A 57,671-nucleotide genomic window follows, 5' to 3' on the forward strand; every position below is an offset into this window, starting at 1 on the left:
ATTCCGCATTTGTCGTCGTTTCAACATCGCTCTACCGTAGCGCCAATGCCCTAAGCCGAGGGCCACTTTGGGAACGTCAACATGAACAGATCCGTAATTGCTTTAGCTCTGGCCACCATCAGTTGCAGCGCCACCGCGCAGTTAAGCGAGCCAGATTTCTATGGCCGCATTTGGTTGGGTGCCACCCACAGCCAAAACGGCTTAGCCAGCAAAGAGAAAGTCGCTGGCAGCGCCTTAGAAAACTATGCCTCCCGCGTAGGCGTGAAAGGCAATTATCAGGTGAACAATGATTTGACGTTGATCTACCAAATCGAGTTGGGGATCGACAGCGTTGATGAAGACGCTAAGAAAGATCCAGTTAACGCCCGCGATACTTTCTTAGGTTTGAAAGGCCAGTACGGCACCCTGTTCGCAGGCCGAATGAACACCGCACTAAAAACCTCTGAAGGGCCTGTGGATGCGTTCAATGCGACCAATGGTGATATGAGCTACATGATCGCCGGTCAAGACCGTTTATCCGATCATCTGCAATTTATCGGCCTGTTACCACACCGTTTCAGCGTTCATAGCTCCTACATTCTGGAAGAAGATTTTAAAGGCAACGCCAAACTAGAAGATGCGGGCAACTTTGCCATCTCGCTGCATTACGGCGACAACAAGTTCCGCACCAGTCCGCTGTTTGTTAGCGCCACCGTGGCCGATGGCATTAACGGCGTCGACGCTAGCCGTTTAACCCTAGCGTACAAGCTAGACAACCTGAAATTAGGTGCGATGTGGCAAGACAGTGACTCGCTCAAAAACAGCAACCTTGGCGGCCAAAGTTACCTAGTAAGCGCCCAATACCAAGCCGATGCCAACACCTTCAAGGCGCAGTTTATCGCCGATAAGGCCGGCATGGGCAAAGTCACCAGCACCGCCGTTGCCGCCAACAGTCACAAATTGGCTGAGATCAGCGACGCCGAGTCCTACAACGTTTCCGTAGGCATCGATCACCAGCTATCGAAGCAACTGTCTATCGGTGCGCTGGCCAGCTTCTACGACGGTGAATACCAGCAAGGCGGCCAAACCATCAGCTACGACGATACCGTTGCCACGGCCCACATCCGCTTTGTGTTCTAAGCAACCGCCCGAATTCCAATTAGCTCGATAGACAACCATGAAACTAAAACACTCTCTGCTGGTGGCTGGCATTGTCGCCGCTCTTAGCCAAACCGTGGCGGCCAACGACAACTTGGCCGGCTTACACGCCGATATGCTCGGCTGTGACGCCTGCCACAGCGCCAGCATGCAACCGCAAGACGACAACCTCAGCATCGAAAATGGCAACTGCGCGGATTGTCACGGCGACATCCACGAAGTGGCCGAACTGACCGCCAGCGCCCACGTTAACGTGCACGCCTCGCACTTCCCTGGTGAGCCGGCCTGTACCAGTTGCCACCAAGCGCACCAGCCTTCGGTGAACTACTGCGACGCCTGCCATAGCTTCGATTTTGATCTGCCGTTTGCAGGTAAATGGCAGCGTCATGAACCGTCCATTGCCGAACTGGCCAAAGAGCAAGCGGATCGCAGCGCCGCCCTAGCACTGGCGCCGCGCGCCACCACCGACATCGTGGTAGTTGGCTCCGGCGGTGCCGGCTTCTCTGCCGCCGTGGCCGCCCACGATGCGGGCGCAAAGGTGATCCTGATTGAGAAAGAGCCGGTGATCGGCGGCAACGCTAAGCTGGCTGCCGGTGGCATGAACGCTGCCGAATCCGCCTCGCAAGCGGCGCTGGGGATCAAAGACGACGTCGAGATCATGATCAAAGACACCATGAAAGGCGGCTACGACAAAAACGATCCGGCGCTGGTGGATGTCTTGGCGCAGAACTCCGCCGGCTCCGTGGCGTGGCTAACCGCAATGGGGGCCGATCTGAAAGACGTTGGTCGCATGGGCGGCGCATCGGTTAACCGTTCCCACCGGCCAACCGGCGGTGCCGGTGTTGGCGCCCACGTGGTGCAGGTACTGCTGGATAACGCGGTTGAACGCAACATCGACATGCGCCTGAACACTCGCGCGGTGGAGATCCTTAAAGACGATAACGGCGCAGTCCGTGGCCTATTAGTGAAGGGCGCTCACACCGGTTACTACTGGATTTCAGCCAAATCGGTGATTTTGGCCACCGGTGGCTTCGCCAAAAACAACGACCGAGTAGCGGCGCTGGATCCAAAACTTAAAGGCTTTATGGCCACCAACCATCCGGGCGCCACTGGCGACGGCTTGGATGTGGCAGCCAATGCCGATGCGGCAATGCGCGATCTGCAATACATCCAAGCTCACCCAACCCATTCGGTTAAAGGTGGGGTGATGATCACTGAAGCGGTTCGCGGTAACGGTGCCATCTTGGTGAACCGTGAAGGCCAGCGCTTCGTCAACGAGATCACCACCCGTGACCGCGCCGCCGCCGCGATCCTGCAGCAGAGCCAAGGCAGTGCCTTCTTGGTGTTTGACCACGCGGTACGTAAATCGCTGAAGAAGATTGAAGGTTATGTCGAACTGGGGATTGTGCCGGTCGCCGATGATCTGGTCGCTCTGGGGGCCAAAGCGGGCATTGATGGCGCCGCACTAAGCCAAACCATCAACAGCTATAACGGCTATGTCGCAGAGGGCAAAGACGCGCAATTTGAACGGCAAAACCTGCCACGACCATTAACGCAAGGGCCATTCTACGCCTTGGAGGTAACTCCAGCGGTGCACCACACCATGGGCGGGATTGCGATTGATGCCAGCACCGCCGTGCAAGGGACCGATGGCAAAGCAATTGCTGGCCTGTATGCCGCAGGGGAAGTAACCGGAGGCGTGCACGGCGCCAACCGTTTGGGCGGTAACGCCATCTCCGACATCGTCACCTTTGGCCGCGTCGCCGGCGAACAAGCCGCGAAGTACATCGGCAAATAACTTCAAGGCTTCGTTTCTAACCTCACTGGAAACGAAGCCTTTTTAAATTAAGGATTTCACCATGAACAAAACTTTGATTGCCGCCGCGATTGCCGCCACCAGTCTGTTTACCAGCCACGCCATTGCGGCGCCACAACCGCACAGCGACAGCGCCGTGAGCGTGTTTGATTCCGCCATCTACGGCAGCCTGTTTAGCAACGACGAGATCCGCGCCATCTTTAACGACGATGCGCTGGTCAGTTACTGGCTCGAGGTGGAAGTCGCGCTCGCCCAATCCCAAGCGGAACTGGGGCTGATCCCTGCTGCAGCGGCACAATCGATCGCCAAGGTCGCCAAACTGGAAACCATCGACATGGCGGCGCTGGGTACCAACACCGCTAAGGTGGGCCGAGGGATCAAAGGCTTAACCGATCAACTGCGCAAAGCCGGTGACGCCAACGTTAAGAGCTACCTGCACTACGGTTCGACCACTCAAGACATCATGGACTCCGCCACCGCAATGCAGATCGATGCCGCGTTGGAAGTCAGCAAGCAGCGTTTGACCAAGCTGATCTTAACCGTGGCGGCAATGGCCGAAGCCCATAAAGACACCGTGATGGTGGCTCGCTCCAATGGCCAAGATGCGATCCCAACCACCTTCGGTTTGCACCTAAGCACCTACCTCAGCGAGTTAGATCGTCACCACCAACGCTTGGCAGAAGTACAGAGCCGCTTGACCATTCAAGTTGGCTCGACCGTGGGCACGCTGGCACCATACGGTGAACAAGGCGTGGCACTGCAACACAAGATGGCCGACAAACTGGGCTTGGCGGCGCCACTGACACCATGGAACCCAAGCCGCGATGTATTCGCCGAAACCGTGCAAACCGTCAGCCTGATCAACGCCACCTTGGGGCGTTTGGCGCTGGATGTGAACACCTTAAGCCGCACCCCAATCAATGAGATCAAAGAGGGCGAAAGCGGTGCTTCCTCGACCATGCCACAAAAGCGCAACCCACGAGCGGCGGAATTTATGGGCGCCTTCGAACGGATGGGCAGCATGTACAACGCCGCCGCCACTCAGATCATGAGCCACAACGACACCCGTCAGGGCGCGCCGTGGATTGTCGAGTGGAGCATCATCCCAGAGTCCTTTATGGTCGCCAACGAAGCGATGGATCGTGCCCAGCGGCTGTTTGACAACCTGATCGTCAACCCAGAAGCGATGCGAGCCAACTTTATGGCATCCGATAACTTTGTGATGTCCGAAGCGGTAATGAACGCGATGGTGGCCAAAATCGGCCGTGGCGCCGCCTACGATATGGTGAAAAAGGCGATCAAAGCCGCCCCAGTTGGCACCACCTTGGATCAGATCCTGCTGACCGATGCCAACCTAAAGCAGCACATCAGCCCAGAGCAGGCCGCGCAGTTGATGGATCCAGCCAACTACGTTGGCCAATCGGCAGCGATCGTGACCAACGCGGTTAAGGTTATCCGCGGCCGTCATCAATAACCGATAATCCGCAGAAAAACGCGCCGCCGCGCCTAACCGGCGGCGCGTTTTATTATTTCGCGGCAGGCCACTTAGTCCGCCAACGCCGCCAGCACTAATGCCGTTAGCGCTTCCCCCACCACCATATTGCCCGCCAGCAATCCCGATGGATGACAGCTTGGCGCTCCTTCGGCTAAATGCAGCCACGCCATTGGTCGCGCCGCTTGCAGCTGCTGAATGTAGCTTTGCGCTTGGTACAGGCTAACGCCCCACGGGCTTTGGGCACTGCTGGGCATCAGCGCGATGCTGTCCAGATCCAGTTCGATACCTAACGGTTGCGCTGCGCTGTCGTCAGGCAATTGTTTAAGCGCCTGCTCGATATCGGCACTTAAGCCGCTGTCGCTGAACACCGTCCGCGCCAACCCCAAGCCGCCAAAGCGCTGCAACTGCGCCAAGGTGGCCGCCGAATTTTTATAGGGGTTTAGCCCCACCACCGCGTAGTGGCTAAGGCTGCCTTCGTCCAAGGCGTAGCTAAATGGATTGCCGCTGTGACGCCCTTCCAACGCCCGACAATCGGCGTGGGGGTCAAGGTTTATCACCTGCGCGGGCCGCCGCTTTACTTGCGCATAAGCACGAATGATCGGCAGCGCGTTGTTATGGCCACCACCAATCACAATGGGGATAAGCCCAGCAGCAAAAATCGGTTCCAGCACGCTGGCGACTCGCAGATCCAGCTGCGACACCAACCAGCGCAGCCGCGCCAATTGTTCCGGTTTGCTGAGATCCAGATCCTGCGCTTGGGTTTGCAGATCGCTGACGGTCACTCGTCCCAACAGCGCCAGCGACTGCGTCGGCAAGTGATCATGCCATTGCAGATTAAGCAGCCGCGTTAGCAGTGCCGACCACGCGCCGTCTGCGCCGCCGTTACCTAAATTGGCTCGCGGCCCCAGATCTTCCGGCACCCCCAGCAACACATAACGCTTACCCGCTTTGGCCCAGCGACTCAGTTGTTGGCTTAGCGGCACACTGCCATCGTAGTGGGCAAGGCGCTCGCCGATGCGCTGCTCGCCGTGGCGTGGCCGCACATATTCCAGTGGCTGTTCGGGCTGCAGTGGTACTGGGGTGATGGTCATAATCGGTCCTTGCGTAACTCGCCGCCAATCCAGATCTGGCTCGGACGAAGCGCTCCGACCTGATAGGCCAGCTGCGCTGGAGTATCGATGGGCCACAGCAGCAGATCGGCCCGTTTGCCAACCTCAATGGTGCCACACCGCCCCTGCCAACCAAGCGCCTTGGCGCCATTACGGGTGATCCCCGCCAGCGCTTCGGCAGGCGTCATCCCCCACAAGGTGCAGGCCAAATTAAGCATCAACAGCAGCGAGAATATTGGGCTGGAGCCGGGGTTGGCATCGCTGGCCAGCGCGATAGCAACCTGCTCTTGGCGCAGTTGCGCGAGCGGCGGTTGCTTAGTCTCCTTTAGGAAGTAATAAGCGCCGGGCAACAGCACCGCAGTGGTGCCAGCGTTGGCCATGGCGGCAATACCGTCGCCATCGAGATATTCCAGATGATCCGCCGACAAGCCATCGAAACTGGCCACTAAGGCGCTGCCGTGCTGGTTCGAGAGCTGCTCGGCGTGCAGTTTCACCGGCAAATCGAGCGCCCGCGCCGCCTCGAACACTCGGCGGATCTGCTCTGGGCTAAAGGCAATCGATTCGCAAAAACCATCGACCGCATCCACTAAGCCCTCGGCAGCCAACGCCGGCAGCACTTCAAGGCATAGATAGTCGATGTAACCGTCGGCATCGCCCTGATATTCCGGCGGCAGCGCGTGGGCGCCTAAAAAGGTGCGCTGCATCGAAATGCCAAACTCATCCCGCAGCTGCGTCGCCGCCAGCAACATCTGCCGCTCGGCCTCAAGGCTTAAGCCGTAGCCGGATTTTACCTCGATGCCGGTAACCCCCTCGGCCATCAGCGCCGCCAGTCTAGGCCGTGCCGCCGCTACCAGCTGATCGACGCTGGCCGCTCGGGTTGCCGCGACGGTGCTGGCGATGCCGCCACCGGCGCGGGCGATCTCCTCATAGCTTGCCCCCGCTAAGCGCATCGCAAACTCATCGGCGCGGTTACCGGCAAACACCAGGTGGGTGTGGCAATCGATAAAGCCCGGCAACAACCACTGACCTTGGCCGTCAATCTGCTCATCGCAATCAAACTCGGCGGGCAAGTCGGTTTCACGGCCAACCCAGGCGATCCGATCCGCCACCAGCGCCACTGCGCCGTGACGCAATTGGCCGTACTCTTGGTCGCCTGTAAAGGTTGCCAAATGCACATTACGAATAAGCCGATCCCAGCGGCCAGCAGCAGTGGTCATCATCCTGATCTCATTCAATCCAATTGTATTGAGGATAAAACCAGCAGCTTGTATATACAACCTAGCTATGCCAGATTAACTAACACTCAACATCTGTACGGTAATTCGCCAGCATGTCGACACCTCGTTTTGTGGTCATCAAACAGCATCTGCTTAAACAGATAGAGCAAGGGCATTGGCCTGAGCACGCGCCGGTGCCATCGGAAAATGAGTTGGCCGAGCAATTCGCGGTCAGCCGCATGACCGCCCGCCGTGCGGTCAGCGAGTTAGTCGAACAAGGGGTGCTGGTGCGGCAGCAGGGCAAAGGCACTTATGTTGCCGATCACCGCGCGCAAACGCCGATGTTGGCAATCCGCAATATCGCCGATGAGATCCGCAGTCGCGGCAACCGTTGGCACGCTAAGGTACTGGCACTTACAGGCACGGTCGCCAGCAACGGCGATGCGGTCGGTTTTGCTATTGAACCGGGGACGCCGCTGTTTCGCTCGCAGATTGTCCATCTGGAAGATGACCGACCGGTGCAGTTAGAGCAGCGACTGGTGAATCCGGCGCTGGCCGAGGATTACTTGGCGCAGGATTTTACCCAGATCACCCCGCACGAATACCTGTGTTCGGTGGCGCCACTTACCGCCGCCGATCACATCGTTGAAGCGATTGCCGCCAACGCCGAGCAAGCCCAGCAACTGCAGATTGCGCTGCACAGCCCGTGCTTGAAGATCAGCCGCCAAACCCGCAGCCGTTCCGGAGTGGTTAGCATCGCCAGCTTGATCTACCCCGGCAGCCGCTATCGCCTCGGCGCCCATCTCGATTTCTAAACAAGGCTCTAAAACAACAAAAACAATCATCCGACAAGGAGTACTCATGAGTTCACGGAACGACCCCAGCCGTCATATCAAGGCGGATACCGGCACCAGCATCAGCTGTAAAAGCTGGCTGACCGAAGCGGCGATGCGGATGCTGCAAAACAACCTCGATGCCGAGGTCGCCGAAAACCCGCAACAGTTGGTGGTGTATGGCGGCATAGGCCGCGCTGCCCGCGATTGGCAGTGCTTCGATACCATCATTGAGGTACTCAAGCGGCTGGAGGATAACCAAACCTTGTTGGTGCAATCCGGCAAACCGGTAGGGGTATTTCCAACTCATAAAGACGCGCCACGAGTGCTGATCGCCAACTCCAACTTGGTACCGCACTGGGCCAATTGGGAGCACTTTAATCAGCTCGATAAGCAAGGGCTGATGATGTACGGCCAGATGACCGCCGGTTCGTGGATCTACATCGGCACCCAAGGGATTGTTCAAGGCACCTACGAAACCTTTGTGGCGATGGCCAAACAACACTTTGACGGCAATGCCAGCGGCCGCTGGGTGTTGACCGGTGGCCTTGGTGGCATGGGCGGCGCTCAGCCCTTAGCCGCAACCATGGCGGGCTTTTCTTGTTTAGCGGTGGAATGCGATGAAACCCGCATCGATTTTCGGCTGCGCACCCGCTATCTGGATAAGAAGGCCTACAGCTTGGATGAAGCGCTGGCGCTGATCGATCAGGCCAATGCTGAGGGCAAACCGGTATCCGTCGGTCTACTGGGCAACTGCGCCGATATCTTCCCCGAGCTGGTGGCGCGCGGCGTGGTTCCCGATGTAGTCACCGACCAAACCAGCGCCCACGATCCGCTTAACGGTTATCTGCCCAAAGGCTGGACGCTAGAACACGCCAAAGCGATGCGCCTCGAACAGCCCGATGCGGTGGTTAAGGCCGCCAAAGACTCGATGGCGCTGCAAGTGCAAGCGATGCTGACCCTGCAAGCACGCGGCAGTGCCACCACCGATTACGGCAACAACATCAGGCAGATGGCGTTCGAACAAGGGGTCGCAAACGCCTTTGATTTCCCCGGCTTTGTGCCCGCCTACATCCGCCCGCTGTTCTGCCAAGGCATTGGCCCGTTCCGCTGGGTGGCGCTGTCTGGCGATCCCGAGGACATCTACAAAACCGACGCCAAAGTGAAGGAATTAATCCCCGACGATCCGCACCTGCACAACTGGCTGGATATGGCTCGCGAGCGGATCGCCTTCCAAGGATTGCCCGCCCGCATTTGCTGGATTGGCCTTAAAGATCGCGCCCGCATCGCCGCCGCCTTTAACCAGATGGTCAAAGATGGCGAACTGAGCGCGCCGATTGTGATTGGCCGCGACCACTTAGACTCCGGCTCGGTCGCCAGCCCCAACCGCGAAACCGAAGCGATGCTGGATGGCTCCGATGCGGTTTCCGACTGGCCGCTGCTGAATGCGCTGCTGAACACCGCCGGTGGTGCCACTTGGGTGTCGCTGCATCACGGTGGCGGCGTCGGTATGGGCTTTAGCCAACACTCTGGAGTGGTGATAGTCGCCGACGGCAGCGATGACGCCGCCGCCCGCATTGGCCGGGTGCTGCACAACGATCCCGCCACTGGGGTTATGCGCCACGCCGATGCCGGTTACGACATCGCTAAGCAGTGCGCCAGCGAGCAACAATTGGATCTGCCGATGCTGGCTAAGGAGACGAGCCGATGAACCACATCAATTTAATTCCCGGCACCCTGACCCTGTCACAGTTACGCCAGATCAGCCGCGCCCCCGTATCGTTAACGCTGGACGACAGCGCCATCGCTGCCATTGAAGCCAGCTGCGCCACCGTCGCCAAAGTGCTGGAGGAAGATCGCACCGTTTATGGCATCAACACCGGTTTTGGCTTGCTGGCCAACACCCGCATCGCCGCCGACGAGTTAGAGCTGCTGCAACGCTCGATTGTGCTGTCCCACGCCGCCGGCATCGGCCAGTACATGAGTGACGCCACGGTGCGATTGATGATGGTGCTGAAGATCAACTCGCTGGCACGGGGGTTCTCGGGGCTGCGGCTGCAAGTGATCAATATGCTGATCACCCTGCTCAATGCCGAGATCTACCCCTGTGTGCCAGAAAAAGGTTCGGTCGGCGCTTCCGGCGACTTAGCGCCATTGGCACACATGAGCACCCTGCTGCTGGGTGAAGGTTTTGCCCGTCATCAAGGCGAAGTGCTGCCTTCTGCTGAGGCACTGAAACTGGCGGGGCTAACGCCGATTGCGCTGGCGCCGAAAGAGGGCTTGGCGCTGCTGAACGGCACTCAGGCCTCGACCGCCTTTGCGCTGGAAGGGCTGTTTAACAGCGAGGATCTGTACGCCGCCGCCACCGTCGCTGGGGCGCTATCAGTGGAAGCCGCCAAAGGTTCACGGCGGCCGTTTGATGATCGCATCCATCAGGTACGCGGCCATCAAACTCAGATCGACGCCGCTCACGCCTATCGCCATCTGCTGACCGAACGCAGCGACGTTGGCGACAGCCACGTCGATTGTGAAAAGGTGCAAGATCCTTATTCACTGCGCTGTCAGCCGCAGGTGATGGGAGCTTGCCTAGAACAGATCCGCAGCGCCGCCAAGGTGCTGTTGGTGGAAGCCAACGCGGTCTCCGACAACCCGTTGGTGTTTGCCGACGACAACGACATCATCTCCGGCGGCAACTTCCACGCCGAGCCGGTAGCGATGGCGGCGGACAACTTAGCGCTGGCGATTGCCGAGATTGGCGCCCTATCGGAGCGACGGATGGCACTGCTGATCGACAGCCAAATGACCGGCCTACCGCCATTTTTGGTCGACAACGGTGGGGTTAACTCCGGCTTTATGATTGCTCAGGTGACCTCGGCGGCACTGGCCAGCGAAAACAAAAGTCTGGCGCATCCGGCTTCGGTGGACAGCTTGCCAACCTCCGCCAATCAGGAAGATCATGTGTCGATGGCGACCTTTGCCGCGCGGCGGTTACGGGAGATGAGCGACAACAGCGCAGGGGTACTGGCAGTAGAGTTACTGGCCGCCTGTCAGGGGCTGGATTTCTTAGCACCGAAGCAAACCAGCGCACCGCTGCAACAGGCCAAAGCGCAACTGCGAGCGCTGGTGCCGTTCTACGACAAAGATCGCTACTTCGCCCCAGATATCGAAGCCGCCAAACAACTGGTGCAATCCGCCCTCTATAACCAAGCGATGCCGCCGAAATTACTGCCAAGTTTCGGCTAATGCTGTCGTTGTGATTAGGGCGTGTTGACGTTTGGTGTTCAGAATTTGGTCGAGGATAGCGGTCGTCAATCGAGGACTGCGATTGAAGGCATAGTGGCTCTACGTCGAAATCGTATGACGAAGAGTGACGGCCGCTAGTCCGGCCCTGAAAGGCGCCCATCAGTAACAATTGGTTGGCTTACCGAGTGCAACTTGCTGTTAAAACACACTACGGTGGGCGCAAAAATATACGGCAAAGGTCAACACGCCCTAACTGCACAATCCCTCTAAGGCGCTGATAAATCAGCGCCTTGTTTGTTGCAGCCAGTCTAGGCACAATCGCCGCTCTCTCTTTTCTGTCTGCGTCCGCGTTTATGCCCTTGCCATTGTTACTTTGGTTACTGCTGTGCTTCAGTGTGGTTCTACCCTGCCGTGCCATTCAGTTTGGCGATTACGACAGCGATGTCGCGGCGCTGCTGTGGGAATATCTGCATCAGGGCGAATTGCTGGCCACCGATAAACCGACCCAGATGGCGCTGCGCAACAACGGCGCCGACACCTTGGTGGATTTTGAGCAGGGCACCATCACCGTCGTGGCCGACAGTCGCGACCAGTTAAAACAGGGGATCGTGCAGATCATTCTAACCCAGTTTGATCCGACCGAAATTGATGCCCAAACCGTCGAGGATTTTGGACTAGTCAGAAAAAACCAAAAGCCGTTTTTCTACAATCAGATCCGCGACCACGATGGTCAGCCGATTGAATTTGCCTGGCGCGCGGAACGCTACGCCGACCGCCTGATGACCAAGCTCGGCTGGCGTAACGGCCGACCGCAAGTGCGGATCCCCTTAGTGGCCGAACACACCCAAATTGCCGGTAGCAAATACTTAAGTCTGGCCCGCCAAGCGGGGCAACGTCATGGGATCTCAGTGCCGTTAATGATGGCAATTATGGAAACCGAAAGCGCCTTTAACCCGCTGGCACGCTCACGCTCAAACGCCTTGGGGCTGATGCAGATCAAAGCCAATACTGCCGGCCGCGATTACTTTGCTTTGATTAAGGGTTACCAACACACGCCATCGGCCAGCTACCTGTACCAGCCGGCGCAGAACATCGAAACCGCCGCCGGTTATCTGAAGATCTTGAAAACCCGCTACCTGAAAGGGATCTGGAACGCCACCAAGTTGGAATACGCGATGATCGCCAGTTACAACGGCGGCGCCGGTAACCTGTGGAACAGCTTAGATCGGCGCGGCAACAAAACCAACGCGATCGCCCGCATCAACAAGATGACCGAAAAGGAGTTCTATTGGTTCTTAACCAATCGCCACAACCGCGATGAAACCCGCAACTACGTCCGTAAAGTGACCAGTCGTCAGGGCAAATACCGCTAGTTGTAAATCTCGCTTGCGCTGCGACATTTACTTCTGGCGATAAATTGTTATCGTCGCTGCACATTTTCGCTGTAATCAACAATCTCTCGTGCATCTGTTACTTCTGGTGACCCTTCTGTGGGCGTTTTCATTTAGCCTGATTGGCGTCTATCTGGCTGGCCAAGTGGACAGCTACTTTTCGGTACTTACCCGCATCGTCCTCGCCGCATTGGTGTTCTTGCCCTTTATCAAGTGGCGCCAAGTACAGCCCAAGCTCGCCCTGCAGCTGATGGCCATTGGCGCAATCCAGTTAGGATTGATGTACGTGTTCTACTACCACTCATTCCTGCTGTTGACGGTGCCAGAGGTGCTGATCTTCACCATCTTCACTCCGATCTACATCACCCTGATTTACGATCTGCTCAAAGGTCGCTTCTCGCCCTACTTCCTGTTTACTGCGGTATTGGCGGTGATCGGCGCGGCGATTATCCGCTACGACGCCATCACCGACGATTACTTGCTGGGCTTTGCGGTGGTGCAAGGGGCTAACCTCTGCTTCGCCATCGGCCAAGTCGGCTACAAGGTGTTGATGGAAAACCATGGCGAGGCGGTCAATCAGCGCAGTACCTTTGGCTTTTTCTACCTCGGCGCGTTGGCAGTGGCACTGCTGCTGTGGGCGGTTAAAGGCGGCGAGCAATACCCAACCACCCTGACCCAATGGGGGGTATTGGTCTGGCTGGGAGCGGTCGCTTCTGGGCTGGGCTATTTCCTGTGGAATCGCGGCGCGACCATGGTCAGCAGCGGCCAACTGGCGGTGATGAATAACCTGCTGATCCCCGCCGGGCTTATCGTCAATCTGCTGATCTGGAATCGCCAAGCGGACTTAACCGCACTGGCGATTGGCGGCGGCATTATCGTGCTGTCGATGGTGCTGAATCAGCGCTGGCTGCAACAGCGGACGCAATAGCCCGCTAAGCGCGCTTGTAGCGATGCAGCAGCGATTTCGGTAAGTGACAAATGTCATCAGGACAGCGGCTTAGCCTGTCCTGATGTTGCTCATCACTGCGGACGAAATTGGTCAGCGGCAACACCTCAACGACTACTCGTTCGGCATCGTCACGCTTGGCGATAAAATCTTTGGCTTCGACCAGATGTCGCGGATCCGTGCTGTACACCCCGGTGCGGTATTTATGGCCGAGATCCGGCCCCTGCTGGTCGATGCTGTAGGGATCGATGATCTCAAACAGATGCGCCACTAACTGCGCCACCGAGGTCTGCTGCGGCTCAAATTCAACCCGAACGCACTCAGCGTAACCATCGTAATCACCGCGAGTGCTATTGCTGCTGCCATTGGCACGACCCGCTTCGGTATTAATAACTCCCGGCAGATAACGCACAAACTCCTGCACGCCCCACAGGCAGCCACCAGCCAAATAGATCTGTTGCATCACCGGACTTCCTTAACAATTCAGAGCCGCAAGTGTATCTGTTGTTATCGCCGTTTTCCCAGATACGACAAAGGCCCGTCGATTTCTCTACGAGCCTTTGCGAAATATGGTGGGATGTGAATGTACGCGAACACCACGACGAACAGCGACCTTACGCCACGCCGTCGCCCTTCACTGTCCCCCTAAGCTGCACCGCGCTTAGCTCATGCCACATTAACCCGCCATACTCCCAATGGAGATAATTTACCTATAGTCTCTAGGGGAATTGATACGTACACAATAAGGTCAAGGAATGAACAAGTGTATTTTGTATTTATTGAGCCTACTTTGGCTCACCGGCTGCGCCACCATCAAAAAAGATTTGGATGTAGATGTCCCCATCATAAACGCCATCGCGCTTGAAGACGTGAGCACGGTAGAAGCGCTGATTAAGCAAGATCCCGGTCTATTAAACACATACCATCGACATACCGGCGGCGCGGCCTTGATCAATGAGCTGAATAAGAAAGGCGTTATGGAGGTTATGCCAGAACACACCTGGTCTCTGGTAAATATGGCGTGGTACAGCGAGCTAAAGTTGACGCCACTTGCTTGGAGTGTCTATCTGAAAAAGCCCACGGTGACGCAGTTGCTGTTTGATTTAGGCGCCGATCCAACCTTTCCCCACGCGGTTCACAAGAACCGATCGGGCACCGAAATACCCTTAAGCCTGTATGCGCTCATCGACCCCAAGCTGGAGAACGAACGCGACGTGGCGCTTGGCAACACATTGTTTGAGAACGATTATTTTGCCAACAATGTGTATTTTGCTCATGTTAATTGTAGCAGAAGTTACGGCAGATACTCTCGCCTCGACTATGTTGATTTTTTTCCGCTAATCTCGTACTTCGTTTGCACCCGCAACCCATCGGCGCACTATGATTCGGGCGAACCGGACCTTAATGTTGCCGACATCAAACAATGGGAGTCGTGGGGCTTCCGTTTCAGTGATAAACCAAGCATGCACCATCAGGCTTTCCTGGGCCATCTTTTGCTGGATTTCTATATCGGCAATAACACGGTCGAATCGCCGCAGGAGTTTAACAACTACCTCTATGAGCAGGATCGCTATGGCCGGATACTGTGGGGCAAGAAAGATGGCTATGGCCACACCGCCATCGAACATCGACTCGAGCAATTTGAGCAGTTCAACAAGCAACGCAACCATTATTATCAGCTCAGCCTTCGGACATTCGGCCACATCAAATCCCTTAACCACGGCACCAATAACTGGCGTGACATGGACGCCATCCTTGCTGATAACCCACAAATGCTGAGCCACCTCAATGGCGCCATCAAAAAGTACAATCAATACGCCAAGGCCGAGCGACAGAAGCACCTAAACGCCAAAGCCAGTGAGCCAAGCCTATTTAACAACGTGATGAAGGCGGCGATCGTGGGCACGACTTACGGGATTGCTCAAGACGCCGGCTTAAATGCTACTCAGGTTGCTGACTTAACCGGTTCGGTAGCGGTCGATATGTTTGTTAATGATGGCCAGCCAGTACAAACCAACGAACTGCAACAGCAAGCCCAAGCCGCCGCAAAGGCCAGCAGCCATGCTGCACCGTCCCCTGAGGCCGCCACTAATGAGGCCGAGCTACTAGCCAAAGTCAAAGCGCAGTGCAGCTTAAGTAATTATCGGGAAACAGCGTATTCCGACGATGATCACGGGATTCATTATTGCAAGGCGGCGTTTGTCGCTACCTGCTTTAAGGACTTGGGCCATCGCGTAGAACAGCAAAACTCGATGATCGAGAAAAACTGCAGTGCCTTGCAATCACTTGAGGACGGCACGCCCAGCTGCCGCTATTGCCCTTAAACCACCGACTAGATTATCCGCCAGCCTCAGCAGAAGAAGCTGGCGGATATGAACGCCATTAATAACGGCTTAATGGGCCGGCTCCCGTTAATAGGAACTCCCCCCAATTTGGCCGCACTCCACCAATCCATCATCACTCGGCGTCGCTGCAACACCACATTGGACGTTATCAGATACAAAAAAGCCCCAAAACCTTGAACATTAAGGCTTTGAGGCTAATTTTATCGTCCAGAAAAAACCGACGAAATCTGAATTTGGTGGCCCCTGGGGGACTTGACCAACCCCCTGAATTAGCTGATTTTACTGAATCCTTAGTTTCAGAAATTCAAATCGTGTATCCAATCGTGTACCAAAAAAATCTTGCTGGGTGCTAAAGGAACAGGCCTTATCGAGCTTGCCCTAATCAAAGGCATCAATCAGATGGCCAGTTTTAGCCTGCCACTAAAATCCCAAACGCTCCGCATTATCTCGCAGCCATTCACGACATTCGACATAGTCGGGGATCACCCGTTCCAGCTCTTTCCAGAACTTCGGCGAATGATCATGGTGTTTTAGATGACACAGTTCATGGGCCACTACGTAATCCACGATGCGGTTCGGGGCCATCACGATGACCCAGTTAAACTCGATATCCCCCTTGGCTGTGCAGCTTCCCCAGCGGCTTTTGAAGGTCTTCACCGACACTGACTTGGGCTCCACGCCAATCATCTGGGCATAGCGCGCAGACTTCTCCCGCAGCTTGCTGTGCGCATGACTGCGATACCAGCGCGCCAAGGAGTTGCGTACCGCTTTGGCTGTGTCCACATGCTCAGGCACCGTTACTTGCAACCGACCTTGCAACAACTTGGTCGGCGCATAGGGGCCAGAATCCACCTTCAAGCGATAGTTGCGGCCAAGGTAGGGGAAAGCCTCACCGGAGACGAAAGACCTGTTACTGGGCGGTACAGCGACCTGATGGCGGGCAATCTTATCAATGATCCACTGATGCTTGTCCTTCAGTAACCGGGCAATGCGCTCCAGTTCCAACTGTTGCGGCACCACCACACACACCTCGCCATCCTCCACCTGGATGGAAGCAGTCTTGCGCCGCGCAGTGCGGCGCACTTCAGCAACATAACCTTCGGCCTGGATATATTCCGGTGCTCTAACGGGGCTCATTTCTTTCCAACTACTTCTTACCAAACTTCGTTTGCGCTAACTCCATAAAGCGCTCTTGCAACACGATCACCAATTCTTTACAGCCAAAGGGCTGAGCGAGCACGGCTCGCTTGATCTCCTTCTTCATCCGCTTCACTTCATCGGCCTTGCTGAAGAAATCGATGATCTCGGTTGCCTCCTCCAGCATCTGTACCAACAACTGGGTGGTAGACTTAACCGCTTCGGCACTGGCTTCGTCCATCAGCTCCATCTCGCTGTGGTTGGTTACCTCAGCCATCAAGATGTTGTAGAAGGCGTATTCGGTCTGCGACAGCCCAGACTCCTCTGCGCCCTGCACCCGGTCACTCTCGATACTGGCCACCAAATTAAGCAACAGTTGGTACTGCTCATTCCACTTACCCGCCGTCTTCTCGATGATGTCCCGCAGACGCAGACTCAGCGACTTGTAGTACTCCGGGTCCTCCTCGAGATTCACCGTGATGTGATGCTTGATGGCACTCTCGATCTCCGACGCCTTAGACTCATCCGACTTTACCTGCGCCAATTCATCCTTGAAGTTGGCCGCCAGCAAGTCGACCGGTGGGATCTTAGGGTCCACCCCAGTGCTAATGATGTGTTCATCCACCAGCTTGCGCACCTTCTCACCCACACCGGTCAGGTCCAGCGCTGGATCTCGGTAGCGGTTTCGCGCCGCATTGTGGATCTTCCCCAGCACCTTCATGTCACCAATAAAGGGGGCAGCCGCCGCATCCGGCAGGACGATGTTCATCTGTTTGGCAAAGCGCTTAAACGCCATCTCAAACTGGGCGCGGACGCTCTCCTCTTTCAGTGCCAGCACACACAGATCGATGTAATCACCGTCATCGCCCGGATGCTTGATGTCTTTGAAGAATCCCTTAGCCAAGGTGTGTGTTGCCTTCAGTTTGGGGATTTCATCCTTCAAGCTCTCGTAGGTGCCCTCCACATCCTCGCTGCTGAACAGCTCCAGCGCCTCAGTCAGATAGTCCGCCAGCCCGTAATAATCCACCACATGGCCACAAGGCTTGGCTGCCTTGCTCACCGGCGAGGTACAGGTGCGGTTCACACGGGCGATGGCCTGCATCAAGGTATGGTCCTGCAGCTTGCGATCGATGTACATCACCTGAGCAATCGGCGCGTCAAACCCGGTCAGCAGCATATCCTTGACGATCAAGAACGCCACCGGGTTCTCGGTCAACGGTTTCTTAAAGGCACTGATGACCTGCTTTTGTTTGGCTTTATCAGTGTACTTGGCCAGATATGGCGGATCGTTATGATCGCCGGAGATGATCACCTCAGACGGTGGTGCGCCTAACTCATCCAGCGTCTCCTTAAACTTCACCGCCGCATGGCGACCGCCCACCACAATCATCGCCTTATAGCCATCGGGCTGGATATGTTCGCGATAATGTTTGAGCAGGTCGAGACACACCCAGCGAATACGGGCAGGCGCTTCGCGCACCGCCTTCTCCACCCCGTACTTCTTCTTGATCTCCAACTGCTCCTCTTTCGAGTACTCGCCAAAGTACTCCTCGAACAGCGCATCCAGTGACTCGCCCGCCACCTGGTTTTTCACCTCGCGGCCCTGGTACAGCAGGCGCACCGTCGCACCGTCATCTACCGCCTCGTTGATCTTGTAGGCATCGATGTAACCACCGAACGCCTGCCCCATCTTCTGGGTCTTCAGCAGCGGGGTGCCGGTAAAGCCGATCTTCGGCGCATTGGGCAGCGCCTTGTTGATGGTGGTGGCCAGCCCGCCAAACTGGGTACGGTGTGCTTCATCCGCCAGCACGATGATCTTGTCGCTGGGGTTGAGATCGACAAACTCGCTCTGGCTCTGCTCTTTCTCCAAGTCGAGAAACTTCTGCACCATCGCCGTCACCAAGTCGGAGCTATCCTTTTTCAGCAGCGCCTTGAGATCCGTCACCGAACCGGCGTTATGCACCGTCTCGCCCTGCGCCGCCATAAAGGTGTTAGTGAGCTGCTCATCCAGTTGGGTCCGATCGGTGATAAACACCAGCTTGTGGCTTTTCAACTCAGGGTCGCGGCGGATCTTCACCGCCAGCATCACCATAGTCAGCGACTTACCCGAGCCTTGGGTGTGCCACACCACCCCCGATTTGGCTTGGCGGTCGGTACCACATTTAAGCCGCTCAATTACCTTGTTTACTGCTCGGAACTGCTGGTAACGCGCAACCTTCTTGATGATGCGCCCCTCGTCCGGCTCAAACAGTACAAAATTCTGGATTATGTCTAGGAAGTTGGCGGGGCTGAGCATCCCAGCGATTAGCCGCTGCTGCGGGGTCACTGCCATTAGCGCTTCAAAGTCTGCGCCATATTGCGGGCTGGCTTCGGCAACGTGCGCTAAGGATGCGCCTGCACCATCACGTTGAACGACGTCCGCAGACTGCGCTACAAACTGGGTGACATTGGCTTGCGACAGTTCGGCGTCTGTAAAGGGATAAGCATCCTTCCAGTCGCCATAGTGCTGCGGACCGGAGCTGATGGTACCAACCTTGGCATGATCTCGGCACAGGGTGATCATCAGTTGGTTGTACCAAAACAGGCGCTGCGCGCCCTCTTCCTCGGCAAAGCCCCGCAAGTTGGCATAACGCCGAAGCTGCTCGATACCGTCACCCACGGGATTGGTGATGTAAGGCGACTTGCACTCGATTACCACCAGCGGCAACCCGTTCACAAAGCCAAGGATGTCGGGGATGATGTTCTGCGCCCCCTCCACCTTGAACTGGCTGGTGCATAGAAACTCGTTGTTGGCTGGGTTGGCAAAGTCGATCAAGGTAACCGTCTGGCCCTTGCGCCCTTTACCCAAGTCCTGCTCCACGGAAATACCTTCGCCACACAACAGGTTCCAAAGCGCCTGGTTGTACTCCATCAGCGCCGCATGGGTGGGGTGAGTCAGCTCCCGCATCACCTTGCGCAGATTCTCCGGGCTGATCCATGGGTTCAGTCGCTGCACCGCCGCTTCCAACCGCTTCACCAACACCACATCTCGCAGTGCTGCCCTTTCTTGGCTCGGGTGCTCCGGCGACAACGCCACACCGTCCACATAACGCCAGCCTAATGACTGAAGTTGTGCGAGTGCGGGGAGTTCTACCTTATTGAGTTCGTCCTGGCTCATAGCCTTTTTCTATTTTTGTCTTTTAGGGGCCAATCTTGCCAGAAACACCGCACAGATTGCGCCACACCGCATCAATAAATGACACATCCATCTTCATCGAAAAATTGCAATTTGGACGCGCTCCCCCCCACGGCAAGCCACAAAAACTTGGGCACTATCGGAGGTGTTGGCAGGGGCTCCTGCCAGTGTCATTCAAATATGGAGATAAACCATGAGCCACAAGAAAACCCCGATGACCCCCGCAGCAGCCGCGCGGATACAACGCGCTGTTGCCAAGCAGCAAGGCGGTACAGTTGTCAGCAATAGCGTGGCAGCACGAGCGCAAAGAGCGGCGGCAAACAACAACACTGCGCAACAGGTTCAGACCAACGAACTCAATCGCAGCAAGCAGCTCAATCCAAACAACAATGAATACTGGAAGTCCCATGGCTTCAATCAGCGTCCCAAAGACTGGGAGCAACGCATTGAACAAGGTAAAACCAAGCCCTAATCACTAGCACACACCTTTGGCCGCCAAAGCTTACATTTGGTCTTAGCTATTGGCGGCTTGCTCCAACTGCTTATCCAAATGATGCTGGTAGTACACGGGATAACGGGCCAAAACGTCCTCAAAGACACCAGCCACTTGCGTGATGTTTCTAACATCATTAAGAGCTTGGTGAGCCAGTTGCTTCACAAAACCATCAAGGCCAATGGCAATTTTGCAGAGTATTACCAAAGGACGGTTATCCGCCGGTTGCACCGGTCTAGAAACATTGGTGATAAACAACTCAAGTCGTTCAAAGCTGGGCAAGTCCTGGTGGCTCCGCCACTTCTTTAGCACATTGTAATGACGGTCGGAGTCACTTTCATAAGACGGATTACTGGGGTCACTATCGATTGGTATGTAGCGGGCAAAGTCACGTTCACCGATAGGCTTCCCGTGCAACACCGAAGCGGCACCTTGCAGTTCACGAAGCAGCGCCCCAAAGCACGTGGTAGGCTTGCCTTCTTTATCCGTAAAACTGCTGAGTGCTCGGCACAACAACCAAGGGCGAGCGCGCAGTGTCTCCTCACTGGCTTCGATTTGCATAACACAGCCGACTTCGTAGGCAGAGATCATGTGCAGATAAAAGTCGAACATTAAATGCAGACACGCTGCCAACAGAGGTACCCTTTTCTCTGCTTCTAGCTCATGCCACTCCCCTTTATTGGATGGAAACCTCTCCATGGCATCCAGCTGTGCTTGAGGTACCAGGCTGTTCTTTTGCCAGTAAGGCTTGATGATGTGCCAATGAACGGTTCGCTCATCGTGCCCAACCTGTTTTGCTTTCACAAAAGCACGTGCCAACTCGAATAATTCGATATCTTGTTGGGCCCTCTTCTTAACAAACTGTAAAAGTGGCCGTAGCTCGGTGGGGGGGGGCCCTTTTACTGCAGGGCTGCCGGTAAATGCCACGCCCACCGCAACCGATAGCCAGTTAGATGCGTTAGATCGAACCTGTTCTGCTCGCCCAATAAGGGCAGACTCTGGTACATCAAATATCGCTTTCATTGGCTCGGCAACCGACATAAACCAATCACGAAATTGTTCAGCAGACTTGCGACTAATACCTTTTTCCCCAGTGAGGTTGGCAATGCTGCCCTTACTGAGCCCATGACTTAGTCCACTGTGGGATTCCATCATCTTGAGCATGAACGAGGGAGACAGTTTTAACCCAAGTAGGGCGGCAAACTGATTGACAGGGGGCAGAAATAGGTGGTTAACCTCGAACACCTTAAAGCGATACTTGCCATCACTGTCCCCCCAGTCTTCTAAGGCGTTCGCCAATCCTACGAACGGATCATAATGGTCGCTGGTTTCACCTTGCTGTTCTGGTTGTTTTACTTGGGACTTGCCGTCATCAGCACACATCATTCTTCCCTCTTGGCAAGTGTTCTCCGCCAGCTTAAGCGCCTGAGTAAAATGGCCAGCGGACGCATAAAAGTCGCTGGCCAAGCGCGTTACAAATAACGTGTTTAGTTGTTGCTATCGACCATGACCCGCACCTTACCGGTGAGCAGGTCTTGCATAAGGGCTTTCTTTGTTGCCTTATGACCGTTGTTCTTCCGCTGCATAGCATTGATGCGCCCATCGATACTGCGGATTGCTCTAGCAATAATTTTTTGCTCATGAATCGGCGGGATGGGTGAGAGGATTTTTCCTATTTCGCTTAGGTAGATACCTGGCTGCGCCGTCTGGTTCACACGGTCCCAAAGCCTACTCTTAAAGTCTGCGCTCTCAGAATAAAAGCGCAAAAAATCGGCATCCAATCTTGTTTCATGTCCCCGAATAACAGCAACACTGCGCTGCAAGGTGAACGTCGGAAAGCCCTCGGGCACCTGGCAGACCTTACCGACCGTTGCACCGACAACGGCGAGCAATAAGTCTCCGGCTTCCGGCTTCCACTTTGCATGCATCTTCTCGTAAAAGTCCTCAGATACATAAGTGTCATCATCCAAGAGAGTGAACATGCCGTCTTTCATGTTTCGGACGCTTAATAGTGGAACGCCCTTTGGTACTCGCTTGGGAGGAAGGTGAGTCCCATCTTTGATCAAACTGCATGCATCTTTAAGTTCGAGCACCTCCCAATCCTCTGGGATCGCCCCCAGCTGGGAATCCTTAAAAGCGGTGGTGCCGTCGCCGGTTCGATAGTTATCCGGCGTCGGGGACAGCAGCTCCTGCATCAACCCGGTTTTGACCGCCTTGAGCTTGTCGATCTGCGCCTGCGTCCGCTCAATCACGGTATCCACCGAGGTTAGGATCTCAGCGATTTTGCGCTGCTCGGGGAGGCCTGGGTAGAAAACTGGCAGCTCTCCGATTTCTTTCAGACCCAGATCTGGCACGCCAATGCTTTGAATTCCAAACTTCAGACGCCACTGCATATAATCTGAACGCAAAAACCACAGTAAATAGGTAGGGTCAATGGCGCAGGCAGGCCGTATTTGACACAGACTGTGTAAGATTGAGAAATCGTAAAAGTCGCTTTCCAGAAGGTATGATTTCCCCAGCCCAGCACCAATTCTGGAAAAAATTATGTCTCCAGGCCGCAAGTCTGTTTTCTTGCAATTCTTAGCGTGGGCTTCACGTGAAATATACTTGAGCTTGGTCAAGTCCAATCGCATGTTAGCATCTAGATTTGTCGGCGATACAATAGGAACCCCATCGCTGCTATCGACATACTTTGGCGTCGTGTGGTCCCTATCCGCAATCTTCTCTGTTACCTTCGACAACTTGGCTAATTGCCAGCCAACCGGAAGCATCTGCTCTGGGTTTCTCCAAAGTTCTTCCATAGACTCTGTTTTAACCATTGAAGTTCTAGAGTGCGCTGAATCTACTTCTATGAGCACTTTCTCACTCATAACCCAGCTCCTTCAGATAGCTATGCATCGCCTGTTCGGCTTCGGTCACTTGGGTATCCAGTTGGTCCAGCGACACGTGATACTTGTCCCACCAGCGCTCTAGCTGGACAATCACCTTGGCCTCTGCGTCGATGCCTGCCTGCTCAATCTGCTGGCGGATCTGTGCCTTCTCGATGATCTCCGACTTAAATTGCAGGTAGCCGTCAGTTTTGTGTTCCAACACAGCGGAAACGTCGAAGCCATCCAGCACCGCATCTTGGATATAGTCGTCATTCACCTCACGTAGCGGCACACCACCGTGCAGCAGAGCGCGCACATCAAAGATCTCCGCTGGTGCAGAGGTATCGGCGTAACGGCGGATATTGAGGTTGTAATCGTTCTCAGCGATCTCAGACAGTTCCACCACTTTGGAATAACGTGGGATCTCGGCGTACTGCTCGAAAGTCTCGACGATCTTGGTGATGTCCTGCGGGCGCAGCTTGTTCTGGTTTTTGCCCTCTTCATACTCCAGCTCGGCGTTGATAAACAGCACCTTGCCTTTGCGCTCGACGCGCTTGGCTTTGTTGATGATCAGCAGGCAAGCCGGAATGCCGGTGCCGTAGAACAAGCCGGACGGCAGCCCCACTACGGCTTCCAGTAGGTCATCTTCAAGAATGCCCTGACGGATCGCCTTCTCACTGGAGCCTCGGAACAATACGCCATGTGGCATCACCACGCCCACCATGCCCTCGGCATTGGTGCTGGCGATCATGTGCTGCACGAAGGCCAGATCCCCGGCATCCTTCGGTGGTGTGCCGTAAGGGAAGCGGCCAAAGTTGTCGTTGTCTGCCTCGTCCTTGCCCCACTTCTTCAGTGAGAACGGCGGGTTGGCGATCACCCGGTCGAAGGTCATTAGTGTGCCGTGCTGGGTATGCTGTGGCTCGCGCAAGGTATCGCCCTTGCGGATATCCGCGCTCATCACCCCATGCAGGAACATGTTCATCTTACAGATGGCCCAGGTGTTGAGGTTCATCTCCTGGCCGAACAGCGACAGGTTGGCGGGATTCTCCCCATGACGAGCCAAGTAGTTGCGGGTCTGCACCAGCATCCCGCCCGAACCGGCGGTGGGATCATAAATACGCATCCCGGCATGGGGCTCCAACAGAGACACCAACAGTTGCACCACCTCACCGGGGGTATAGAACTCGCCACCCTTCTTACCCGCGCTATCGGCGAACATCTTGATCAAATACTCGTAGGCGGTGCCCAGCAGATCGGGCCGCTCGAAATCGGCGTTACGCAGACGGTATTTGCTGAAGTGAGACAGCAGATCCCGCAGTTTCTTGTCGGACAGCTTGTTCTTGATGTTGAAGTCGATGCTGGCCAGCACCCCTTCCAATGATGGGTTGTGTTCTTCAATCGCGTCGGCAGCGGTGTTGAGCGCTTCACCAACGTTGTGCTTCAAGTCTTTCAGCTGCGCCCAACGGGCCTTCTCTGGGATAAAGAAAGTGGCGTCGTACTCATCCTCATCCTGGGCGAGTTCCAGCGCCTGCGCTTCGCTTTTACCTTTAGCAACGTAATGCGCCACCACCTTTTCCTGTTCCTCGTCAAAGGCATCGGATAGGCGCTTCAAGAACATCATCCCGAAGATGTAATCCTTGAATTCAGAGGCATCCATATTGCCGCGCAGAATGTCGGCGGCTTCCCACAGGAAGGACTCAAGCTGTTTCAGCGAAAGCTTGTGAGGCATCGTAACTCCATCAGAGACTGGGGCCGGAGAAGTCCCGGCGCAATGCCCGACATATTACGGCGGTGGCAGTGGCTCGACAATCAACTGGCGGCTATTGGGCGGCAAACCAACCAAGTTTGTAGTTAGCTCGCACTTATCCACAGGCACCGATTCTGCCAACCTAGTCAGCCGGATCGCTGCGACATTGCGTTCGAACATCATTTTTTATCGAGGTCTTAGAAATACCACTAAATTGACCAAAGCATCGTAATCCATGGTATGGATATTCAAGACATCTTCAGATGTCATCAGACCAAACCGAAACAAAACGGAAACCTCGATGTTGGATAACAACACCTCCTATCGCACCACCGGAATCAAAGTTAGTAGTGGTTTATGCGGCGTTGGCAAGAAGCCTACTCAATGGGCAAAAGACCAAGATGAAATCATCAACCCTCGCCCTGAACTCGCCGACTTGATGAGCAAACTGCTTCAACGCGCAGGGATCGCAGTGGATGCTCCGATCAATTATCTGGCACGCAGCCCTTATGGCGACCCCTACGGCGTAGTTGACAGAAGTTATGCACTGGTTCGCATCATGGGTCGGGTGCTTACCAAGCACGAGGCTTCAGCGGCAGACAGCCAAGCTATGGTCGATGCGGTTGAAGAGGTGATTGATGCCAGGGTGCAAGCCAGTCTCGCCGTGTTGGACGAGATTGAAGACGGAATGCCCAGACAGGTATCAGCATTGCACAACATCGTTGGCTCCCTGCTTGAGTTGGTCCTTCAGTCAGGCAATTACGGAAGTCAGGCGGACGTGACTGCCGCTATCCGTGCCAAGTACCGGAATAAACATGGGCTATCTCAACGTAATCTCGACAAAGTATTCGGTCGCGCCAATCAAACCTTAGCTCGAGCCTGAATGCACCAACGACTCTACTGCAAGTGCAGTAGCTACATGATCCGAAAGCCGTTTTAAACGGCAAACTGGCAGCCATTGTCCCCGAGCCACTCAGGAGATCCAGACATGGCTGCCAACATCATTCGCTTATCCGCTATTAAGTCCAAAGTAGGCCTTTCCCGCGCCAGTATTTATGCGCAAATCAAGGCCGGCACCTTCCCCAAACAGATCAAAATTGGCCCACGCAGTGTTGGCTGGGTCGAGTCCGAAATCGATGCATGGCTTGAACAACAGATGGCCAAGCGCGGTTAAGGACAAACGAACATGACCGAAACTCTGTCGATCGTAAACGATTGCACCTTTCTGTGGTGCAACAGCCTTACTGCCACTGGTGGCTTTGAACAAGCCAGTTTTAGTGATCTTATCGCGGCTGTTGAAATCCCCACGACTTATCAACGTAAGCATGATCTGCCGATATTCTTACCGACTACCGCATTAGCCAAAACCAAAGAGGCAGTAGAAAAGGCCAATGCCCAAACCGCCCTGATTTTGGATTTAGATGAAAATGCTCCGACTGCTTGCGAGCTAAAAGCACAACTTGATGCGCTGGGATGCACTTATCTGGCGTATAGCACTTACTCAAGCACGGCCGAATTGCCGCGCTGGCGGGTGGTTATCCCCCTATTGGCACCGGTCACGGTAGAACGATGGCTGCAATCGCAACGATTTTTGGCTGCGCAGTTTAACGCTGATGAGTGTTGCACCCGCATCCAGCAAGTGAGCTTTGCCCCCGGCGTCCCAGCGAACGGCGAATTTGAATATCTGCTGGATGAGCGACAACCATTACTGGATATAACTAGCCCGCAGTGGTTGGCCCACATTGGCGCAGATCGTGAGCCGCAAGATGTAAAATCGTCGCCACAATTGAAGCCTATCAGCAACGCCGGTATAGATCCTTTTTATGCCACCATCAAGTCGTGTCACTCGCTGCCAGAGTTATTGCTGCAATACGGTTTTAAACGCGTTGGCGATAAGTTCTTAGCCCCTGAAAGCACCAGTGGTCAAGCCGGTATTGAGCTGTTCGATGATTTACAATCTGGCTTGTGTCACCACAGCAGTTGCCCACTGCATAATGACGGCGGCCGTTTTGATGCCTGCGATGTCTTGTTGCACTACCGCTACGCCGGTGACAAAGCCACCATGTTAAAAGCCGAAGGTCTCGCGTTAACTCCAACGCTTTCTGCAGATTTGGCGCACAACGCCCCGCAACAGCAAAAGCCGCATCGGGATTTTGCCCAAATACTTGGCGGCAATCAGTTGGCCAAACTGGGTGAAAGCATTGCTAAAGAGGCGCAGCTGCCGGTCAATACCGCCATCTTGATCACATTAGGAATTGCCAGCGCCCTATCCAGTGCGGCTTACTGTCTGCAATATCCTAATGGGCAACGATTAGGGGGCGGCCTGTATCTCTCCGCAGAGCAGCCGCCCGGCGTAGGCAAAAGCTGGGTTGTGAGAACCTTGATTGTTCCAGTCCAAGAGGCTGTCGCCAAACTCAACAGCGATTGGGCCAATTGTCACGACACCACCAACGATGACTCATCGACATCAGTGCCGCGACAACTACGAATGTTTCTATCTAATGCAACCCCTGAGGCCATTGAGCAGCAGATGCTGGTGCCAAACTCAGGCTTCTTTAGTCTTGCCAGTGCCGAACAGGGGGTAACCAATCTGCTGCTTGGCACAGGTAACAAAGACCGCTGCAACGACAATGATCTGCTGTTAAAAGGCTTCAACGGTGAATGGCATAGCTCAGCCCGGATCACCCGCAGTGGCTTTGAAGGCTATGTCCACGGCACCATTACCGTACTCGCGCAAGATGGCACCATTGATACCATCTTGGGCCAATCCAATGGCCTTGGTATTGCCGAGCGTTTTTTGCTGTTCCGCGAGCCTAGTCTACTAGGGCACCGCCGCTTCGATTTAGCTGAAAAACAAACTCGCAACATTTATCTGGATCGCTACTACATAGCAGTCAACGCCATCACGGCACAGATAGGTCGACTGGATTCAGCGCAACTAAACAGCCTAATCCCGCTGGCTATCACCGAAGCCGGATGGGCCAAAGTCAATGCCTACCGACAGCAGATTGAACCTCACCTCGCCGACGGTCAAAAGTACAGTCACAGTATCTTGCGCGGCGCCTTTGGCAAAGCTGACATGCAGATCATGAAGTTGGCTGCCGTACTGCACGTGTATAACGAATGGATGCTGAAAAATACCATCGCCCACAGCATTGATCTGCAGTGGATCGATGCCGCCATTGAACTGACTGATGCCTTGCTAAGCGGTTTGGTCGGTTTGCTCGAGGATAAGGGCGAAATCGGTAAAGACGCCGAATGTGACACTGTGATGAAGATGATCAAACACGGTAAGTGCTATACCGAACGCGAGATAATCAAAAGCCGCATCAACGTAAAGCCATTTAAAACTTATTCCAACAATCGATCCGAGTTTGTTCGCCAAGCTGTAGCACGCTGCGTCGCCAATGGTGATCTCATCCAATTGCCGTCTGGCAGTCACGGATTCATCTATCGCTGCCCATAGCCAGTTTGTTTAAACCAGTGGAGAGGCGCCCTCTGCTGTTAGCCAAACTGTCGATGGTTGTCTCAATCTTGTCGTAACGAATAAAACCCTCATCATGCCCACTACATCGGCCTTTGCGGGGCAATGTCGTATTTGTCGTACGATTTTTACGACATCTCCGTTCTATAAGCATTTCAGCAGTAAAAGCCTACGGCACACTTACGACAAGCTGCGACAAATTCAATTTGGGTCAAATTTTGGAAAATTTTGCCCGCCACATATAAATAAAGAGGCATCCCCCATGCCACTTTGCAGCCTCCCCTACCCCTACTCAACGATCCATAAACGCCATTAGCTAAGCAACTTGCCCGTCTTAACAGCACAAAAAAGGGCTATCCCAGCACTGGAATAGCCCGTGTTAGCAACAACATCAATCAGAATTACTGGCTAAAAGTGCCATAAATAATCGCTTTTTGCATCAATTTAGCCGCTGACCAATGAACCGGTACCCGTTAATAGGAACTCCCCCAGCTTGGCCCGTTCAATATGGGCACTCCACCAGTCCATCATCACTCGGCGCCGCTGCAAGTAATCTGCACGGTTATACGCGCGCCGCACTTCATTGCCGTCTTGGTGTGCTAACGCCGATTCAATAATATCGGCATCGAAACCTTGCTCGTTTAAGGTGGTACAGGCCAATGAGCGCAGGCCGTGAGACACCAGCTCACCGTGATAGCCAAGGCGCTTCAATGCCGTATTGGCGGTCTGAGAACTTGCATGGCCGAGAGGGTCGCCGCGCTTAGGAAAAACATAAGGACGAGTGCCGCTAATTGCATGCAGCTCTTTGAACAGCGCAATGGCTTGCGCCGATAGCGGGATCTTATGCTCTCGCTTCATTTTCATCCGTTCGGCAGGGATCGTCCAAAGACCTTCCGAAAAATCAACTTCATGCCATTGGGCTTCGGCTAACTCATTCGGCCGAGTCATCGTGTGCAGTTGCAACTCGATCATTAGCCGAGTCTGTTTGGTTAGCGAACTGCCATACAACTTACCCATCAGCTCAGGCAGCCGCTCCGGCGCGATAGACGGCATATTTTGAGGCTTAGGGGTGGCGAACGCCTGATTGATACCAGTTAGGTTGTTGGCATCCACATAGCCAGTGTTAGCCGCGTAGGTCATCAGCTGATTCAACACTTGGCAGAGACGCTTAACTGTTTCCAGATTGCCAGCGGCTTCGATTGGCCGAAGCACTTTAATCACCTCTTGGCGAGTCAATTCGGTGATCGGTCGCTCCCCTATGACTGGCAGCACGTGCAGCTCGAGCCGACGCCAAATCTTATCGGCCTGCTCGACGGAGACCTTGGTGCGCTTTACCTGCAACCATTCCAGCCCCACCGCGCTTAAAGTCGCCTGCTTGGCATCGAGCTGTAACGCTTGTTGCTCAAGTTTGTGTTCCTTGGGATCTGCGCCCAGTGCAACTAACTTGCGTGCTTCAGCAGCTAGGTCCCGCGCTTGCGCTAACGACACATCTGGGTACGCACCCAATGCAAAGTTAGTCCGTTGCTTTGTTAGAGGCTTGGCATAGTTAAACAGCCAGCGTTTGGCTCCTTTTGGACTAACCCTCAAGCGCAAGCCACCACCATCAACCAGTACATATTCCTTGCCGGTGGCTTTGGCGTTCTTGACTGCGGTTGCGGTCAACGTCTGCTTTGCGTCACTCATTTTGGTACACGACCTCTTCCTTTTGGTAACTCGTGTACCAAATCGTGTACCAAAAAATGCTGGCTGTCCATGGATGCCACTGGACGACCACAGATACAAAAAAGCCCCAAAGCCATGAATAATAAGGCTTTGAGGCTAATTTTATCGTCCAGAAAAATCCGACGAAATCTATATATGGTGGCCCCTGGGGGACTTGAACCCACGACCAAGCGATTATGAGTCGCCTGCTCTAACCAACTGAGCTAAGGGGCCTGATTATCTGTCACTGCGCTGCGGTTTGAACGGCTAATGCAATGAACTGCGAGCGATTATACTGGCTGAAATTTCTGATGTCACCAGAGCAACCGGCTCGGATCTGGCCTTAGGCTGCCAACTGCTGAGAAAAACAGCAATAGTAAAATCAAGGGCTTGAGTTAACGAGCTCGCAAGGCGACCACCGTTGGCTGCAGCAGCTTCTGCCGTTTTACCCGCAGCTGTAGGAACTGCCAAAAATCCTCTGCGGACATCGGTTCACCATAATAAAAACCCTGCGCCCGCTGGCAACCATGCTGTTGCAGGTATTCGGCTTGCCAAGAATGCTCTACCCCCTCGGCCACTACTTTTAAATCGAGCGCCTTCGCCATCGCTAAAATGGCGTGCACCAACGCCGCCTGTTCGCCCTGTTGCGAGATCTGTTTTGGAATAAACGAACGGTCGATTTTCAAGATGCTAAATGGGAAACGGTGCAGGTAACTTAAGCCACAATAACCGGTGCCAAAATCATCAATAGCCAACTGAATGCCCATTTCGGTCAGCACGCTGAGCTGCTGGGCAAAGGCAGCGTGGTTTGATAACAACAGGCTTTCAGTTGCCTCAAGCACCAGTTGTTGCGCCGGCAATTCGCTGTGTTCCAGTGCCTGATAGATGTGACTTAGTAAGATGTTGAACTGCTGAAACTGCACACTAGACACGTTCACTGACACCGTTAACGGCGCCAACTGCTGCCAACGTTTGGCTTGGTCACACGCTTGCATTAGCACCTGTTTGCCAAGTTCAGCCACCATGCCATTGCGCTCGGCAATGTCGATAAACTCTAACGGTGAGATAAATCCAAGCTCAGGATCATGCCACCGTGCTAGGGCTTCGGCACCGATCACCTGTTGGCTGGTAAGGTCAATGATCGGTTGATAGAACACCGAGATCCGCTGATTGGCCAACGCATTACGCAATTTGCTTTGCAGCAGCATTTTTCGTCGCAGTTTTAGCCCCAGTTCGGCATCGTAAAAACAGAAGCCATTGCGGCCACGCTCTTTCGCGCGGTATAACGCTTCGTCGGCACGCTGGAATAGTTGCTCGCCACTGTCACCATCGGCTGGATAAAACGCCATGCCAACACTGGCACTGACGAAGAATTCATTGCCGTTGAGGATAAACGGGCGTTCGAACAGTTCTAACAACGATTGCGCCAATTCGGTCGCCTGCTCGACCTGCGCCAGTTGCGGCACTACCCAGAAAAACTCATCACCACCAAAACGCGCCAAGGTGCTGTGCGGCGTTTGCAGTGCCGCCAGTCGGCGTGCGCATTCACACAATAACTGATCGCCAGCGGCATGCCCTTGGGTGTCGTTGATATCTTTAAAGTTGTCGAGATCGAGCATCATCAACAGCACCGACTCTTCGGCAGCGGCGGCCTCGGTCAACGCGGCAGTCAGCGCCCGTTGCCCAGAGTAACGGTTGGCCAGCCCGGTAAGGCCGTCATTATTGGCCTGATGCTCCAAGCGCAGCTCGGTGTCTTTGCGGCGAGCGACTTCAAGCTCCAGTTCCTGGTTTTTCTGTTTCAATTCAAGTCGCTGGTTGGCACTGCGAGCAATCTTGGCTTGTAATCGCAGGTGACGATTGTAGCCCCACAGCACAAACAAAAATGACCCCAACACCGCCACTCCAAAGACCCCGGTGGCAATCATAAACCGACGCGAGGTCAGCAACTGTTGCTCGGTCAGCGGCTCAAACCAGCCCTTAACCGTCAACGGGGCACCGGCGACCGGTTGTTGCACCTGATAGAGCAACTCCGACTTATGCAATTGATCGGAGGGTAATGAATTCCACGCTAATAGGTCACCAGCCGGGGTGGTTAGCGTCACCCGACTGTGTTTGGAAAGCGCCTCAAAGCGGGTAAGTAAGCGCTGCAGTGTACGTTGATCCAATTGCGCCACCAGCACCGCATGGGGTTGATCATAGTGATACACCAGCATCAGTTGCAGTAACTGCGGTTGGGTCTCGCCGGGGATAACCTGCAGGTAGCTGCTGCCGCGAGGCTTGACCAATAACGCAGCGAGATTTAGCCGCTGCAACTCCTCACTGGCACCGCCGGTATCCGCCAGCACTTGGCCATTAAGATCCAGCAGTGCCAGCCGCTGATAGGCCTGTCGATCGCCAATCTGCATCCGTTGTCGCTGCTGCAATAGCAGATTAACTTTGTGCAAACTGGTTCCCAAACCGTAGGACATCGACATTCCCAGCGCCCGATTCGATAAGTAGCCATAGATCGCTTTGTCTTGCACCAGATCCGCCAACGCCAAAGCGCTGCTGTCGAGCAGGTAGCTCAGCTCGCGACCATACTGCTGAATGCGGACATCAAATTGGCTGTTTTGATGGGATCGCAATTGCTGGTGGCCTTCAATAACAAACAGAAACAGACCGACCAGATAAGCGGTAACGAGGGTTCCAAGGGCAAGTAACTTCGCCCCAATGTTGAACTTAGGCGGTTTGATCATTGCGCTTGAACGATGCCATCAAAAAATTCAGGAAAGGTGTAAAACATCGATGGATAATATTTCTGCACCAGTTGCAGATAGCGTCCGTCGGTTTTTAATTGTTGCAGGTATTGATTAAACGCTGCTGTCAGTTGTGGCGTATTTTGCCGAAAGCCGGCCGCCATCTGTTGTTGTAAAGAGATAGGCCCGATGACTTTAATCTCCCCCGGCCATTTATCGAGGGCGATGATGGTATCCGGCACATCCAAAATGGTGGTTTGCGCCATGCTATTGAGGATCGCCGGCACCATCTCATTCAGTTGCAGTGCGGTTCGCGGCAACACCACCGTCGCATTGGTTTGATGTAGCTCGTTAAAGCCCGGATCCAGGCAGGTGTGTTCCATCGCCAGCACCGAGATCCCGGACATCAGGGCGCGCACCTGATCGATATCTTGTTGCTGATCACCGCTGGGCGCGATCGGCTGGATTGGCGCATCGCTGCGAGCCACCAACCACACCGCAGATGGGAAATAGGGATTCGAAAAGGTCAATAACTCAGCTCGCGAAGGCAATATGGTTAAGCCATTGGCAATCACATCGCCGTTGATGCCATCGCAACCGCTGTTAACCCCATCACCAACGAGATCGCTGACAAGCGTTGGCCAACCACTGGCGACATATTGATAATCGACCCCCAAATATTCGGCGAAGCCACGGATCAATTCGACATCCATGCCCTGCGGTTGGCTGCCCTGAGCAGTGGTTTGCAAGCTAACAAAATTGGCATAGGGCACCCCCAGATGGCGTAACACCCCAGCCTGCTTGACCTGTTGCAGATCACACACCGCCGCCGCTAACGGCATCATCAATAAACCGCAGGCCAGCACGACCCCGCGATATAAGCCGAGAAAACTCATTCCTATCCCTAAAAAAGGGGCTAATGCCCCTTGTCTGACTAACGCGGTTACGCCAACTGGCGATAAACTCGTTTCATTGCTTTTACCAGCTGATCTACCTCTTCTTCACTGTGGAACAGGTGGGTAGAGATCCGCAGCGCGTGGGTGTCGAACGCGTCATCGGCGCGCAACTTAAAGTTAACGGTGCGGATGGTAAAACCGTGGCGTTCACGCAGCTCGCTATTCATCTGTGCAATCAGATCGCGATCGGCTTGGTCATAGAATGGGTTGATAGTGGTTAACCCCGACTCTAAACCGGTTACCAGTGGCGAGTAGATTGCCGCTTCAGGAAACGCCTTTGCCAAGCCGCGTTTCAGACGAGCGCTCAGTTCCAACACTCGCTGTTCGATGCGATCACGACCGATCTGATCCCACATTTTGCAGACATCAGCCAGTGCTTGTTTCATTGGGAAGTTATCGTTGCCGACATATTGCAGTTGCATGTTCAAAGGCTGGTTCATCGCTGCCATCGAGCTGTTGATAATGTGCAACGGCTGTGGACGGTCGTACCAGAATTGTTTGAGCCGTTCGGCATTGTCACGGACATACAAAATGCCACTGGCACCGGGACCACACTGCCACTTATGGCCTGGGCCCGCGTAAAAATCGCAGTCCATATCGTGGAAGTCGAGATCCAACATGCCGATACCGTGGGCACCATCGACTAAGGTTGGGATCTGATTGGGGATCGCCACCTCTTTGCAGATCCGCTTTGCCGGCAAGGTGGTGCCGGTTTTGTAGGTAATGTGCGAGAACGCCAGCAACCGCACTCGCGAACCATACAGCGCCACCGCATCGGCAAACACCTGCACAAACTGATCTTCAGTAACGCTGTTGGCGCCGGTATCCACCGGGATCTCCAGTTCAATTACTTCAACCCCGTAGCGCTCGCTGACAACATGCAGCGGCGAGGTCAAACCGATGTGCTCGTGGTGGGTAGTCAGCACCACATCACCGGCTTCAAATTGCAATCCGCCGATGATGCTACAAATACCATCGGTGGTATTGCGGCTAAGTACAATCTCATGCGGCTCGGCGCCAAAGCCCGGTGCGACATCGGCAATCATCTGAGTGACGTGTGGGAACGGACCAAACTTATCACCCATTGCGTAGGGATCTCGTGCCACTAGACGATTATTGCGTTCCAGTTTATCCAGCACGGTTCGCGGGATAGAGCCGGTGGTACCGATGTTCATGTAGCAGCTATCTTTTGGCAAGATGAACTCGCGGCGCAATGATTGCCAAAGCTTGTTTGGCCGGAAGTCGCTAGCCCGCCATTCAGGTTCGGCAACCGCCGCCATTGCTGAGCTAGGCAACGCCATCGCAGCGGCAACGCCGCTTCCTGCTTTTAAAAACTGACGACGACTGGTGACACTGGTTAATGCTGATGACACGAGAAAACTCCTTTAGGGCAAAATCCAAGCAACGCACTGATATTGCGTTGAATCTGCGACATTAATTTAGTTTTCCAGAATAAGATTGCGGTGACATCAAACTATTGAACTCGCAAGTGACTACCACTGAATTTAATTTAGATTGCTCAGCCAATGCTGTTTCATTAATAAACAAAAAGCACACCAATAACAACCAAAATGATATTTGATAGAGAGTTAAGTTAATTTCATTAAATAAACTTATCTGCACTCTACAAATTAAACAGCATGAATTTAATCTATTCGACAGACGGCCACCATTGAGCACAACGGCTGCTCAATGGCGGCTGCATTGCAGTTACTGTTTACGAAGATCAACCATCAACACATCACAACTGACACTGTGTAATACGCTGTTGGCGGTTGACCCCAGTAGCGACCGCAATCCGGATTGGCCGTGAGTACCAATAATCACCAGATCGATATCATGATCGTTGGCGGCACGTTCAATTTCATCCGAAGCCACCCCTTCACGCAGCAGCAGATTGCTGCGATTAATATTGTGCAGTTTGCCGAGCTCCTCCAAACGTTGCTCAGCGCGCTCGCGCAATGACTGCTTCATCGCCACCATTTGATCGGCAAAATCCAGACCATCGATGGTGTAGGCGATCGCCATCGGTTCTTGCACATGAATAAAGTACAGTTGCGCCTCGTTGTTTTGGCAAACCCGCAACCCACGTCGAATAATCTGGTGGTTATCGTCATGAAAATCTAACGCAATCAGAATCTTGGTGTACTTATCCATGGTGATTTCCTCGCCCTGTAGTGATCGGCCTGAACGGCCATTGCAACCTTGAACTTGCTAACTCTAATAGCAACATTAGTGGCTGCTGAGTACTTTGACTCACATCAATGACCCGGCAAAGTTGGTGAGCAAAGGCAGTGAATAGTGCTGCAAACCGCCACAATCACCGCAGTCAGTACTGATTGTCGCCAGCAGTGAAAGCACCGCGGCAGTCACGCGGTCAATCCAAGCAGTGACATAGCCACATTGAAGGACCAATTATGAACAGAACTGCTCGATTGCTCAGCCGCGCGTTGCTGGCGCTCACCATCATCAGCGCACCGCTGACCGCCCTTGCCAATCAAGATGGCGGTATTGCCGCCAACCCCGAAGCGGTATCGCCACTGCTCAATGGCATGCAAGTACCGGCAATTACGGTGCAAAACAGCGCGGGCGAAGCGCTTTCACTGAACCAGTTGCTGGCACAAAAGCCAAGCTTGGTGCTGTTCTATCGTGGCGGTTGGTGCCCCTACTGCAACGCCCAGCTGGCGGGACTGCAGCAAATTGAGGCGCAACTAAAGCAGCTGGGCGTGCAAGTATTGGCACTGGCACCAGAGCCACCGGAAGAACTAAAGGCCGGTGAAGGCAAAGGCAATTACCAACTGTTGAGTGACCGTAATCTGCAGGCCACCACCGGTTTTGGCTTGGGTTATACCCTCTCTGGTGCCGCTAATCTGGGCTACAAAGCCAAGATGGGCGATCGCTTGGTGTTGAGCCCTGAGGGCCAAGTGATCTTGCCGGTACCTGCGGTGTATCTGGTTGATACCGATGGCGTAGTGCAGTTTTCCTACGTTAACCCTAACTTTAAAGTGCGCGCCCATCCTGAGCTTATCCTCAAAGCGGCCGAGCTAATGCTGGCAAGCAACTGAATCCAAATCACAAAGGCGATCGGCAGATCGCCTTTTTTATTGGCGCCAGCGCCCACCTTTGCTTAGATGGCTCCCCCCTACCTTGGAGCCACTATCCATGACCCAAACCATTATTTTTGATACCGATCCAGGTATCGACGATGCAATGGCACTGCTGTTCGCTCACGCTCTACCGAACATCGATCTGTATGGCATCACCACCGTTTTTGGTAACGCCACCATCGATGATGGCACCAAGAACGCCTGCTACCTGCGCGATCGCTTTGGCATCAACGCCATTATCGCCAAAGGCGCCGACAAACCGCTGGTTCGCCCACCAGTCGGACCAACCACCATCGTTCATGGTGAGCATGGCTTAGGCTATGTCGAAGCCCCAGCGGATACCGCGATTAACCTCGATCCACGCCCGGCCTATCAGTTCCTGTGTGAAGAGGTAAAACGTCGCAGCGGCGAGATCACCATTGTGGCGGTTGGCCCGCTGACTAACTTGGCGCTGGCCTTGCAGCACGATCCTGAAATCACCCAGCATGTGAAGCAGGTGGTGATCATGGGTGGTGCCTTTGGCCTTGATGGCAACTGCGGCAACGTCGCGCCATTTGCCGAAGCCAATATCCACGACGATCCGCACGCCGCCGATCTGGTGTTTACCGCTGATTGGCCGGTGGTGATCGTCGGTTTGGATGTCACCCATAAAGCGTTCTTTAGTGGCGAATACTTGGATGCGTTGCGCGACAGCGCCGGCGAAACCGGCCAGTTTATCCACGACATCAGCCGCTTCTACTTGGAGTTCTACTCCAACAAGGTGGGCCTGAACGGTTGTCACGTCCACGATCCATCGGCGATTGCCTATGTCGCCGATCCAAGCCTATTCGGCACCCGCTCTGGCCCAGTTCGAGTGGTGTGTGACGGCCCACTGACTGGCATGACCGTGCAGAAAGTCGATGCCCGCCGTTACTCTGACGATGAGTTCAGCGATCACCGCGCCCAACAGGTATGCGTCAGTGTCGATGACCAGCGACTACTGAAGCTGTATCAAGACAGCATCAACCGTTTGGCCTAAAACTCATCGGCTAATGCCACTGCAAACAAAAAACGCTCCGAATCGGAGCGTTTATTATTTGAGCCAAAGCCAGTCCGAGAATGCGTTCTCGGCTACCCAGCAACGTTGCTAAGTACTGTTAGTTAGCCACTCGATTCCATTGCGTAGGAGAAATCGCCGCAATCGAGGCGTTCAACGCAACTGCTAGGGGTTCTACCAGTAAGTTGAACAACGCAGAGTGCGGCGGTTTCCACTAGCAGGGGCTAGTGATTCGGGTTGATTCGCGCCATCGACAATGCATCGGCGTATTGGCCATTGCGAAAGGCGTAATCGCGCAGTTCCCCTTCGGTGACAAAACCAAATTTCTGATACAAATGCTGGGCGCGATGGTTGTCGCTAAATACGGTCAACTCGATCCGATGCAGATCCAGCCAGTTGTCGGCCAAGTCGATCATTGCGCTCAGCAGCGCTTGCCCGATCCCAAGTCCTTGATGGCTGTCTTTAACCCCCATACCAAAGTCGCCGACATGGCGGCGGCGATGGCACTCACTAATGGTCAAACCGATACTGCCAACCAGCTCACCATCCACTTCTGCCACCAAACTGAATACATTGCTGGGCTGATTGCTTAACCGTTCACGCCAACGGTTGGGTTCGGCAAACGGCATCTGCAAGGTATTCATCTGCGCATTGCCATGGCTATAAAGCGCCACGATCGCATCCGCATCGGCAACGGTGCTTCGGCGAACCACAATATCCATCGATAACTTTCCTTGTCGCGGTCTTATCTCAGCAGGTTACCGATGGCGTGTTCAAAAAAACAACCGTTAAATGGTTAACTCATCGAATGCAGACCGATCAGATTGCCCTCGGTGTCTCGCACCAAGGCGATAAAGCCATGCTTGCCGATGGCGAATTTCGGTTTCACGACGGCCCCGCCAGCCTCCGCCGCCCGCTGTTGCTGGACGGCGCAATCGTCGCAAGAGAAATAGACCACGGTGCTGTTGCCACCGGCACTGCAATCAGCCATTTTCACCAAGGCGCCACTGGCACCGTACTCTTCATGGTGGCCGGGGAACAGCCACATTTCGATCTCATCGCTGGGCTCTTCCATCGCTTCCAGTTCCAGCGCAAACACCTGTTGATAAAAGGCTTTGGCACGCGCCATCTGATCCACGTAGATCTCAAACCACCCCACCGGATTGCTCGCCATAACGGGCTCCTGATTTATCCATCGTAACCCGTTAACCCTAGCTCACCGGCAGCGCCTTAAACCTGAAACTTGGCCAACTGCTGCTGCAATTGCATACAGTTTTGCTGCATCGCTTCTGAGGCCTGCTGCAACTGGACGCCAACGGTAGTTAGCTCGGCGCTGTCTTGGCGCAAGTGATCGCAGCGGGCGGTCATCACCTCACTGACTTGATGCTGCTCTTCGGCGGCGGCGGCGATCTCGGCCACTTGCGCCGAGATCCGCTCCACTTCGGCGACGATCCGCAGCAACACCGATTCTGCTTGTTCCGCCTCAACGGCACTGGACTTGGCCAACTGTTGTCCGTGGTTCATGGCGCCAACCGCCACCTGACTGGTGCTTTGCAACGCCTCGATCATCGACCGAATTTCATCAATCGAAGCGCTGGTACGCTGCGACAACACCCGCACTTCATCGGCTACCACCGCAAAACCGCGTCCCGCTTCGCCAGCGCGTGCCGCCTCAATGGCCGCATTCAATGCCAATAAGTTGGTCTGGGCGGCGATCGCTTCGATGGTTTCCAGCACCTTGTCGATGCCCTGCGCGTGTTGCTCCATCTGGCCGATCACTTCGCCGCTGTGCACCACCTGTTGCAGCAGTTGATCACTGCTGGCGACTGAACGCAGGATCACCTCACGCCCTTGGCGACAGGCGTCACTGACATTGGTTACCGCATCGTTCGCGGCGCAGGCTTGCTGCGCCACCATGTTGGCGCTTTGTTCAAGTTGCCCGACCGCTGTGGCGATCTGCGCCAGTTGATCATCTTGGCGCGCCACCGCCTCGGCCTGTTGCAACGCCTGTACCGCAGTGGTTCGACTTTGATCTGACAAGGCCTCCGCTTGACCACGAACATTGCCAACGATCTGCTGTAATTGCTCGATAAACTGGTTGAGATGGCTAGCCACTTTACCGACTTCATCGGCACGGTGAATATCGATGCGACGAGTTAGATCCGCCTCGCCCTCAGTTAAATCGTTGATCGAACTGCGCAGGGTTTCGACCGGTTTAAGCAGATGGTGCAACAGCCAGCCGGTCAGGAGCGTGATCACTACCACCACCAGCAAGGTCACCAGCAACATCCGCAAGGTCATGGCGATGATCCCCTGCTCCAGCTGTTGCTGATCCGCCAGGATCACCACTTGCCAATGCGCATCGGCAATGTCAGTGACCGCCAGATAGTGGCTTTGACCTTGGAAAGCGACCAAATTCGGTACCGTTGGATCGTATTGCTTAATGGCATCGGCAGCGACTAGTTGGTTGAGGTTGGTCAGCAGCAGACTGTCGTCATCCGCGGCAATCACCCGCTGCTTAGCATCCACTAGCAATACTCGTTGCTGCTTGGAGGCGCTGGCAAGCACCGAGTTGGCGATGGCACCGAGCGAGATATCGGCGGCCACCACCCCAGAAAATGCGCCATCAAAACGCTGCGACAAGCTCAGCACCATGCCGCCATGAACATCTTGATAGGGATCGGTAAACACCAACTGCGACTGCGCTTGCGCGCTTTGGTACCACGGACGCTGGCGCGGATCGATGGCCGGTGCAGGCTGATCCAGTTGGCTCCAGACTAACTCGCCGTTGCCGTAGCCAGCGTACATCAGATCAAAGCCATTACTGGCGGCCAGCAGATTAAAGGTGGCGGTTTGTGGCGCGCGCTGTTGCAGTTGCGCTGCGGTTTGCCGCACCATCTGCGCCCGAGGCTGCAACCATTGCTGCAAATTTTGCTGCAGCGATTCCACCTGAGTGTGCAGTTGCTGCTGCAGTTCCGCTTGGCTTTGCTGCCAGTAGTAGGGCAACACAAATGCGGCTTGAATCAGCCCCGTAAACAGCGCTACCAGCGCCACAAAGCCTTGCAACCGAGTTTTTATCCGCATTGTTATGCCCTAGAAAATGACCGACAGTCGGTTATCGGCCAAGACTCGGCAAAACTGAGCAGGCTTTTAATGGGCTACGGTTTACTGGTCAGATCTCATAGTGCAAACCACACTCGCGCTTGATCCCGAAAAAGCGGGTATCTTCTTCGTTCTCGCCAAGTTCTAGCGGCCTTGAGGTATGATAGTCACCGATTGAAGCGTAGCCCTGATGCCACAGTGGATGATACGGCAGTTCATGTTCAGTTAAGTATTGGTGCACCTGCTTGGCGTGCCAATCCAGCACGGGCAGCAGTTTAAAGCGGCCGGAACGGATGGCTAAAAACGGCAATTCACTGCGGCTTTGGGATTGCTGCCGCCGCAGCCCGGCAAACCAACTGCCAACGGCTAATTCGTCCAAGGCTTGGCGCATCGGCTCAACTTTGTTCAAGCGGTTGTAGTGATCCAGCCCCGCCTCCCCTTGCTGCCATAACTGCCCAAAGCGCGCCTCCTGCCACGCCGGGCTATGCTTGGCGCGAAACACTTTGAGGTTTAGCTTCAGCCGCTCTGTCAGTTGATCGATAAACTGGTAAGTTTCCGCAAACAGGTAGCCGGTATCGGTTAGCACCACTGGGATCTGCGGCGCTTGCTTGGTGACCAGATCCAGCATCAGCGCCGCTTGCGCACCAAAGCTGGAAGTCAGCACATGGTTGCCGGGCAACTGCTCCAGCCCCCAAGCGATCCGCTCTGCTGCGGTAAGCTGCCCAAGCTGCTGATTCAGCACCGCCAGCAGCGCTTGGCTGTCTGGACTTTGCGGCTCGCGCAGCAGCGCCGCCAGTTGGGCTGAGGTTGGCGTTAACATGCTCTCCCCCTAACGCGACTAAGCCGCGTAGAAATCGTCTTTGGGCACCACTACCGCAGCAATAATGCCAACCCGAACCACAAAGTCACCAAAGCGTTCTTCCGGTTGACGCTCTGCCACCCAGCGGCCGATCAAGCTGTCCAATTCGGCAAACAGTGCCTGCTCATCAAGGTTGCCACGATACAGCTTGGGAATGCGGCTGCCATTATGATTGCCACCCAGATGCAGGTTGTATTTGCCCGGCCCTTTGCCAACCAACCCCACCTCCGCCAGCATCGCTCGGCCACAGCCATTGGGGCAGCCGGTGATGCGGAAGATGATTGCCTCTTCAGGCACCTGGTGTTTTGCCAGCAACGCCTCTAAACGATCGACATAGCTTGGCAGCACCCGCTCGGCTTCGGCCATCGCCAATGGACAGGTCGGCAGCGACACACAAGCCATGGCGCTTTTGCGCTGGTTAGAGTGGCTGTCGTTGATCAGCCCGTGCTGCCGCGCCAACTGTTCAATCACCGCTTTGTCGCGTTCAGCTACCCCCGCAACAATCAGGTTTTGGTTGGCGGTCAAGCGAAATTCACCTTTGTGGATTTGCGCAATCGCTGCCATTCCGGTTTTCAGTGGCTTATCGACAAAATCAAACACCCGACCATTTTCAATAAACAGCGTCAGGTTGTGTTTGCCATCAATTCCCGCGGTCCAACCGAAGGCATCGCCGCGATGGGTCAACTCGAACGGCGCGGCGGCAGCGAAGGTTACCTCGGCGCGGCGCTCAACCTCTTGCTTAAACACCGCAAGGCCAATGCGATCGATGGTGTACTTGGTCTTGGCGTTTTTGCGGTTAACCCGGTTACCGAGATCGCGCTGGGTCGACACCACCGCAGCCGCCACCGCCAACGTGTGCTTGAGCGGCACAAAACCAAGGTTATCAGCGGTACGCGGGTAGGTCGCTTGATCACCGTGGGTCATCGCCAAGCCACCACCAACCAACACGTTAAAGCCAACTAACTGCCCCGCCTGTTCGCCGCTACCAGCAATCGCCACAAAATTAAGATCGTTGGCGTGCAGATCAACGTCGTTGTGCGGCGGCACGACTACCGTGGTTTTGAATTTTCGCGGCAGGTAGGTTTGCCCCAAGATCGGTTCCACTTCGGCGCCACTGGCCTCGGCGGTGGTAGCACGGTCCGATTCGGTACTTTCGATCTTTTCGCCATCGAGCCAGATCTCGGCGTAGGCGCGGGTGTGCGGCAGCAGGTGCTCAGAGATCTTCTTTGCCCACTCATAAGCTTGGCTGTGCAGTTCCGATTGCTCGGGGTTAGAGGTACACAGCACATTGCGGTTTACATCGCCAGCGGTGGCAATCGAATCGATGCCGATGCGATTTAGCATCTGGTGCATCGTTTTGATGTCGCGCTTCAATACCCCGTGAAACTGAAAGGTCTGCCGGGTAGTTAAACGGATACTGCCAGCGTGACTGCTGTGCTTGGCAAAGTCGTCAATCGCCAACCACTGCTTGGGAGTGATCACCCCGCCGGGCAGCCGCGCCCGTAACATCACCGTGTGCAGCGGCTCCAATTTCTGTTCGGCGCGTTCGGCGCGAATGTCGCGGTCATCCTGCTGATACATGCCGTGGAAGCGGATCAGCTGGAAGTTATCGGAGGTGAAACCGCCGCTGACAGGATCGGTCAGATCGCTAGCGATGGTGCCGCGCAGCTGCTGGCTTTGGCCTTTGATCCGTTCGTTATCCGCCAGTTTGCCGGTCACCACCAAGTCTTGCAGTTCCGCCGGTAATTGATTGCTGCTCATCAGTACACATCCTTGAAAAAGCGTTTTTGTTGTTGCAGTTCGAACAGCCACTCAGCCGCTTGCTCGCTGTCCAGCTGCCCCTGCTCGGCGGCGATATCTTTTAACGCTTGCTCTACCGCTGGTGCCATGGTGCTGGCATCACCGCACAGATACAGCACGGCACCGCGCTCTAGCCACTGCCACAGTTCGCTGGCTTGCTCTCGCAGGCGGTCTTGGACGTAGATTTTGTCGGGCTGATCGCGGCTGAACGCCAAGGTGAGCTTTTCCAGCTCGCCGCTGGCCAGATACTGCTGCCACTCCACTTGGTAGAGGAAATCCTCGGTAAAGTGTGGATTACCAAAGATCAGCCAACTGTTACCACGGATCCCATCAGCGGCACGCTGCTGCATAAAGGCGCGATAGGGCGCAATGCCGGTGCCGGGGCCGATCATAATGATTGGGGTGGTGGCATCGGCAGGTAGGCGGAAGCGGTCGTTGGACTCGACAAACACTCGCAGCTTATCGCCCTCCCCGAGTCGGGTTGCCAGCGCCCCCGATACCGCACCGAGGCGTTCGATGCCATCGCGCTGCTCGGCCACTTTGGCAACCGTTAGATGCACTTCGTCACCCACTTCCGCTTGCGAGGAGGCGATCGAATACAGCCGTGGGGTCAGTGGTCGCAGCATCGCAGTCAGCTCATCAGCGGTGACCTTAGTGCCGCTCGGCAGTGGGTAACGTTTGATTAAATCGACCAATTGGTGCGAAGTGATAAAGCGCCGCAGCTGGGTGCCATCATTGATGATGTTGTTAAGCGGTTCGCTGCCCGTCAACGCCGCCCAGCCTTTAACTACGGCGGGGCTCAACAAGGTAAGTTCATACTCACTTTGCAGTTGCTGTTTGATGGTGCTGTCTCCGGCTAAATCCAATAGCAGCAAGATCTCATCCACCAGCGCACTGGGGTTATCCAACCAAATACCGAGGGCATCACCGGGCTGATAGCGGATCTCGGAATCGCCAAGATCGATCTCGACATGGCGAATGTCTTTGCTGGAGTTACGGCCGGTGATCTTTTGACTGACGATAAGTTCAGCCTGATAAGGAGACTGCTTGGTGAAGTTAGCGGTTTCGGCTTGCGCAAACGGCAACACCTGCGCCGTGCCGGCACTGGCAGCGGCGCTTTGTGGCTTCGGCAATGCCTGCCAAATCGCTTGCTGCCAGGTATTGGCGCTGTCGGCAAAGTCAACATCGCAGTCGACTCGCTCGGCAATTCTGCTAGCCCCTAGCTCTGCCAACCGAGCATCAAGTTCTTTGCCGGTTTGGCAAAACTGCTGGTAACTGGAATCCCCTAGGGCCAGTACGCTGAACTGCAACCCATCCAATTGCGGCGCCCGTTTGCCCATCACAAACTTATGGAATCCCAAGGCGTCATCCGGCGGATCGCCCTCGCCGTGAGTGCTGACCACCAGCAGCAGTCGCTGCTCTTGGGCTAACAGCTTTGGCTTGTAATCGCTCATCGATTTCAGCGTCACCGCCCAGCCTTGCTCACTGGCGGCTTTGCCCGCTTGCTCGGCGACGCTGCGGCCATTGCCAGTCTGGCTGCCATACAAGATGGTGAGCGCGGCACTGCTGTCACTCACCGCAGCTGGATTTTCGCCAGCAACAGCGGCAACCTGGCTTGCCCCTTGATTCGCCAACGCCGCCAGATAGCCGCTGATCCAAGCCGCTTGTACCGGCGTTAGTTCCGCCGCCAGTGCTCGCAACTTGGTTACCTGCTCTGGTGCCAGCATTCCTGCACCGGCCTGCAATTCGTTCAACAGCATCAACGCTCCCTGATCGCTTGTGTCATTCACTTGATAGCCCACAGGGTAAGGAGCCTTGATAGTTATAAAAAATACTCAATTTGGTTTTTTTATAACTAAAGTGCATATAAAGCCCAATTAGGCCCCGGCGCTTAGCAACGCCAAAATTCCAGATAAGCGAATGCAATTGCTGCAGAACTAAACAAGCGTTTGAAACTGCGCTGGATCAAAGTACATTGTTTTCGATTGCCTTTATCGTGACTTCCATCCATTACACACCTTTGACGGTTGTGATGAACGTGGGAAACTCCAGAAAATATGTGACCAATCGACATCATCTGCGCTGAATGTTGGTTGGGGGCAGGTTGATATCTGGTGTCCAAGGTTGGACACACAAAACATCATTCACCATGTTTGGACAACACAGAGAATCAGCCAAATTTAGTTTCGACAATAACCAATAACGGGCGCAAACAGGTACGACAGATATCGACCTGCCCCGTCACCGAGGACCTGATTGTGAAGATCGCCGTGATCAAGGAGATTCAACCAGGAGAGACGCGCGTTGCGCTGATCCCCGCCAACGTCAGCAAGCTCACCAAAGCCAAGCTGACCGTTACCATCGAGAGTGGCGCTGGCCTAAAAGCCGGTTTCACCGATGAGGATTACCAAGCTGCCGGCGCCACTATTGGCACTGATCGCCCGTCGACACTGGCGGATGCGGCAGTGGTATTAACCCTCTGCGGCCACGGTGATGCCTTGATTAAACTGCTGCCGCAGCTGCAATCAGGCCAAACCTTAGTGTCGATGATGGATCCGCTGGCTAATCCAGCGGTAGCGTCGATTTTGGCAGAGCATCAGATCAACGGCATCGCCTTAGAATTGGTGCCGCGCATTACCCGCGCGCAATCGATGGATGTCCTCTCCAGCAACGCCACCATTGCCGGTTACAAAGCGGTACTACTGGGTGCGGCCAATGCCCCACAGCTGTTCCCGATGATGATGACCGCTGCTGGCACGCTTAAGCCTGCCCGGGTGTTCGTGATGGGGGTTGGCGTTGCTGGCTTGCAAGCTTGTGCCACCGCCAAACGCCTTGGTGGGGTGGTTGAAGCCTATGACATTCGCCCCGCCGCCCGCGAACAGATCCTGTCGGTCGGTGCGCGACCGGTGGAACTTAACATCGAAGCGGAAAACACCGAAACCAAAGGCGGTTACGCCAAAGAACAAAGCGCCGACTTTATCGCTAAGCAGCAAGCGGCGATGGCCGATGTGTTAGCCCAACAAGATGTAGTGATCACCACCGCGGCAATCCCGGGTCGCAAGGCGCCGGTACTGATCACCGAAGCGCAGCTGAATAAGATGAAGCCCGGATCGATCATCGTCGATTTGGCGGCGGAAACCGGCGGCAACTGCGAACTGACCGAAGCGGGCAAAACCGTTCAACATCACGGCGTGACCATCATTGGCCCGCAAAACGTGCCCGCCAGCGTTCCTAATCACGCCAGCCAAATGTTTGGCACTAACCTCACCAACCTACTGCTGTTGATGGCTAAAGAGGGTGAGCTGAATTGGGACTTTGAGGATGAGATCATCCGTGACACCACCGTCAGCTTTAATGGCGAAGTGGTCAATGCCCGTCTGCGCGACCTGTTACAACTGCCGACACTGATGACTGACGAACCGGAACCAGAGCCGGAAAACGCCGCCGCCAGCAACGAGGAGAGCAAATAAGATGGAACTGATGCTACTGATCACCCTGTTTGTGGTGGCGATCTTTTTGGGGGTGGAGCTGATCACCAAGGTGCCACCAACCCTACATACGCCGCTGATGTCGGCTTCCAATGCCATCTCGGGCATTACTTTGGTCGGGGCGCTGTTGGCTGCCGGCTCTGGTGCTGGGGTATGGGTCAACATCCTTGGCTTTATCGCGGTGGTGCTGGCCACCATCAACGTGGTTGGCGGCTACTTGGTCACCAACCGGATGCTGGCGATGTTTAAAAGGAAGTAACCACCGATGAGTTCAACCGTTGTTTATCTGGCCTACCTTGTGGCCGCGGTGCTGTTTATCCTCGGCATCAAAAATCTAACCAAACCTCGTACTGCGGTACGCGGTAACCAACTGTCTTCGCTGGGGATGTTGATTGCAGTGGTAGTCACCCTGCTGGATCAACAGATCTTAAGTTACAGCTGGATCATCGTCGGCATGATCATCGGCGGTGGCGTCGGTACCTATCTGGCCCGTACCGTGCAGATGACCGCTGTACCAGAGATGGTGGCGGCGCTGAATGGCTTTGGTGGCGGAGCCTCGCTGTTTGTAGCGCTGGCCAACGTCGCCGATCCCAGCATGGGCGGTAACACCATCGCCCAGCTGTCGATTGCCGTCACCGTGCTGATCGGCTCGGTCACCCTCTCCGGTTCGTTCGTTGCCTTTGGCAAACTGAGAGAGCTGAAAGTGTTTAGTGATGGTTCGCTGAAGATCCCCGGCGGCACCCTGACTAACGCTATTCTGTTCGCCGTTGGCCTGCTTCTAGTGCTGCTGCACACCAACGCCCCGAGCGGCGCGCTGATCCTGCTGCTGGTCGCCGTCGCCATTGTGCTTGGTCTGGCACTGGTGCTGCCGATTGGCGGCGCCGATATGCCGGTGGTGATTGCCCTGCTGAACTCTTACTCCGGCATCGCCGCCGCCACGGCCGGTTTTATCAGCGGCAACACCGTGCTGATCATCTCCGGTTCACTGGTTGGTGCCTCTGGCCTGATCCTGACCCAAATCATGTGTAAAGCGATGAACCGTTCGCTGACCAACGTGCTGTTTGGGGTAATGGCTGAGGGCGGCGAAACCATCGACGCCGACGAAGTGTATGCCGGTAAGGTCAAATCCTCCTCGCCAGAAGAAGTGGCGATGATGCTGGAAACCGCTGAACGAGTAGTAATTGTTCCGGGCTACGGTCTGGCAATGGCGCAAGCGCAACACGCGGTACGGGAACTGGCCAACGTGATGGAAGCCCGTGGTACCGAGGTGAAATACGCCATCCATCCGGTTGCAGGGCGGATGCCGGGGCACATGAACGTATTGCTGGCGGAAGCGGAAGTGCCGTATGAGCAGTTGGTGGAGATGGATGAGATCAACCCGCAGTTCGAGCAAACTGATGTGGCGATCGTAATTGGCGCCAACGACGTTACCAACCCTATGGCACGGGAAGACAAAGGCAGCCCAATCTACGGCATGCCAATCCTGAATGTAGATAAGGCCCGCAACGTGATTATCGTTAAGCGCTCATTAAGCCCAGGCTTTGCTGGTCTGCCGAATCCGCTGTTTGCCAAAGACAATGCCTTGATGTTGTTTGGCGATGGTAAGAAAGCGATTGTCGAGCTGACCGCTAGTTTGAAAGAAGCGGATTAACCCAAACCAAAACAACAACGGGGACTCATTGGAGCCCCCGTTGTTGTTTACCTCATCAACTGACATCTAACCTTGAGATTCAATCGCCATTGATGACTTAAAAGGCGTAGTTAAACTCTACCCAGTAACGATCGTCATCACTGGCATCGGTGTAGTACGCGCGGATGTTCTGTTTCGGGGTCAGCTGATAGGCAAACGACACCTCAACCACCCCCGCTTGCAACTGCAAACCACCATCAGCGATGTCATCTTCCCACGACTTACCGCTCAGTTCGGTGGTGTACTGGTAGCTCGAAAGCATCCAGATGTTGTCGGTGATGCTCCATTTGACGTACATCATCGCGGTGGCGATGGTGGAGGCGATATCAACCCCTTCGCTCTGCATCCGCTGTCCCACCACCTGTCCAGGAGTAACGGCAAACTGTTCGGTATTGTCTTCGACAATCACCCCACCGGCGTACAGAATTGGCCAGATCAGCAGGCTGTCACCAACGGGAATGGTTGCCACTGGGCCGGCTTGAATCACCGACATGGTGCCGTAGAACGGGTGATCCGCCAGCACCGCATCAACCGAGAATCCGAGACCATTTTTGGTATTAACGGTGCCGTAGCGTAGCCGGTAAGAACGGTTGTCTGCTTCATCATCGAATGTTGGCTGTCCAGTTGCAGGGTCTAAACCAGAGAACTTGGGATTCTTATCCTTCTCGTTAAAGATGTTTTTCACCTCGAACAAGATCCCGGTTTTCTGATCGTATTCGCCCTTGTCTTCCGACAGCGCCCGCATCCCTTTGAGGTTGGCGCCAAAGTTACCGTAGGACAGACCCAGGTAGTTGTAGACCTCGGTTGGGCTGCCCATGTCTGGGGCATCGTTGGCCATTGCTGGCAGGCTCAGTGCGACCATGACGGCGGCGGCAGTTAGCTTTTTCATCATCATTACTCCATGTCACAAAAATCGGGTTAGTGCGCGATTGGGGTTTGGTTATTCGGGTTGTTTTTGTTGTTTTGGTAATCGCGCCATTTGGCGCCGAACACCTGTACAAACAAGATGCCATTGAGCACAAAACTAAGCAGACCAAGAGCCAACATCAGTTCGTCGTTACGCGGTAGCATCACCACGTTACTTTCGTAAAACGCTGGGTTGGAGAAGTAGTACATAAAGCTCAGTGCAAGCGTGAACGCTCGGGCTTGCAGCCAAGTACCTTTGGCAATCAGCAACGATGGGATGGTGGCGGCAGTTAGCACCATAAATTGAGCGGTAGCCGAGCCCGGGAAATTCAAGTAAACAAAGGCGAAGTTCCACACGTCGTAAGCGATAATCCAGAAGCTGGTCATCGCTGGCCACACCATGTCGCGCACCTTATCTTCACGGGCATGAATGTAGGCCCAGCCCGTCATAGTGACGATTGAGAAGATGCCGCCAATGGCATTGAGGACGTTGGCGGTGTAGCCCATCGAGAAATCCTGCATCACCGCTTCAGCGATGTTGATGCCAAGGAAAGCGGCGGCAGCAAATTTGGCCCACTTAAACTCACCGACTTTGGTGTAACGGATCAGGGTGAACAGCACACAGGCACCAACCACCGAGTAGAGTTTGACCCATTTAAACCAGTAGCTGACTTCGTAGCTGGCCCAAAGTGGGATCAGCGCGATTGGCAACACAAAGAAGATCACCACCGTTGGCCATTTGTAATGGCGGCAGATCTCGTTCATCGCCATCAGCCCCAGCAGAACAAACAGCACGTGGGCGTAAGCACGCCACTGAATCCATTTATGCCCAGTGAAGTGTTTATCGCCTTTGTCATAGCGAAAACGAGTATCGGAACTGAACACCATGCTGGCGTCAGTAAAATCATCAATTTTGGCATCCGCAGCGGCATGGATAACCAGTTGGTCGCCTTGCAGTTGCCATTGATGTTGCTCGACCACGTTGTCGCCACCGTACTGTTTGGTAATAGTGACGTCGGTGGCACTGGTAAACTCAAGCCGGTACAACAGGCTACCTTGGCCGGGATCGCCATCCATGGTGCCTTGCCAGATCTGGCCTTGCAGATCCGGCGCCACTTGCGCGCTTACCTGCGGTGCAAGGGCGCTAATACACAGCAATAACAGGCTGGTGAACAATAACCGTAAGTTGTTCATTGAGGTTTCCTTAGGGGGAGCACACTCCCCCTAGAAAGAGACAGTCGGGGCGGCTATGCCGCAGCAGGTTTGGTGGTTGGTAGCTGACAGTCTTTGATCAACGGCGGTTCACGACCATCGGTTGGCGGTTCAAAACTGCCGTCAGGTTTGCGACCTTTTTTGAAGTACCACCACAGGTAGGCGATATGCAGCACCATATTGATGGCGCCCCAAACCCACAGCACGGTATTGTTAGCCCAGCTGCTGGAATCCATCACGTGCACAAATGGGTCGCCCAAGGCGCGGATCAAGATGTGGCAGGCCAAGGTATAAACCCGGGCAATGATGTACAGTTCTGGCCGCTTTTTAATAAGTGGGTACAGTTCTGCCGCCATCAAAATACAGAATGAACTGGCGAAATAGCTGGCATTCTCGCCATATACAAACGCCATATTCCAAGTGGTATAGAGGAAGTTCCAAGCCGCGGTGGAATAAAATAGCAAGTCATTGGGTTTATCTTTGCCAATTAACCAATATTGCCGCTGGCCGTTTTTGTATTTCGGGAAAGGCATGGTGATCAGCAAAATCACCCCAGCAACAAAGTTAAAGTAGTTGGCGGTAACCAAATCTTTTAAGGTCGCTTCGGCGATATTCAGGAAGAGCACCCCATACAGTGCCCATAGTACCCAATCGCGGCGGAAGAAACGGTACAAGGCATTATTATCTTGACTGTACAAGTAAGCCAAGCGAGCAAAACCAACAATCAATGCCGTTGGCAGTAACACGCTGACTGTCTTAGCCCAGCGGAACCAACCCTCTAAATTATCCGCCCACAATGGTGCGGTTAATAAAGCCAATAGCCAAAATACAAAAGTAAAGCGCGGTGTTTTGCGCATAAACTCGACCAGCAACAACAGAAAAACTATGTAGCCAGTCATGGATGCGACGTATGTCCAGACAGGTATTTCCATATAGCCTCCGATCAATTAACGCTTTTACTCTAACTCGCCGCCAAAGCAATTTTGCGAGGTACATCACAGACACCATTTGATTATTTTTAGAGCGCACCGAATCAGCGTCGAACCAGATTCCAACAACAACAAACAGAGTGGTCGTTCAACCAGCCTTTGTTGAACAACATTACTCGCTGCAAATGTTGAAATTTACTAGCTGAAAATATTAAGCGAACAGCCGTTCACCGAAACTTGGAATAACTATTGACTAAGATCAAAGAAAAACAAATTAGAGCGAATACTCTAATCCTGTTTGTATGGCGATTTTTTGCAAGACTTAACGCCGGTAACGGCGCATTGATCATCTGTGAGGTGTTATGAAACGTGTCGTAATTGCCGCTTGCATGGCGTTGCTCTCTGGCAACCTAACTGCCGCTACGGTTGCTGGTGTGTCGCTGCCGGAACTGACCACCGTAGCCAGTACCGAAATCCCTTATCAAGGCGCTGGCGTGCGCAAAAAGTTCTTTATGAAGCTGTATGTCGCCTCGCTATACGGCAGCGATCAGGTCACTGCCATGCTCTCTGGCCACGCGCCGGCAATGATCCAGCTGGATATAATCTCAGGCTTGATCACCGCCGATAAGATGACCGCCAGCATGGAAGAGGGCTTTGCCCAATCCGCCGGCGATCGGTTAACGGCGCTGCGACCGCAGATCGACCAGTTTACCGCCGCGTTCAGTGCGCCGGTGGTGGAAGGCGATCGTTTTCAAGTTATCTCACTGCCCGGCCAAGCGGTCGAGCTGCATAAAAACGGCAGCAAATTGGTGGCAGTTGATGGTGAAGAGTTCCGCCAAGTACTGCTTGGCATTTGGCTCGGAGACAAGCCGCTAAGTGACGATCTAAAACAGCAGATGCTTGGCGGCTAACGATCGTCAGCACTAAGTTAAAGGCTTATGCCAATACTCATGTAAGTACTCATGCCAGTGCTTATGCAACTACTGGGGCAACGCTGTCTGGCGCTGCCCTTTTCCACATAAAAAGTAAGGTTTTAGTCATCAATGGCGGTATAATCTTAGGCTCTGCCCGCCACCGTTTATTGCCGATATGACCTACCTCTACCTGTGCATTGCCATCATCGCCGAAGTGATCGCCACCAGCGCTCTGAAAGCCTCCAATGGTTTTAGCAATCTTGGCCCCAGTTTGCTCTCTGCTGCGGGGTACGGCGTGGCGTTTTATTGTTTGTCGTTGGTATTAAAGACCATGCCGGTCGGCATCGCTTATGCCATCTGGTGTGGCTTAGGCATTGTGCTGGTATCGCTGGTGGCGGTGGTGCTGTTTAATCAAAAACTCGATTTTGCGGCGATCTTAGGCATGGGGCTGATTATCGCTGGCGTCACCATCATCAACCTGTTTTCCAACACCCACGCCTAATACCAATTCACCCAGCGCAGTCCACAGCATTGAACTGCGCGGTGTGAACTTAGTCAGTTTCGGTTTGCAGGCTTTCGCCAACTCGCAGCCGGCCGCCGCGCACCACAATCGCGTTCCCGCCGAAGAATGCCCCGGGCTTATCGGCCATTGGATTGAGCGCTATCAAGCTTGGCAGCGGCTCTTGCGGATGCATCCGCTGACCGCTGTGCTGATCAATTTTGGTTACCGGGCAACGCTCGCAGGGTTTACGAATGGCCAACTGCACCTGCGCGCCAGTTAACCGCCAAGGCTGCAGTTCGCTCATCGCACCGGCAAGCGCATCGACAATCACATTGCCACGAAAGCGACTCATCGGCACCGGTTGTTCCCCTTTGTCGATTAGCGCTTGATTGAGCTGCTGCAAGGTTTGCTGATTGCACAGCAAAATCGGATAGCCATCGGCGAAATGGGTATGACTCTGTTCACCGGCTTGTAAATATTTGCCACTGACGGCTCGGGTTTGGTCTTCGGCGAAGCGCACCAAATGCAGTGGCCGTGGACTTTGCAGCGCCTCGGTTAACCACTGCCCTGCCGCTTCGATGCGATTGGCCGCCAGTTGGCTGTCCCACACTTTAACCGCCATCGACTCAGCGGGATCGGCGTTTAGTGGCAGGGTTAAGCTTGGCAGGCTTGGGTGATGCAGCAGCAAGCTATCGGCGCTCAATTCGGTTTTCACGGTCGCCATCTGCGGCAACTGACGCTGGCTGACAAAGCGGCCTTTGTCGTCCACTACCATCCAGTGGCGATCCCACTTCAACCCCGTTGCGGTTACTTCAGCTTCGGTCAGTGAAATGCCCGCCAAGCCTTTGACCGGATAGATCCACAGTTCAGTTACGATTGTCATTTGCTGTTGTTTACTCACTCAAATATTTGCCCCAGCACCAAGTAGACGCTGGATTGGTCGCGGTCATTGCTGCCTAGACCCAAAGAAACAGTGCCGATGCCGGTTTCTGCGCCGGCGAAGATGCTGCCGGCGTAGATCAGCTCGTCGGCGCTGATGTCATCTCGATTTAACCAAACGTTGCCCGCTTCAAAGGTGAAACCGACAAACAACGGCGCATTGCCGGTGGCATCGCTTAAACCAAAATCGTAGTGATAGCCGATCCCTGCCAGCACTTTATGGTTGCCATACAAGGCATCACGGTGAAAACCAGACAGGTTAAAGAAGCCACCGGCGGTGGTGTATTGCGCCAAGGTCAAATCGTCCTCTTCACTAACCAGTGCTTCAGCTTTAGCAAAGAAGTTGTGGCGACCAATGTGCGACGCCCCCAACCAACGGCCATGGTAGACCCACTGCTCGATGTCGCTGGCAAGGCCGGTATTATTCGACGACACCATCAGATTTTGGTTTTGGCCACTGACCTGGCTAACGCCAAACTCCCACAGCGCCCCCTCGGTTGGGAAATAGCGGCGATCAAGATCATCCGAGGTGAACTTCAACTCTACCGCACGCTTCCAATAATCGGCACTTTGCGGCTGGCCAATGCTCGAGAAACGCTCTTTATAGTTGCCATCCTCATACAGATAGCTCAGCTCTAATTGGGCGCTGCTGCCAATATTCCAGCCCAGCCCCGCCGCGGTAGTTAACCGCTGTTGTTCCAACAACCCCAAGCGGCTGCTGCCATCAACGGTAAAGGTGTCCCAGTCGCGCTGTTCAAACTCAAACCGGCCAAAGGCATAGATCCGTCGCAGCTGTTCCAGTGGCTGATAATAATCGCTGCTAAAAGTACGCCGTGTTCCTAGGTTGATGGCATTGCGCCACTGACCATCTAAGGGACCGACGTTGTTCGAGGTTAAGGCAATGCCGAGCTCCCACTGCGCCACATCTTGGAAGTTGTCTTCAAACCGCAGGCCCAGATCGAACACGTTCGGCCCCCAGTCCTTACCCTTGGTGGTGATCACCAACTCCCGGCCATGGTCGCCATCCTTTAACGCCGCATCCACTTGGGCAAAGTCGTTAATGGCGTACACCCGATCAACCGCATTATCGATCTGCAGTGCAGTCGGATTGTCGCCAGGCTCTAATCGCAGCGCCTCCATAATCACTCGGTCTTTAACCCAAGATTGATTATTCAAACGTACTGCGACCAGCGGCGATGCCCCAGCAACCAGCTGTTGATGAGCGGTTTGTCGCTGCTGTTGATAGGCCCAGTAATCGTCGCCACTGATCGCCACCGCACTCAGCTTGCCAACTTGGCCGCGCATCGCCTCTTCACCACGGGCGATCATCAACGGCATCTGCTCAAAATCACTGGTACCGACCCCTTCGATGTTGGGCACAATCAGCAGATCCTGCGGTTGCATCAACGCCACTTGTTGATCCCGCGACAAGTTCGTTAGGTAGTTGGTGAGCTGATCAAGCACATCAAACACCGAGTTCAGTTGATCTTCTGACAACAGCGGTGAACCGATATCCACCGCAATCACCACATCGGCGCCCATATCCCGCACTACCTGCACCGGCATATTGTTCACCAGACCCCCATCCGCCAGTTGCTGGCCTTGCCATTTCACCGGCGCCAACGCACCAGGCACCGCCATACTGGCCTGCATGGCGGTGACCAGATCGCCCGAATCAATTCGCACTTCGGCGCGATCACTTAAGCTGGTAGCGACGGTACGCAGCGGGATCGGCAGGGTATCGAAATCTTTGACCTCGGCAATATTGCCAATCGAGCGTCGCAACAAACTGGCCATGGTCTGGCCTTCCAGCGCGCCTTTAGCAAATTTCAGCTTGTTGTCTTCAAAGCCAACTTTCAGTTCGATCGGGTAATCGTCGCGATGACGTTTGTTGCGCAAATCCAGATCGCTGCGCGGCACTTCGTCAGAAAAGCCGCTGGCAAAATCAAAGATGGTTAGCCGTCGTTCAATCTGCTCTGGCGAATAGCCGGCCGCATATAGGGTCGCCACGTAAGCGCCCATCGAGGTGCCGGCAATGTAATCAACCGGGATCTGATTTTGCTCCAGCACTCGCAATACGCCGACGTGCGCCGCCCCTTTAGCGCCGCCGCCGGACAGCGCCACCCCGACTTTAAGCCGCTGTGGGGTAGCCGCAACAGCCAAGGTGGAAAAGCCCAGTAACAGCAAAAACAGCCAACGGATCATCATCGCCAATACCAAAAGGTTGAAAGAATGTTGCTATGGTACTGAAGTATGGGTGATTTAAATATCCGCCAACGGACTAATCTGGCGCCTTAATGACGGTCAGTGGCGCGAATGACAACGGCTCGACTACCGCTGAGGGTAGCCGAGCCGTCAACTCAACAGCCAACACTAAGCCCCAAGGTTGGCGGTTTAGCTCATACCTCGTAAGGACTTTAATGGCGCCCAGCGCAAGATATGGCGCATATACGCCCATGGCCAGCCGGGCACATAGGCGTTCGGTTTTTCCGCTTCAATCGCTTTGACCATCGCCGCCACGCCAATATCGGTGTCGACCATAAACGGGACTTTGTCGACCTTTTCGTTGATCTCACTGCGAATAAAACCAGGGTGAATGCAGCTGGCTTTGATGTTGGTGCCAAGCAGATCGACCCGAATGCCTTCGGTCAGATTCGACAGCGCCGCTTTGGTGGCGGCATAAACGGTTAAGGCACGGCGGAAACCACGAACGGCGCTAACCGAGGAGATAGTCACCAGATGGCCATTATCTTTGGCGCGGAACAACTCCAGCGCTGCTTCACACTGAGCAATTGCCGACACAAAGTTGGTGATCGCGGTTTGCTTGTTGGCTTCAAAATAACCGGTACCGAGGCTGGCACCTTTGCCCATGCCGGCGTTGACGATGACTCGGTCGATGCCGCCATCGAACTCCGCCTCAAACGCCTTAAATACCTCGAATACTTGGTCGTGATCGTTCACATCTAATGATTTGACCAACACCTTTACGCCCGGATGTTGCTGCTCTAGCGTGGCTTTTAACGCCTCTAACCGTTCAACTCGGCGGGCGCACAGCGCCAGATTGCGACCTTTGGCGGCGAACTGCTTGGCCATCTCCATCCCTAGGCCGGATGAGGCGCCGGTAATTAAAATATTCTGTCTTTCCATGACAACCATCCTATTTGGTCAATAGTGGGTAGTTATTCGTTTTCAGTGGCTAGCTAATAGTTGTTAGTTTTTAGTTGATAGCTTTCAGTTGTTAGTGGGCAGTAACAGCCATAAGCAACAGCGAACTGCCAAAACCTTAGCGGTGGGTTACTAGGTTGTGCCGTTCAAACAGGGCGTGATCGTTGATGCTCACCAGTTTTAGGCCGCTGG

Annotated in this window: 46 protein-coding genes and 1 tRNA gene (1 of these 47 running past the window's edge); 20 read left to right on the forward strand and 27 right to left on the reverse strand. The window is 54.6% G+C overall.

Going from position 1 to position 57,671, the window contains the following annotated elements; translation table 11 throughout:
- The first annotated feature begins 81 nt into the window (after positions 1 to 81).
- From G506_RS0116265 to G506_RS20005, 3 genes are all read left to right on the forward strand, one after another.
- Positions 82 to 1,119 carry a porin gene (locus tag G506_RS0116265; protein ID WP_035387441.1) on the forward strand — a complete coding sequence of 346 codons (1,038 nt, stop codon included), beginning with the start codon at positions 82 to 84 and terminating at the stop codon, positions 1,117 to 1,119.
- 37 nt (positions 1,120 to 1,156) lie between these two features.
- A complete protein-coding gene (locus G506_RS0116270; protein WP_028117795.1) occupies positions 1,157 to 2,935 on the forward strand; it encodes a flavocytochrome c in 1,779 nt (592 codons plus the stop codon).
- Between the two features lie 61 nt (positions 2,936 to 2,996).
- Positions 2,997 to 4,427, forward strand: coding sequence for a class-II fumarase/aspartase family protein (locus G506_RS20005; RefSeq protein WP_051202205.1), 1,431 nt, complete (start codon positions 2,997 to 2,999; stop codon positions 4,425 to 4,427).
- A gap of 71 nt (positions 4,428 to 4,498) precedes the next feature.
- On the opposite strand, the gene G506_RS0116280 is transcribed toward G506_RS20005, so the two are convergent.
- The gene (locus G506_RS0116280; RefSeq protein WP_051202206.1) at positions 4,499 to 5,539 is read right to left on the reverse strand and encodes a formimidoylglutamase; all 1,041 of its coding nucleotides are present in this window, start codon (positions 5,537 to 5,539) and stop codon (positions 4,499 to 4,501) included.
- The gene (gene hutI / locus G506_RS0116285; RefSeq protein WP_028117797.1) at positions 5,536 to 6,777 is read right to left on the reverse strand and encodes an imidazolonepropionase; all 1,242 of its coding nucleotides are present in this window, start codon (positions 6,775 to 6,777) and stop codon (positions 5,536 to 5,538) included. The genes G506_RS0116280 and hutI overlap by 4 nt, the downstream gene beginning before the upstream one ends.
- Before the next feature lie 110 nt (positions 6,778 to 6,887).
- Here hutI and hutC point away from each other — a divergent pair, with 110 nt between their 5' ends.
- The 5 genes from hutC (at position 6,888) to G506_RS0116310 (ending at position 13,169) form a co-directional block, all read left to right on the forward strand.
- The gene (hutC, locus tag G506_RS0116290; RefSeq protein WP_028117798.1) at positions 6,888 to 7,589 is read left to right on the forward strand and encodes a histidine utilization repressor; all 702 of its coding nucleotides are present in this window, start codon (positions 6,888 to 6,890) and stop codon (positions 7,587 to 7,589) included.
- Positions 7,590 to 7,635: 46 nt separating this feature from the next.
- The gene (hutU, locus tag G506_RS0116295; protein ID WP_028117799.1) at positions 7,636 to 9,318 is read left to right on the forward strand and encodes a urocanate hydratase; all 1,683 of its coding nucleotides are present in this window, start codon (positions 7,636 to 7,638) and stop codon (positions 9,316 to 9,318) included.
- Positions 9,315 to 10,850, forward strand: coding sequence for a histidine ammonia-lyase (gene hutH / locus G506_RS0116300; RefSeq protein WP_028117800.1), 1,536 nt, complete (start codon positions 9,315 to 9,317; stop codon positions 10,848 to 10,850). Before hutU ends, hutH begins: the two co-directional genes overlap by 4 nt.
- Before the next feature lie 359 nt (positions 10,851 to 11,209).
- Entirely contained in the window at positions 11,210 to 12,223 is a 1,014-nt protein-coding gene (locus tag G506_RS0116305; RefSeq protein ID WP_240473444.1) for a murein transglycosylase domain-containing protein, read from the forward strand.
- Between the two features lie 88 nt (positions 12,224 to 12,311).
- On the forward strand, positions 12,312 to 13,169 hold the full coding sequence (locus tag G506_RS0116310) for a DMT family transporter (protein WP_028117802.1): 858 nt from the start codon (positions 12,312 to 12,314) through the stop codon (positions 13,167 to 13,169).
- Positions 13,170 to 13,173: 4 nt separating this feature from the next.
- On the opposite strand, the gene G506_RS0116315 is transcribed toward G506_RS0116310, so the two are convergent.
- Positions 13,174 to 13,650, reverse strand: a complete 477-nt coding sequence (locus tag G506_RS0116315) for a peptide-methionine (S)-S-oxide reductase (RefSeq protein WP_028117803.1) — start codon at positions 13,648 to 13,650, stop codon at positions 13,174 to 13,176.
- Positions 13,651 to 13,942: 292 nt separating this feature from the next.
- Between G506_RS0116315 and G506_RS0116320 the strand changes: the two genes are divergently transcribed.
- Positions 13,943 to 15,511, forward strand: coding sequence for a hypothetical protein (locus G506_RS0116320; RefSeq protein WP_028117804.1), 1,569 nt, complete (start codon positions 13,943 to 13,945; stop codon positions 15,509 to 15,511).
- Positions 15,512 to 15,952: 441 nt separating this feature from the next.
- On the opposite strand, the gene G506_RS0116325 is transcribed toward G506_RS0116320, so the two are convergent.
- The gene (locus G506_RS0116325) at positions 15,953 to 16,669 is read right to left on the reverse strand and encodes a M48 family metallopeptidase (protein WP_028117805.1); all 717 of its coding nucleotides are present in this window, start codon (positions 16,667 to 16,669) and stop codon (positions 15,953 to 15,955) included.
- Positions 16,670 to 16,679: 10 nt separating this feature from the next.
- Positions 16,680 to 19,826, reverse strand: a complete 3,147-nt coding sequence (locus tag G506_RS0116330; RefSeq protein WP_028117806.1) for a type I restriction endonuclease subunit R — start codon at positions 19,824 to 19,826, stop codon at positions 16,680 to 16,682.
- Positions 19,827 to 20,037: 211 nt separating this feature from the next.
- Here G506_RS0116330 and G506_RS20010 point away from each other — a divergent pair, with 211 nt between their 5' ends.
- Positions 20,038 to 20,316 carry a hypothetical protein gene (locus G506_RS20010; protein ID WP_035387442.1) on the forward strand — a complete coding sequence of 93 codons (279 nt, stop codon included), beginning with the start codon at positions 20,038 to 20,040 and terminating at the stop codon, positions 20,314 to 20,316.
- A gap of 42 nt (positions 20,317 to 20,358) precedes the next feature.
- Here the strand turns inward: G506_RS20010 and G506_RS0116340 are convergent, their stop codons facing one another.
- Genes G506_RS0116340 through G506_RS0116350 form a run of 3 tightly spaced genes read right to left on the reverse strand, consistent with a single transcriptional unit; the run spans position 20,359 to position 24,936 of the window.
- Positions 20,359 to 21,804, reverse strand: coding sequence for a hypothetical protein (locus G506_RS0116340; protein WP_028117807.1), 1,446 nt, complete (start codon positions 21,802 to 21,804; stop codon positions 20,359 to 20,361).
- 20 nt (positions 21,805 to 21,824) lie between these two features.
- Positions 21,825 to 23,207, reverse strand: coding sequence for a restriction endonuclease subunit S (locus tag G506_RS0116345; RefSeq protein WP_028117808.1), 1,383 nt, complete (start codon positions 23,205 to 23,207; stop codon positions 21,825 to 21,827).
- A complete protein-coding gene (locus G506_RS0116350) occupies positions 23,200 to 24,936 on the reverse strand; it encodes a type I restriction-modification system subunit M (protein ID WP_028117809.1) in 1,737 nt (578 codons plus the stop codon). The genes G506_RS0116345 and G506_RS0116350 overlap by 8 nt, the downstream gene beginning before the upstream one ends.
- Before the next feature lie 319 nt (positions 24,937 to 25,255).
- Between G506_RS0116350 and G506_RS0116360 the strand changes: the two genes are divergently transcribed.
- The 3 genes from G506_RS0116360 to G506_RS0116370 all read left to right on the forward strand — a co-directional run bounded on the left by G506_RS0116360 (position 25,256) and on the right by G506_RS0116370 (position 28,420).
- Positions 25,256 to 25,837 (forward strand): hypothetical protein, encoded by a 582-nt coding sequence (locus G506_RS0116360; RefSeq protein ID WP_028117810.1) that lies wholly within the window; start codon positions 25,256 to 25,258, stop codon positions 25,835 to 25,837.
- A gap of 105 nt (positions 25,838 to 25,942) precedes the next feature.
- Entirely contained in the window at positions 25,943 to 26,128 is a 186-nt protein-coding gene (locus tag G506_RS0116365) for a helix-turn-helix transcriptional regulator (RefSeq protein WP_028117811.1), read from the forward strand.
- 12 nt (positions 26,129 to 26,140) lie between these two features.
- Positions 26,141 to 28,420 (forward strand): DUF3987 domain-containing protein, encoded by a 2,280-nt coding sequence (locus tag G506_RS0116370; RefSeq protein WP_028117812.1) that lies wholly within the window; start codon positions 26,141 to 26,143, stop codon positions 28,418 to 28,420.
- Positions 28,421 to 28,882: 462 nt separating this feature from the next.
- Here the strand turns inward: G506_RS0116370 and G506_RS0116375 are convergent, their stop codons facing one another.
- The 6 genes from G506_RS0116375 to G506_RS0116400 all read right to left on the reverse strand — a co-directional run bounded on the left by G506_RS0116375 (position 28,883) and on the right by G506_RS0116400 (position 35,987).
- On the reverse strand, positions 28,883 to 30,121 hold the full coding sequence (locus tag G506_RS0116375) for an integrase domain-containing protein (protein WP_028117813.1): 1,239 nt from the start codon (positions 30,119 to 30,121) through the stop codon (positions 28,883 to 28,885).
- 175 nt (positions 30,122 to 30,296) lie between these two features.
- Positions 30,297 to 30,373: transfer RNA gene (locus tag G506_RS0116380), tRNA-Ile, on the reverse strand.
- A 161-nt stretch (positions 30,374 to 30,534) separates the two neighbouring features.
- The gene (locus G506_RS20020; RefSeq protein WP_051202207.1) at positions 30,535 to 32,874 is read right to left on the reverse strand and encodes a putative bifunctional diguanylate cyclase/phosphodiesterase; all 2,340 of its coding nucleotides are present in this window, start codon (positions 32,872 to 32,874) and stop codon (positions 30,535 to 30,537) included.
- Positions 32,871 to 33,770: a transporter substrate-binding domain-containing protein gene (locus G506_RS0116390; RefSeq protein ID WP_028117814.1), complete on the reverse strand. Its 900-nt coding sequence runs from the start codon at positions 33,768 to 33,770 to the stop codon at positions 32,871 to 32,873. The genes G506_RS20020 and G506_RS0116390 overlap by 4 nt, the downstream gene beginning before the upstream one ends.
- A 47-nt stretch (positions 33,771 to 33,817) precedes the next feature.
- Complete coding sequence (locus tag G506_RS0116395) at positions 33,818 to 35,203, reverse strand: aminotransferase class V-fold PLP-dependent enzyme (RefSeq protein ID WP_028117815.1); 1,386 nt, start codon at positions 35,201 to 35,203, stop codon at positions 33,818 to 33,820.
- A 337-nt stretch (positions 35,204 to 35,540) separates the two neighbouring features.
- A complete protein-coding gene (locus tag G506_RS0116400) occupies positions 35,541 to 35,987 on the reverse strand; it encodes a universal stress protein (protein WP_028117816.1) in 447 nt (148 codons plus the stop codon).
- 260 nt (positions 35,988 to 36,247) lie between these two features.
- On the opposite strand from G506_RS0116400, the gene G506_RS0116405 reads away from it, so the two are divergent.
- Positions 36,248 to 36,895 carry a peroxiredoxin-like family protein gene (locus G506_RS0116405; protein ID WP_028117817.1) on the forward strand — a complete coding sequence of 216 codons (648 nt, stop codon included), beginning with the start codon at positions 36,248 to 36,250 and terminating at the stop codon, positions 36,893 to 36,895.
- A 97-nt stretch (positions 36,896 to 36,992) separates the two neighbouring features.
- On the forward strand, positions 36,993 to 37,955 hold the full coding sequence (locus G506_RS0116410; protein WP_028117818.1) for a nucleoside hydrolase: 963 nt from the start codon (positions 36,993 to 36,995) through the stop codon (positions 37,953 to 37,955).
- Positions 37,956 to 38,197: 242 nt separating this feature from the next.
- Here the strand turns inward: G506_RS0116410 and G506_RS0116415 are convergent, their stop codons facing one another.
- From G506_RS0116415 to G506_RS0116440, 6 genes are all read right to left on the reverse strand, one after another.
- On the reverse strand, positions 38,198 to 38,695 hold the full coding sequence (locus G506_RS0116415; protein WP_028117819.1) for a GNAT family N-acetyltransferase: 498 nt from the start codon (positions 38,693 to 38,695) through the stop codon (positions 38,198 to 38,200).
- Between the two features lie 74 nt (positions 38,696 to 38,769).
- A complete protein-coding gene (locus tag G506_RS0116420) occupies positions 38,770 to 39,147 on the reverse strand; it encodes a VOC family protein (protein WP_028117820.1) in 378 nt (125 codons plus the stop codon).
- 56 nt (positions 39,148 to 39,203) lie between these two features.
- On the reverse strand, positions 39,204 to 41,057 hold the full coding sequence (locus G506_RS0116425) for a methyl-accepting chemotaxis protein (RefSeq protein ID WP_028117821.1): 1,854 nt from the start codon (positions 41,055 to 41,057) through the stop codon (positions 39,204 to 39,206).
- 88 nt (positions 41,058 to 41,145) lie between these two features.
- A complete protein-coding gene (locus G506_RS0116430; RefSeq protein WP_028117822.1) occupies positions 41,146 to 41,895 on the reverse strand; it encodes a phosphoadenylyl-sulfate reductase in 750 nt (249 codons plus the stop codon).
- An 18-nt stretch (positions 41,896 to 41,913) separates the two neighbouring features.
- Complete coding sequence (gene cysI / locus G506_RS0116435) at positions 41,914 to 43,695, reverse strand: assimilatory sulfite reductase (NADPH) hemoprotein subunit (protein WP_028117823.1); 1,782 nt, start codon at positions 43,693 to 43,695, stop codon at positions 41,914 to 41,916.
- Positions 43,695 to 45,494 carry an assimilatory sulfite reductase (NADPH) flavoprotein subunit gene (locus G506_RS0116440; protein WP_028117824.1) on the reverse strand — a complete coding sequence of 600 codons (1,800 nt, stop codon included), beginning with the start codon at positions 45,492 to 45,494 and terminating at the stop codon, positions 43,695 to 43,697. Before G506_RS0116440 ends, cysI begins: the two co-directional genes overlap by 1 nt.
- 510 nt (positions 45,495 to 46,004) lie before the next feature.
- Here G506_RS0116440 and G506_RS0116445 point away from each other — a divergent pair.
- From G506_RS0116445 to G506_RS0116455, 3 genes are read left to right on the forward strand one after another with little or no spacing between them, the layout of a single operon-like run.
- Entirely contained in the window at positions 46,005 to 47,204 is a 1,200-nt protein-coding gene (locus tag G506_RS0116445) for an NAD(P) transhydrogenase subunit alpha (protein ID WP_240473445.1), read from the forward strand.
- 1 nt (position 47,205) lies between these two features.
- Positions 47,206 to 47,481: an NAD(P) transhydrogenase subunit alpha part 2 gene (locus G506_RS0116450; protein WP_028117826.1), complete on the forward strand. Its 276-nt coding sequence runs from the start codon at positions 47,206 to 47,208 to the stop codon at positions 47,479 to 47,481.
- Between the two features lie 6 nt (positions 47,482 to 47,487).
- Positions 47,488 to 48,873 (forward strand): NAD(P)(+) transhydrogenase (Re/Si-specific) subunit beta, encoded by a 1,386-nt coding sequence (locus G506_RS0116455; protein WP_028117827.1) that lies wholly within the window; start codon positions 47,488 to 47,490, stop codon positions 48,871 to 48,873.
- A 97-nt stretch (positions 48,874 to 48,970) separates the two neighbouring features.
- Here the strand turns inward: G506_RS0116455 and G506_RS0116460 are convergent, their stop codons facing one another.
- Genes G506_RS0116460 through G506_RS0116470 form a run of 3 tightly spaced genes read right to left on the reverse strand, consistent with a single transcriptional unit; the run spans position 48,971 to position 51,929 of the window.
- On the reverse strand, positions 48,971 to 49,801 hold the full coding sequence (locus tag G506_RS0116460; protein WP_240473446.1) for a hypothetical protein: 831 nt from the start codon (positions 49,799 to 49,801) through the stop codon (positions 48,971 to 48,973).
- Positions 49,802 to 49,830: 29 nt separating this feature from the next.
- On the reverse strand, positions 49,831 to 51,012 hold the full coding sequence (locus G506_RS20025; protein ID WP_051202209.1) for a DUF5692 family protein: 1,182 nt from the start codon (positions 51,010 to 51,012) through the stop codon (positions 49,831 to 49,833).
- Between the two features lie 53 nt (positions 51,013 to 51,065).
- Entirely contained in the window at positions 51,066 to 51,929 is an 864-nt protein-coding gene (locus tag G506_RS0116470) for a hypothetical protein (RefSeq protein WP_240473447.1), read from the reverse strand.
- Between the two features lie 392 nt (positions 51,930 to 52,321).
- Between G506_RS0116470 and G506_RS0116475 the strand changes: the two genes are divergently transcribed.
- On the forward strand, positions 52,322 to 52,870 hold the full coding sequence (locus tag G506_RS0116475) for a chalcone isomerase family protein (RefSeq protein ID WP_028117830.1): 549 nt from the start codon (positions 52,322 to 52,324) through the stop codon (positions 52,868 to 52,870).
- Positions 52,871 to 53,048: 178 nt separating this feature from the next.
- Positions 53,049 to 53,375 carry a DMT family transporter gene (locus G506_RS0116480; RefSeq protein ID WP_028117831.1) on the forward strand — a complete coding sequence of 109 codons (327 nt, stop codon included), beginning with the start codon at positions 53,049 to 53,051 and terminating at the stop codon, positions 53,373 to 53,375.
- A gap of 49 nt (positions 53,376 to 53,424) precedes the next feature.
- Here G506_RS0116480 and G506_RS0116485 read toward each other — a convergent pair whose 3' ends face one another.
- The 4 genes from G506_RS0116485 to G506_RS0116500 all read right to left on the reverse strand — a co-directional run.
- A complete protein-coding gene (locus G506_RS0116485) occupies positions 53,425 to 54,258 on the reverse strand; it encodes an MOSC domain-containing protein (protein ID WP_028117832.1) in 834 nt (277 codons plus the stop codon).
- 14 nt (positions 54,259 to 54,272) lie between these two features.
- Complete coding sequence (locus G506_RS0116490) at positions 54,273 to 56,522, reverse strand: patatin-like phospholipase family protein (RefSeq protein WP_051202211.1); 2,250 nt, start codon at positions 56,520 to 56,522, stop codon at positions 54,273 to 54,275.
- Between the two features lie 186 nt (positions 56,523 to 56,708).
- Positions 56,709 to 57,461, reverse strand: a complete 753-nt coding sequence (locus G506_RS0116495; RefSeq protein WP_028117834.1) for an SDR family oxidoreductase — start codon at positions 57,459 to 57,461, stop codon at positions 56,709 to 56,711.
- 136 nt (positions 57,462 to 57,597) lie between these two features.
- A protein-coding gene (locus G506_RS0116500; RefSeq protein ID WP_028117835.1) for a histidine phosphatase family protein crosses the window boundary here: on the reverse strand, positions 57,598 to 57,671 show its final stretch. It continues 610 nt past the right edge of the window; 74 of the gene's 684 nt are visible here — the last part of the coding sequence; its start codon lies beyond the right edge, outside the window; it ends in the stop codon at positions 57,598 to 57,600.

The organism is Ferrimonas senticii DSM 18821, assembly GCF_000422665.1.
GTDB lineage: Bacteria > Pseudomonadota > Gammaproteobacteria > Enterobacterales > Shewanellaceae > Ferrimonas > Ferrimonas senticii.

Excerpts from the sequence above, each read along its gene's own strand:
- G506_RS0116265 (WP_035387441.1), top strand. The coding sequence starts at position 82 with ATGAACAGATCCGTAATTGCTTTAGCTCTGGCCACCATCAGTTGCAGC.
- G506_RS0116270 (WP_028117795.1), top strand. The coding sequence starts at position 1,157 with ATGAAACTAAAACACTCTCTGCTGGTGGCTGGCATTGTCGCCGCTCTT.
- G506_RS20005 (WP_051202205.1), top strand. The coding sequence starts at position 2,997 with ATGAACAAAACTTTGATTGCCGCCGCGATTGCCGCCACCAGTCTGTTT.
- G506_RS0116280 (WP_051202206.1), bottom strand. The coding sequence starts at position 5,539 with ATGACCATCACCCCAGTACCACTGCAGCCCGAACAGCCACTGGAATAT.
- hutI (WP_028117797.1), bottom strand. The coding sequence starts at position 6,777 with ATGATGACCACTGCTGCTGGCCGCTGGGATCGGCTTATTCGTAATGTG.
- hutC (WP_028117798.1), top strand. The coding sequence starts at position 6,888 with ATGTCGACACCTCGTTTTGTGGTCATCAAACAGCATCTGCTTAAACAG.
- hutU (WP_028117799.1), top strand. The coding sequence starts at position 7,636 with ATGAGTTCACGGAACGACCCCAGCCGTCATATCAAGGCGGATACCGGC.
- hutH (WP_028117800.1), top strand. The coding sequence starts at position 9,315 with ATGAACCACATCAATTTAATTCCCGGCACCCTGACCCTGTCACAGTTA.
- G506_RS0116315 (WP_028117803.1), bottom strand. The coding sequence starts at position 13,650 with ATGCAACAGATCTATTTGGCTGGTGGCTGCCTGTGGGGCGTGCAGGAG.
- G506_RS0116320 (WP_028117804.1), top strand. The coding sequence starts at position 13,943 with ATGAACAAGTGTATTTTGTATTTATTGAGCCTACTTTGGCTCACCGGC.
- G506_RS0116325 (WP_028117805.1), bottom strand. The coding sequence starts at position 16,669 with ATGAGCCCCGTTAGAGCACCGGAATATATCCAGGCCGAAGGTTATGTT.
- G506_RS0116330 (WP_028117806.1), bottom strand. The coding sequence starts at position 19,826 with ATGAGCCAGGACGAACTCAATAAGGTAGAACTCCCCGCACTCGCACAA.
- G506_RS20010 (WP_035387442.1), top strand. The coding sequence starts at position 20,038 with ATGAGCCACAAGAAAACCCCGATGACCCCCGCAGCAGCCGCGCGGATA.
- G506_RS0116345 (WP_028117808.1), bottom strand. The coding sequence starts at position 23,207 with ATGAGTGAGAAAGTGCTCATAGAAGTAGATTCAGCGCACTCTAGAACT.
- G506_RS0116350 (WP_028117809.1), bottom strand. The coding sequence starts at position 24,936 with ATGCCTCACAAGCTTTCGCTGAAACAGCTTGAGTCCTTCCTGTGGGAA.
- G506_RS0116360 (WP_028117810.1), top strand. The coding sequence starts at position 25,256 with ATGTTGGATAACAACACCTCCTATCGCACCACCGGAATCAAAGTTAGT.
- G506_RS0116365 (WP_028117811.1), top strand. The coding sequence starts at position 25,943 with ATGGCTGCCAACATCATTCGCTTATCCGCTATTAAGTCCAAAGTAGGC.
- G506_RS0116370 (WP_028117812.1), top strand. The coding sequence starts at position 26,141 with ATGACCGAAACTCTGTCGATCGTAAACGATTGCACCTTTCTGTGGTGC.
- G506_RS0116375 (WP_028117813.1), bottom strand. The coding sequence starts at position 30,121 with ATGAGTGACGCAAAGCAGACGTTGACCGCAACCGCAGTCAAGAACGCC.
- G506_RS20020 (WP_051202207.1), bottom strand. The coding sequence starts at position 32,874 with ATGATCAAACCGCCTAAGTTCAACATTGGGGCGAAGTTACTTGCCCTT.
- G506_RS0116390 (WP_028117814.1), bottom strand. The coding sequence starts at position 33,770 with ATGAGTTTTCTCGGCTTATATCGCGGGGTCGTGCTGGCCTGCGGTTTA.
- G506_RS0116400 (WP_028117816.1), bottom strand. The coding sequence starts at position 35,987 with ATGGATAAGTACACCAAGATTCTGATTGCGTTAGATTTTCATGACGAT.
- G506_RS0116405 (WP_028117817.1), top strand. The coding sequence starts at position 36,248 with ATGAACAGAACTGCTCGATTGCTCAGCCGCGCGTTGCTGGCGCTCACC.
- G506_RS0116410 (WP_028117818.1), top strand. The coding sequence starts at position 36,993 with ATGACCCAAACCATTATTTTTGATACCGATCCAGGTATCGACGATGCA.
- G506_RS0116415 (WP_028117819.1), bottom strand. The coding sequence starts at position 38,695 with ATGGATATTGTGGTTCGCCGAAGCACCGTTGCCGATGCGGATGCGATC.
- G506_RS0116420 (WP_028117820.1), bottom strand. The coding sequence starts at position 39,147 with ATGGCGAGCAATCCGGTGGGGTGGTTTGAGATCTACGTGGATCAGATG.
- G506_RS0116425 (WP_028117821.1), bottom strand. The coding sequence starts at position 41,057 with ATGCGGATAAAAACTCGGTTGCAAGGCTTTGTGGCGCTGGTAGCGCTG.
- G506_RS0116430 (WP_028117822.1), bottom strand. The coding sequence starts at position 41,895 with ATGTTAACGCCAACCTCAGCCCAACTGGCGGCGCTGCTGCGCGAGCCG.
- cysI (WP_028117823.1), bottom strand. The coding sequence starts at position 43,695 with ATGAGCAGCAATCAATTACCGGCGGAACTGCAAGACTTGGTGGTGACC.
- G506_RS0116440 (WP_028117824.1), bottom strand. The coding sequence starts at position 45,494 with ATGCTGTTGAACGAATTGCAGGCCGGTGCAGGAATGCTGGCACCAGAG.
- G506_RS0116450 (WP_028117826.1), top strand. The coding sequence starts at position 47,206 with ATGGAACTGATGCTACTGATCACCCTGTTTGTGGTGGCGATCTTTTTG.
- G506_RS0116455 (WP_028117827.1), top strand. The coding sequence starts at position 47,488 with ATGAGTTCAACCGTTGTTTATCTGGCCTACCTTGTGGCCGCGGTGCTG.
- G506_RS0116460 (WP_240473446.1), bottom strand. The coding sequence starts at position 49,801 with ATGAAAAAGCTAACTGCCGCCGCCGTCATGGTCGCACTGAGCCTGCCA.
- G506_RS20025 (WP_051202209.1), bottom strand. The coding sequence starts at position 51,012 with ATGAACAACTTACGGTTATTGTTCACCAGCCTGTTATTGCTGTGTATT.
- G506_RS0116470 (WP_240473447.1), bottom strand. The coding sequence starts at position 51,929 with ATGACTGGCTACATAGTTTTTCTGTTGTTGCTGGTCGAGTTTATGCGC.
- G506_RS0116475 (WP_028117830.1), top strand. The coding sequence starts at position 52,322 with ATGAAACGTGTCGTAATTGCCGCTTGCATGGCGTTGCTCTCTGGCAAC.
- G506_RS0116480 (WP_028117831.1), top strand. The coding sequence starts at position 53,049 with ATGACCTACCTCTACCTGTGCATTGCCATCATCGCCGAAGTGATCGCC.
- G506_RS0116485 (WP_028117832.1), bottom strand. The coding sequence starts at position 54,258 with ATGACAATCGTAACTGAACTGTGGATCTATCCGGTCAAAGGCTTGGCG.
- G506_RS0116490 (WP_051202211.1), bottom strand. The coding sequence starts at position 56,522 with ATGATGATCCGTTGGCTGTTTTTGCTGTTACTGGGCTTTTCCACCTTG.
- G506_RS0116495 (WP_028117834.1), bottom strand. The coding sequence starts at position 57,461 with ATGGAAAGACAGAATATTTTAATTACCGGCGCCTCATCCGGCCTAGGG.